Genomic DNA, 56,983 nt, shown 5'->3' with positions numbered 1-56,983 from the left:
GAGATCGCCGCGCGCGACGAGATCGAGATTGTCGATCAGCCGCGCCATGCACGGATCGTAGCGGTCGGCTTCCTTGGCCTGAAGCGCGAGGCACTCGGCGAGATCGCGCGCGCCGACGCCGGTCGGCTCGAAGGTCTGGATGATGGCCAGCACCTGTTCGACGCGCGCCAGCGGCACGCCGAGCCGAGTCGCGATGTCGAGCAGCGACGCGGTGAGATAGCCGCATTCGTCGATCTGATCGATCAGATGCGCGGCAATGAACAGGTCGGCGCCCTCGACCGCGGTGCCGGCCTGCGCGAGCAAATGGTCCGACAGGCTGAGGCCGGTATCGGCGAAGCTGTCGAAATCGGGGCCGTCCTCGCCCGTCCCGCCGCCGCTGCTTGCGCCGTTGAGACCGAGCGACCCGTCCATCCCCGCGCCCCCCGCCTGATCGGCTGGGCTGTCATGGTGGAAGCTCTCGGCGGTGAAATCGACGTCGAGCGAGGCCTCGCCCGAATCGCCGCCAGCCAGCAGGAGTTCGTCAGCGGTGGCGGGTTGGTCGCGGATCGGTGCGTCGGGTTCACGGTCCTGTGTCGGGCCGTCGTCTTCGGGCGCGCTCGCCTCGAGCAAGGGATTGCGCTCGATTTCCTCTGCGAGGAAACCCTCGACCTCGAGGTTCGACAGCGCGAGCAGGCGGATCGCCTGCTGGAGCTGCGGCGTCATCACCAACGATTGCGACTGGCGCAGGTCCAGGCGCGGCGCGAGACTCACCGATTCGTCGCCCTGGCGTAGGCTGGGGCCGCTGCGTTTGCCGCGCCCGCTCCGCCAGACAACCCAGCGGCCCCGGCCTGCGCCGGGGCGACGAGGGAGGTGGCGTCCACCATGATCAGAGCGAGAAGCCCTCGCCGAGATACAGCCGCCGGACGTTGGCGTCGGCGACAAGCTCGGCGGGCGAGCCGGTAAACAGCACGCGGCCGTCATAGATGATGTAGGCGCGGTCGACGATCTCGAGCGTCTCGCGCACGTTGTGATCGGTGATCAGCACCCCGATGCCGCGCTTCTTCAATTCGCAGATCAGGTCACGAATGTCGGCGATCGACAGCGGGTCGATCCCCGCGAAGGGCTCGTCGAGCAACATGATCGACGGATCGGCGGCGAGCGCGCGCGCGATCTCGGCGCGGCGGCGCTCGCCGCCCGACAGCGCCATCGATGGGGAATCGCGCAGCCGCGTCAGGCCGAACTCGTCGAGCAGCGTATCGAGCCGGAGCGCGCGCTGCGCCTTGTCGGGAACGGCGAGCTCGAGCACGCTGAGGATGTTCTGTTCGACCGTCATCCCGCGGAAGATCGAGGTTTCCTGCGGGAGATACCCGAGGCCGAGGATCGCGCGGCGGTACATCGGCAGGCCGGTAATGTCGTTGCCGTCGAGCATGATGCGGCCCGAATCGGGCTTCACCAGCCCCATCACCGAATAGAAGCACGTCGTCTTGCCAGCACCATTCGGCCCGAGCAGCCCGACGACTTCGCCCTTGGCGACCGACACCGAAACGTCGGTCAGCACGCTGCGCTTGTCGTACGATTTGGCGATCGACACGACCGACAGCCCATCATTGACCGGCTGCTCGGCGATCGGCGGCGCGCTGTCGAGGGTCATGGTGTCGCTCATCGGGGCGTGCTCGCAGTTTAGAGTTAGCGAAGGGTTAACCGCACGGCATCTGGCAGGCTTCGTGCATGCCTATACGCCATTCGCGCCGCGCGGGATAGCAGCTGGCGCCGAATTGCCCCGCTTTCGCGTCAGTTACGCTTGGGGACCGAGAAGGTCCCGCTGACGCGACCGCCGCTGCTCGTCGTGGTGCCGGCCTTGCCGCCACCGCCGCCGCCGACCGACGAGCCGTCGATCACTGCGCGACCGGTATCGAGGTTGATCGTGAGGCGTCCGCCATTGACGGTGTTGCCCGCCTGGATCAGCGTCACCGCGCCGAGCATCGTCACGACGCGCTTGTTGAGATCGTACACCGCGAAGTTGCTGCGCGCGGTCTGGTCGGGCCGAGTCACGACGACATTCCCCGCCGCGTCGAGTCGCGACACCTGCGGGCTGCCATCGACGACCTGGCCGGTATAGGCGACCGTCATCCGCGCCGCATTGAGCGTCATCTCGGCCTGCTTCACCGACACGCTGCCCGACAGCAGCGCGCGATTGGCCTTGTCCTGCAGCTCGATATGGTCGGCGCTGAAGTTGATCGGCGCGGCCGAATTGTGCGCCGTCTGTGCGCTCACGACCGCCGCCCCCGACAGAACGAGCGAAACGGCGAAAAAGGCGAGAAGGCGCTGCATCGGGACTATCTCTTCTTTCGCGGGATGATCTGCAAGTGCGCATTACCATCGAGCCGCACGATATGATTGACCAGATCGGCATTGAGCTGGTTGCCGCTGAAGGTGCCCTGCGGCACCGAGCCCGTCACCGCGCCGCCGCTCTTCATCGTCCGGGTCTTGAGATCGACCGTCGAATCCTGCGTGACGAGGCGGTAGCCGCCGCTGCCGTTGACGCGCACCGGGCCGTCTATCGTCACTTGCTGCTTGTCCATGTCGTAATGGCCATGCTCGCCGACGATGTTCGCAGGACCGTCCTTGAGGCCGATTTCCGCGGTAAGCTTCTCGAGCTTGACGATCGGTTCGGCCGAACTCTTCTGCACCGCCGACCCCGCGGTCAGCGCGAAGGCCTGGCCCTTGTCGTCCTCGCCCTTGTAGCTCGCCGACTGGACGCGCAGCCGCTCCTTGGCGACCTCGACCTTTTTCTTGTCGAGCAGGAAGCTGACATCGCCGCCCGAATAGAGCGGGAGCACGACGACGAACGCGGCGAGCACGCCGATCAGGATCGGCAGCACGATGCGCAGCGTGCCGATCACGCGGTCGTGGCTGCTGCCCGGCGCCGCCCATACCTTGCGCGAATCGCGAATCGCGCGCGCGTCAGACCGCGCGTCAGACATGGGGCTGCTCCCCGCCGCGGCTGGCATCACATGTGCGCAAAGATGTCGACTTCCGGCCAGCCGGCAATGTCGAGCTCGGCGCGCCACGGCAGGAACTGGAAGCACGCCTGCGCGAGTTCCATCCGGCCTTCGCGGACGAGCCGGCGGTCGAGCTCCTCGCGCATCGCGTGGAGATAGCGCACGTCGGACGCGGCATAATCCTTTTGTGCCTCGCTCAGCACCGGGCCGCCCCAGTCGGACGATTGCTGCGCCTTTGAGATATCCTGGCCAAGCAATTCGCGCACCAGCTCCTTGAGCCCGTGGCGATCGGTATAGGTGCGCACCAGCCGCGACGCGATCTTGGTGCAATAGACCGGCGCTGCGGTCACTTCGAGATAATGGCTGATCGCCGCGAGATCGAACCGCCCGAAGTGGAACAGCTTCACGCGCGCCGGATCGGCGAGCAACGCGCGCAGATTGGGCGCGGCATAATCGCTATGGGGCGAGAAGCGGACGAGATGCTCGTCGGGGCCACCGTCGGACAGCTGTACCAGGCACAGCCGGTCGCGCGGCGTGATCAGCCCCATCGTCTCGGTGTCGACCGCGATGTCGGCGCCGGGCGCGAACAGTTCGGCGGGGATGTCTTCTTCGTAAAGATGTACAGTCATCGCCCGGCCCTAGCGGCGAATGGGCCGCTGCTCAATGGGTGGGCTTGCGCTCACCCTCGATGCGACGGCGTGCGTCCCCGCGCGCGCCGCGCCGCGATGTTGAGCGCCTCGACCACACCCGAGAACGCCATCGCCGCATAGATATAGCCCTTGGGCACATGCACGCCGAAACCGTCGGCAATCAACACCGCGCCGATCATTAGCAGGAAGCCGAGCGCGAGCATGACCACGCTCGGATTGGCGGCGATGAAATTGGCGAGCGGCGTCGCGGCGAGCAGCATCACGCCGACCGCGACCACCACCGCCACGATCATCACCGGCAGATCATCGGTCATGCCGATCGCGGTTAGGATCGAATCGATCGAGAACACCATGTCGAGCAGCAGGATCTGGACGATCGCCATGCCGAACGACAGCGCCGCGCCGGCCTTGCCGGGCGTCTCCTCGCTCGCTTCGTCGTGGTCGATCGTATGGTGGATCTCGGTGGTCGCCTTCCACAGCAGGAAGACGCCGCCCGCGATGAGGATCAGGTCGCGGACCGAGAACGCGGTTTCGAACGATGGCGCGCCGTGCGCATCGAGCATCCCCGTCAGCCCGAGATCGAAGACCGGCCGCACCAGCCCGGCGATCCACGCGATGATCGACAGCAGACCGAGTCGCAGGACCAGCGCCAGGCCGATGCCGACTCGGCGGACCTTTTCGCGCTGCTCGGGCGGGAGCTTGTTCGACAGCAGCGAAATGAAAACCAGGTTATCGATCCCGAGCACAATCTCCATGACGATCAGCGTCGCCAGAGCGGCCCAGGCGGCGGGATCGGCGAGCAAGGCGGGGATCGACATGCCCGAGTCTGTGCCGTGCTTGCCACATCTGCGCAAGAAGCGTGTGATTCGTGCCGTATTTTCGACGAATTCATTCGCAGGGTCTGGCAATTTGCGTTACACGATTCGGTGGCACGATTGGTTTGGTGCCGAAACCCTGCGTCTTTCGTCCGACGCAACGGTTGCGATATCGATGTCGGACGAACCGGGAAGACGAACAGGGCATGAGTTTCGATAAAGGACGCCGCGGCGATCGTGGCGGGCGCGGGCGCGACAAGCGCGACGGTTTCGGCGATAGCGGCGGCTTCGACGGCGGCTTCGGCGGCGGCGGTGGCGATCGTTTCGGCGGCGGCGGCGGTGATCGCTTCGGTGGCGGCGGCGATCGCTTCGGCGGTGGCGGCGGCGATCGCTTCGGCGGCGGCGGCGGCGGCGGCGGTTTCCGCAGCGGCGGTGGCGGCGGCTTCGGCGGTGGTGGCGCAGGCGGCGGTGGCCGCGGCATGCCCCCGCAGGTTGTCGGTGAAGGCACTGGCGTCGTAAAGTTCTTCAACGGGCAGAAGGGCTTCGGCTTCGTCGTTCGTGATGACGGCGGCGAGGACGTGTTCGTGCACATCTCGGCTGTCGAGCAAGCCGGCCTGACCGGTCTCGCAGAGGGCCAGCCGCTCGGCTTCACGCTCGTCGATCGTGGCGGCCGCATCTCGGCGACCGACCTCAAGATCGACGGCGAGCCGATGGCCGTCACCGACCGCGGCCCGCCGCGCGAGCGTGACGCAGCTCCCGGTGGCCCGCGTGGCGCCGCTCCTGGTGGTGCGCCGCAGCGTCAGCTGACCGGCGAGAAGGCAACCGGCACGGTCAAGTTCTTCAACGCGATGAAGGGCTTCGGCTTCATTCAGCGCGACGATGGCCAGCCCGACGCGTTCGTCCACATCTCGGCAGTCGAGCGTGGCGGCATGACCTCGCTCAACGAGGGCGACCGGCTCGAGTTCGAGCTCGAAGTCGATCGTCGCGGCAAGATGGCGGCTGTGAACCTGACGTCGATCGCTTAATCGCTTTCGTCTGACGCAAACGAGATAGACCCGGCGGGCCTTTAGGCCTGCCGGGTTTTTCTTTGTGTCCGGCGCGGGGCGTGTGCCGTATTTTCGTCAGCTGCCCGGCGAAGGCCGGGGCCCAGTCGCGCTATCAGGCGTTCGCTGGGTGTGACCAATCAACGACCCGCCCACGCCTGGGCCCCGGCCTTCGCCGGAGAAGCACAGAAAGACGATAGATGCGCCTAGCCCTTGCCACGATCGCCCTCACCTTCGCCGCGCCCACGCTCGCGGCTCCCGGCCCCAAGGTTGCCGCGGCGAGCTTCGCGCAGCTCAAGACTCCGCTTCCGCTGCCGTATGACGAGACCGCGAACGCCAAGGCGGACGTCGCCGCGGCGCGCGCCCGCGCCAAGGCGCAGCACAAGCTGCTGCTGATCGACCTTGGCGGAAACTGGTGCCTCGACTGCCGTCTGCTCGCGGGGACGATGGAATTGCCGGGCCTGCGCGAATTCCTCGCCAAGAAGTACGAGATCGTCACGGTCGATGTCGGCCGGTTCGACAAGAATCTCGATGTGGCGGCGAAGTACGGTCTCAAGGACCATTTCGGCGGCGGCGTGCCGAGCGTGCTGATCGTCGATCCCAAGACCGACACGCTGAAAAACCCAGGCCGCACCGCCGCGCTCGCCGATGCGCGCACGCTCAGCCCGCAAGCGCTGTCTGACTGGCTGGCGAGCTGGGTCCGCTAAAGCAATCTGACCGTCACCCCGGCCTCGTGCCGGGGTCCACCGGGATGCACAGTCTCACGGCACAGCACGCGCGGCGCGGTGGCCCCCGGGACAAGCCCGGGGTGACGAAATGGGATTGCGTTCAGCCCCCAGCGAAGCGATCGGTGGCGCGGATCAGCTGGTCGAGGATGCCGGGCTCGCTATAGGCGTGGCCGGCGCCTTCGATCAGGTGGAACTCGGCCTCGGGCCAGGCCTGGTGGAGCGCATAGGCATAGCGCGCCGGGCACGGCATGTCGTAGCGGCCATGGACGATCGTCCCCGGGATTCCGGTCAGCCGCCCGGCATCGCGCAGCAACTGGCCGTCCTCGAGCCAGGCATTGTGCGCGAAGAAATGATTCTCGATCCGCGCGAAGGCGAGCGCGAAATGCCCGTCCTGGAATGCCGCGCTCATCGCCGGGTCGGGCAGCAGCGTGATCGTCTCGCCCTCCCAGATCGTCCACGCCTTGGCGGCCTCGAGCTTGGCCGCCTCGTCGTCGCCCGTCAGCAAGCGGCGATACGCCTCGATCATAGTACCGCGCTCGGCCTCCGGGATCGGCGCGACGAAGCCTGCCCATTTGTCGGGGAACATCTCCGACACGCCGAACTGATAATACCAGGCGAGCTCGGCCGGCGTCGCGGTGTAGATGCCGCGCAGGATCAGCGCGCTGACGCGCGTCGGATGCGTCTCGGCATAAGCGAGGGCAAGCGTCGACCCCCACGATCCGCCGAACACCAGCCAGCGCTCGACCCCGACGAGCGCGCGCAGCCGCTCGATGTCGTCGACGAGATGCCAGGTCGTGTTCGCCTCGAGCGCCGCATGCGGGGTCGAACGCCCGCAACCGCGCTGGTCGAACAGCAGCACGTCGTAGCGTGCCGGATCGAACAGCCGGCGATGGCTCGGCGAAATGCCGCCGCCGGGCCCGCCGTGGAGGAACACCGCGGGCGTCGCGCCGGGGGTGCCGCAGCGTTCGTAATAGAGCGTATGCCCGTCGCCGACGTCGAGCGTGCCGCTCGCATAAGGTTCGATCTCGGGATAGAGCGTGCGCAGGTCGGTCATCGAAACGGGTCCGGAGCCAGAGGTCATTTGAGCGGGATCGGCCGCCCTTCGACCATCACATAGCCGATCTTGAGCACCGCGGCAGGGTCGACCAACGGATCGCCCGCCACCGCGATGAGATCGGCCGACTTGCCGACATCGAGCGTCCCCGTCTCGCCCGCCAGCCCGAGCAGATCGGCGCCGCCCTTGGTCGCCGCGATCAGCGCGTCGCGCGGGGTCATCCCGCCCTTCGTCACCATCAGCCCGAGTTCCTCGCCATTGCGCCCGTGCGGATAGACCGCGGCATCGGTGCCGAGCGCGATCGGCACGCCGGCCTTGTAGGCGCGGTTGAGCCCCCTGCCCCACACCGCGAGCGTCGCGCGCCCCTTCGTCTCGGCATTGGCGGTGAACACGCCCTTGCCGAGATATTGCTGAAGCCCCGAAAAGGCCATGAGCGTCGCCGAATAGTACGTGCCGTGCGCTTTCATCAGCGCGACGCCGGCGTCATCGACGAAGGTGCCATGCTCGATCGAATCGACCCCGGCGCGCACCGCCGCGGCGATTCCCTTGGGGCCATGCGCGTGCGCTGCGGCCTTGAGGCCAAGCTGGTGCGCGGTGTCGCAGATCGCCTTCATTTCCTCGTCGGTGAAATGCTGTTCGAGGCCGATCTTGCCATCGTCGAGCACACCACCGGTCGCGTGGAACTTGATCACGTCGACGCCGTACGCCGCGACGCGCCGCACCGCCTTGGCGCATTCGAGCGGCCCGGTGCACACCCAGAATTGCTCGCCGCTCGCGTCGATCGCATGGCGCAGATCGGGGTTGAGCCCGACCGTGCCGTCGCCATGCCCGCCGATGATCGACAGCGCGGGCCCCGAGACGAGAATGCGCGGGCCTGGAAAGCTCCCGTCCTTCACCGCGTCGCGCATCGCGATGCTCGCGGCGGGCAGCCCGCCGAGATCGCGCACCGTGGTGAAGCCCGCGCGCGCGGTGATCAGCGCGTTCTTGAGGCCGATCGTCGCGGCATAGGGTTCGGAATACCCCGGCGTCAGGCCCTTGTACCACGGCTCGCCGGCATTGCTGGTGAGGTGGACATGGACGTCGATCAGCCCGGGCAGCACCGTCCGGTCGCGCAAATCGACCACCGTCGCGCCGGCGGGCGCGGTGGCGCCGTCGTCGATCCGCACGATCCGACCGTCGGTGACGATCACGGTCGAGGCGCCCCGTTCGGGCTTGGCGGCGTCGACGATGAGATGGCCGGCCTGGATCGCGAAGGTTTCGGCGAACAGCGGCGTGGCAGCGGTCGAGGCCAGCACTGTGGCTACGGCGATCAGGACTTTGCGCATCATTTCCCCCCTGGGTTTTTGCGCGCAGCCTAATCGCTGCGGGGGCGGTGTCGAGGGGTCACGTGATCAGCCGCTCGAGCGCCGCAACGGTGTCGGCCTCGGCGGCGGGCTTGTCGGTGCGGATCCGCGCGATGCGTGGAAAGCGCATCGCCACGCCCGATTTGTGGCGCTTCGATTGATGGATCGAATCGAACGCGATTTCGAGCACGAGCGTCTTCTCGACCTCGCGCACCGGGCCGAACCGCCCGGTCGTATGGTTGCGCACGAACTGGTCGAGCCGCTTCAATTCCTCGTCGGTGATCCCTGAGTACGCCTTGCCGACGGGGAGCAAGGTGCCGTCCTCGGTCCAGCAACCGAAGGTATAATCGCTGTAGAAGGACGAGCGTCGCCCCGAGCCGCGCTGGGCGTACATCATCACGCAATCGGCGGTGAGCGGATCGCGCTTCCATTTGTACCACAGCCCGGTCTTGCGCCCGCCGACATAGGGCGAATCGCGCCGCTTGAGCATCACGCCCTCGATCGCGGCATCGCGCGCGCCCGCGCGAATGCCCTCGAGCGCGGTGAAATCCTCCGCCGCAATGACGGTGCTGAGATCGAACCGCTCGGGGTCAAGCCGCGACACGAAGGCCTCGAGCCGGACGCGGCGCTGGTCCCACGGCAACGGGCGGAGATCCTCGTCGCCATCATAGAGAATATCGTAGAGCCGCACGAACGCCGGCGATTCGGCGAGCATCTTCGCCGACACGACCTTGCGGCCGAGCCGCTGCTGCAACGCGTTGAAGCTCGCCGCCCCGCCTTCTTCGGTTGCCGAGCCTTGCGCGTCGCCTTTCACCATCAGCTCGCCGTCGAGCACGCCCGGCGTGGTGAAATCGCGCGCGACTTCGGGAAAGCTAGCCGTCACATCGTCGCCGGTGCGGCTGTAGAGCCGCGTCGTGCCGGCGACATGGACGATCTGGACGCGGATGCCGTCCCATTTCCACTCAGCGGCATAGTCCTTCAGGTCGACGCGCAGCTCCTCGAGCGGGTGCGCGAGCATGAACGGGCGGAATACGGGTACGTCGGCGGCGGTCGGCTGCGGCCCGCGCCGCTCGGCCCAGTCGAACAAGGCAGTGTAGGGCGGCGCGATGCCGTGCCACACTTCCTCGACCGCCTCGACATCGAGATCGAAGCCGTTGGCGAGCGCGGTCTTGGCGAGCCGCGACGACACGCCGATCCGCAACGCCCCCGTCGCCATCTTGAGCAGCGCAAAGCGTTCGTCCGAATCGAGCTGGTCGAGCATCGCGGCGAGTGCGGCAGGCGCATCGGAGCGCGACAGCGAAGACAGGCGATCGACCGCCTGCGCGATCGACAGGGGTTCGGGGTCGGGCGCGATCGGCGGGGTCGGCCACAGCAACGCGACGGTCTCGGCGGTATCGCCCACATAGTCGCGGCTCATGCGGAACAGCACCGGATCGACGCGCTGCTCGATCAGCGTGCGGATCACCGCGGACTTGACGCCGGGCAAGTCGAGCTCGCCCGTCAACGCCGCCATCGCCCAGCCGCGATCGGGATCGGGCGTGACGCGCAGATAATCGGTGATCAGCTTAAGCTTCGCATTGCGCGAGCGGGTGTAGATCAGCCGGTCGAGAAGGTCGGCAAAAGCGCGCATTGTCCCTCAACATGCGCGCGGCGCTGGGGTTCCGCAAGCGGCATCCCGCGCTTGCTCCGAGCGGCGCGGGATCCTAGGCTGGATGCCATACCCGATCCTCGAAAGGTTCTGTCATGCGTGAAGCTGCGATCGTCTCCACTGCCCGTACCCCGATCGGCAAGGCGTATCGCGGCGCGTTCAACGCGACCGAGGCGCCGGAGCTTGCGGCGCACGTGATGAACGCCGCGGTGGCGCGCGCGGGGATCGATCCCGCGCGGATCGACGAGATCTTCTGGGGCGTCGGCAATCAATGGGGCAGCCAGGGCGGCAATGCCGGACGGATGGCGACCTTCGCCGCCGGCTTACCCGAAACGGTGCCGGCCTTCACGCTCGACCGCAAATGCGGATCGGGGCTCACCGCGATCGCGCTCGCCGCGCGCTCGATCATGTGCGACGAGATCGACGTCGCGCTGGCCGGCGGGATGGAATCGATCAGCCTGACGGTGACCAAGGACGCGCCGCGCTACGTCAACCAGTCGGTGATCGCGCGGGAGCCCGCCGCCTATATCCCGATGATCGAAACCGCCGAGATCGTGGCCGAGCGCTACAATATCAGCCGCGCGGCGCAGGACGCCTATGCCGCGATGAGCCAGCAGCGCGCCGCGCGCGGGCTCGAGAGCGGCGCGTTCGCCGAGGAGATCGCGCCGATCACGGTCGAGAAGGCGCTGTTCGACAAGGCAGGGACCCGCACCGGCAGCGAGACGGTGACGCTCGCGCAGGACGAGGGCATTCGCGCAGGGACGACGGCCGAAGCGCTGGCGGGGCTCAAGACCGTCTGGCCGGGCGGCGATTTCTCCGGGCCCGGTGCGAACGTCACCGCGGGCAATGCCAGCCAATTGTCCGATGGTGCCTCGGCGCAGATCGTGATGGACCATGCCACCGCCAAGGCCGAGGGGCGCGAGGTGCTCGGCGTGTATCGCGGCTTCCAGGCGGCGGGGTGTGGACCCGACGAAATGGGGATCGGCCCGGTGTTCGCGATCCCCAAGCTGCTTGCGCGCGCTGGCCTTTCGGTCGCCGATATCGGGCTGTGGGAATTGAACGAGGCGTTCGCTTCGCAATGCCTCTATTGCCGCGACGCGCTCGGCATCGATCCCGAGCGCTACAACGTCAACGGCGGCGCGATCGCGATCGGACACCCGTTCGGCATGACCGGCAGCCGGCTCGTCGGGCACGCGCTCATCGAGGGTCGCAAGCGCGGCGTGCGCTGGGTCGTGGTGTCGATGTGCACCGCGGGCGGAATGGGCGCAGCGGGGCTGTTCGAAATCGTTTAGCCACGCTAGGGGCACTCCGAACAAGGCTAGTTTTTGCCTCCTTAACAAGAGCAAAGCAGCAAAATCGGGTGTCAGGCTAAACAATGTTACAGTTTTTGTTTTGCCCCTATCTGTTTAATCTATGTTAGCGAACTCATCGAGTGCGGAACAGGGGCAGGTGTGACCCGTTCTACAGACATGTCGACCGGTGCTCGCTATGAGGTTCTCCTGGTTCCATCGGAAATGTCTTTGACCACTTCCGAATGGACTTGGCGTCGCCTTGACGGCGACGCCAGCGTTTCCGCGCACGGACTGCGCCATGCGACCTTGCCAGAATGCTTCGCCGAGGTGCGCGACCACGCCAAACAGTTTGGCCCGGCGACGGTCGCGGTCAATTTGCACGGCGACGCCGCGCCGCTTCCGCAAGGTGGTGAGGCGCTCTTGCCGAGTCGAGACGGCGCCTTGGCGAACCGGCTCGCTCCGAAGGCGCTGCTTCGGAGACGATCGGCGCTGCGCGGCTAGTCGGCGAAGAGCAAGACGGGCGTTTCGAGATAGCGCTTGAGCGCCTGGACGAAGCTGGCCGCATCCCAGCCATCGACGACGCGGTGATCGCAGCTGATCGACAGGTTCATCAGCTTGGCGCGGACGATCTCATCTCCGACGAAGACCGGCCGCTCGACGATCTTGTTCGGCCCGATGATCGCGACTTCGGGACGGTTGATCACTGGCGTCGTCGCGATTCCGCCGAGCGGGCCGAGCGAGGTAACGGTCAGCGTGCCGCCGCCCATTTCCTGCGGCGTGAGCTTGTTGGCGCGCGCGGCTTCGGCAAGGCGGAGGATTTCGCTGGCGAGCTGCCACACGTTGCGGTCCTGCGCGTCGCGGATGACGGGGACGGTGAGGCCCGCATCGGTCTGCGTCGCCATGCCGAGGTGCACTGCACCGTGACGCGTCACCACGCCGGCTTCGTCGTCATAGCGCGCGTTTATCATCGGGAAGGCGGGGATCGTCTTGCAGATCGCGGCGATCATCAACGGCAGCATCGTCAGCTTGGGGCGGTTGCCGCGCGCGCCGTTGAGATCGGCGCGCATCGCCTCAAGGGCAGTGACGTCGATTTCGTCGACATAGGTGAAATGCGGGATCGCGCGCTTCGACGCCGCCATGTTCTCGGCGATACGGCGACGCATGCCGATGACCTTGATCGGTTCGTCCGGGCGTGCGTTGCTGGCGTGGGGGGCGTGATAGCCCTGGCCCTGGCCGTAGCGGAGGAAGGCGTCGAGATCGCTGTGGCGGACGCGGTCGGACTCGGTCTTTACCTGGGTAAGGTCGATGCCGAGATCGGCCGCGCGCGCGCGGACCGCAGGGGAGGCAAGCGCCCTTTCTGCTCCCCTCCCGCTGGCGGGCGGGGACGCAGCCACGGGCGGAGCGCTGGCGGGGGCGTCCTGCCCTCCCCCGGCCCCTCCCGCAAGCGGGCGGGGAGCAGGTTGCGCTTCCTCCACGCCGGGGTTCTCGGCTTCATATTGCTGCGCGACCTCGACCTGCTCGGCCAACGCAGGCGCGGCCTTCAGCTCGACCGGCGCGTCATCGCGCAACGCGGGCGCTTCCTCAGCACCAACGTCTGCGGCATCGGTCTCGATCACCACCAGCGCAGCGCCGATCGACACCTGGTCGCCGACCTCGCCCGCAAGTTCGACCACCACGCCCGACACCGGCGATTCCATCTCGACCGTCGCCTTGTCGGTCATCATGTCGGCGACCTGCTGGTCCTCTTCGATCCGGTCCCCGACCGCGACGTGCCATGCCACGATCTCGGCCTCGGAAATGCCCTCGCCAATGTCGGGCAACTTGAACGTAAAACGCGCCATTATGCGTCCTTCATGATCTTCTTGAGCGCCTCGCCGATGCGGACGGGGCCCGGGAAATATGCCCATTCGAGGCTGTGCGGATACGGCGTATCGAAGCCCGTCACGCGTTCGATCGGGGCTTCGAGATGGTAGAAGCAGCGCTCCTGCACCAGCGCCGACAATTCGGCGCCGAAGCCCGAGGTGCGCGTCGCCTCGTGCACGATCATGCAGCGCCCGGTCTTCTTGACCGACGCCTCGATCGTCTCGATGTCGAGCGGTACGAGCGTGCGCAGGTCGATCACCTCGGCGTCGACGCCGGCCTCTTCCATCACCGCGAGCGCGACATGCACCATCGTGCCGTAGACGAGCACGGTCAGCGCCTCGCCGGGGCGCACGACCTTCGCCTTGCCGAGCTCGATCTTGTAGTATCCGGTCGGCACCTCGCCCGCGGGATGCTGCGACCAGTTCTGCGTCGGCTTGTCCCAATGGCCGTCGAACGGGCCGTTATAAATGCGCTTGGGCTCGAAGAAGATCGTTGGATCATTGTCCTCGATCGCGGCGATCAACAGGCCCTTGGCGTCGTACGGGGTCGAGGGGATCACGGTCTTCACGCCCGAAATGTGCGTGAAGATGCCCTCGGGACTTTGGCTGTGCGTCTGCCCGCCGAAGATGCCGCCGCCGAACGGCGAGCGCACCGTGATCGGCGCGGTGAATTCGCCCGCCGAGCGATAGCGCAGCCGCGCCGCCTCGCTGACCAACTGGTCGAGCGCGGGGTAGATGTAATCGGCGAACTGGATTTCGGGGACGGGACGCAGGCCGTAGGCGCCCATCCCGACCGCGACGCCGATGATGCCGCATTCGCTGATCGGCGTGTCGAACACGCGGGTCTTGCCGTATTTCGACTGCAAGCCAGCGGTCGCGCGGAACACGCCGCCGAAATAGCCGACGTCCTCGCCCATCACGATCACGTCGGGGTCGCGGCCCATCATCACGTCCATGGCGGAGTTGATCGCCTGGATCATGTTCATGCGAGTCGAGGTCGGGGTTTCGATTTCGGTTTCGACCGCTGTTTCAGAATCGCTCACGATGCATACTCCGTCATCCTCGCGAAAGCGGGGATCCCGCTGCCTGGCCCCGTCGCCAGAAAAAGAAGCGGGACCCTCGCGCTCGCGAGGGTGACGCCGAAGGGTTGAACGCTACCCATCACTTGTGCGCCCATGGCCGGCCGCTCGCGGTTTCCTCGGCGATCATCTGCGCCTGTTGTTCGCGCAAATGCCACGGCATTTCCTCGAACACGCCGTCGAACAGCGTATCGAGCGGCTGGTGCAGGCCGTGGCCGAGCACGCCGTTGGTCTCGGCCTGCTTCTGCGCGGCCTTGACCTGCTCGGCCAATTCCTTGTCCTGCGCCGCATGCCGCTCCTCGTCCCATTCGCCGAGCGCGATGAGATGGTCCTTGAGGCGCTTGATCGGATCGCCGAGCGGCCACGCGGTCGGCTCGCCCGCCGAGCGATACTGGCCGGGATCGTCCGAGGTCGAATGCCCTTCGGCGCGATAGGTGAAATGCTCGATCAGCGTTGGCCCCTGGTTGGTCCGCGCCCGCTCGGCCGCCCACAAGGTTGCGGCATAGACCGCGAGCGCGTCGTTGCCGTCGACTCGCAGGCCCGCGATGCCATAGCCAACCGCGCGCGCCGCGAAGGTCGTCGATTCGGCACCGGCGAACCCCGAGAAGCTAGAGATCGCCCACTGATTGTTGACGACGTTGAAGATCACCGGCGCGCGGTAGACGCTGGCGAAGGTGCAAGCCGAGTGGAAATCGCCCTCGGCGGTCGATCCGTCGCCGCACCAGGTCGCCGCGATCCGCGTGTCGCCCTTGGCGGCGCTCGCCATCGCCCAGCCGACGGCTTGCGGATATTGCGTGGTGAGGTTGCCCGAGATCGAGAAGAAGCCGGCTTCCTTCACCGAATACATGATCGGCAGCTGCTTGCCCTGCAGCCGGTCGGCGGTGTTCGAATAGATCTGGTTCATCATGTCGACCATCGACCAGCCGCGCGCGATCAGCAGGCCTTGCTGGCGGTACGACGGGAAGCACATGTCTTCATAATCGAGCGCATGCGCGGCGGCGACCGAGACCGCCTCCTCGCCGGTGCACTTCATGTAGAAGCTCGTCTTGCCTTGGCGCTGCGCGCGAAACATGCGCTCGTCGAACGCGCGGACCAACGCCATGCTGCGCAGCATCGCGCGCAGCGTGTCGGGCGACAGCCGCGGATTCCACGGGCCGACCGCCTGGCCTTCGTCGTCGAGCACGCGCACCAGATCGAACGCGAGATCGATGAACGTATCGGCCGCATCCGCCGGATCGGGGCGACGCGCCTTGCCCGCGGGCGGGATCGGCACCTGCGTGAAATCGACCGCATCGCCCGGCCGGAACTTGGGTTCGGGCACGTACAGCGACAATGGCGCAAGATTGGGCTTCAAATGATCGGGGACTCGGTCGGTCGCCATATACTCTCCACAACGCGTGCCTGGCTTGTGACCGACAGGCGGAATCGTTCTTCGAGCCTTGTTATAAAATTTCAACGCGCTTGGCGAGGGGGCGTTTGTCACGGAATGCGACGACCCGTCGCGCGGGGATGACGGACCAGCTTGACTCTGCAGCGACAAAGAGAACAAAATAGGAACGATGCTTCAAGTGAGTCGTGCCCGTGTCCTGTCCTGCCATCATCGCCGAGCTTCGCGAAAGCCTCAAGAAGGTGGAAAGCGACGGGCTGCGTCGGCGCCCGGTGCTGCCTTTCGGGATCGCGCCGATCGACGAACGGCTCGCGCCGGGCGGGCTGCGACTCGATTCGCTCCACGAGATTTCCGCGGCGAGTCCTGCCCCGTCGGACGATGCGGCGGCGACCTTGTTCATGGCAGGGATCGCGGCGCGCGCCTGGGGGCCGGTGCTGTGGGTGGTGCGGCGGCGCGACCTGTTCGCACCGGGGCTCTACCAGGCGGGGCTCGCGCCGGGGCGGCTGATCTATGCCGAGGCGGGCGACGATGCCGAGCTGCTCGCGCTGATGGAGGAGGGCCTGCGGCATCGCGGGCTCGGCGCGGTGGTCGGCGAGGTCAAGCGCGCGGCGATGCCCAATACGCGGCGGCTGCAGCTTGCCGCCGAGGGCGGGAAGACGATCGCTTTGCTGATGAAACGCCATGCGCGGGAGGGTGGCAATCCGCTCGCCGTGCCCTCGGCGGCGATGACGCGCTGGCGAATCGCCTCGGCGCCCTCGGCACCGCTGCCGGTCGGCGATGCGGGCGTCGGGCGGGCGCGATGGCAGGTGGAGCTGGTCCGCCAACGCGGCGGCGAATCCGCCGATTGGATGATGGAGGCATGCGATGAAACGGGTCGCCTCGCTCTACCTGCCCGACTGGTCGATCGAACGGCTGGCGCAGGCCGAGCGCTCAGCCGCGCCGCTTGAGGGCGCCAGCGTAGATCCGCAGGGCCTCGCCGAGGCCGTCGCGCGCGAGCAGGCGGTGGCGTGCTCGGTGCCGCGCGGTGGCGGCTGGCGGCCTGGCGCGCGCTGGGCACGGAGCGGGGAACTCGACGCGAACGCGCGCCATCGCAGCGCGGGACGCGTGAGCGAAGCTGCGCCGCATCCCTTCAAGGCGATGCCGCCCGACGAGGGTCGCGCTCCGCTGCGCGATGCGCGGGTGGCTTCTTCTGCCTCCCCTCCCTGGAAGGGAGGGGCTGGGGGTGGGTCGGCCCGCGGCGAGGGCAACGCCCGCCCTAGGCCGACCCACCCCCTACCCCTCCCTTCCAGGGAGGGGAGTAAAGGGGTGCCGCACGTTTCTTCCACCCCCGTCCCAGCGCCCGATCGACCATGCCCCCGGCATGGCCTGAAATGCGCGGGGCGCTGCTCAGCTGACGCTCTTCCAGGGGGGGAAGGGGAAGGACAAGCACCAGCGCCTGCCCCGTGCCCCCCCCTCCGTCACCCCGGCCTTGTGCCGGGGTCCACGCCTCCACTCGGGCGGCAGGGTGCGGTAACGGGTGGACCCCGGCCCAAGGCCGGGGTGACGCAAGACAGTGTGGCAGAATCGCCCCCGCCGCCCCGCATTACCTCGCTCCAATCCGGCAACCAGCTCGTCATCGCCGCCGCCTGCCCTGCCGCGCGTGCGCTCGGGCTCGTGCCGGGCATGGCGGTGACGCAGGCGCGCGCGCTGGTGCCCGAACTCGACATCCGCCCGGCCGATCCCGACGGCGACCGCGCCGCTTTGCTGCGCCTTGCGACGCTTGCCGCGCGGCGCTGGTGCCCAGTGGTGATGCCGTCGGGCGAGGACGGGCTGTTCCTCGATATCAGCGGCGTCGCGCATCTGTTCGGCGGCGAGGCGGCGATGGCGCGGCGGATCGTGCGCATCCTCGCGCGGCTCGGCTTCACCGCGCGCGTCGCGGTGGCGGATACGCCGGGCGCGGCGTGGGCGCTCGCGCGGTTTGCGGTCTCGCCTGCCCCTACCCCCCGTCACTCCCGCGAAAGCGGGGGCCCCGATTCTTCTTCGGCGGTGGAGAAGAAGCGGGATCCCCGCTTTCGCGGGGATGACGGCGTTTTGATCTGCCCGCCCGCCGCCCATATCGACGCGCTCGCCCCCCTGCCCACCCGCGCGCTCCGGCTCGACAGCCGCGCGATCGAGCTGCTCAAGCGGCTCGGCATCGAGACGATCGGCCAGCTCGCCGCGCTCCCGCGCGCGCCGCTCGCGCGGCGTTTCGGCGGCGCGCTCGTCGCGCGGCTCGACCAGGCGACCGGGCGGCTCCCCGAACCGCTCGACCCCGTGCCCGTGCCCGAGCCGATCGGCGTGGTGCAGCGCTTCGCCGAACCGATCGCCACCGCCGAGGCGATCGAACATTGGCTCGGCCAGCTGATGCCGCGGCTCGTCACCGCACTCGGCCAGGCCGGGCTCGGCGCGCGCGCGGTCGAGCTCGTCGCCGACCGGATCGACGGCGTGCCGCAGCGCCTCCGCATCGGCCTCGCCCGCCCGACGCGCGACGGCGCGCATCTGCTGCGGCTGACGCTGCGGCGGATCGAGGAGATCGCGCCGGGCTACGGCATCGATGCGCTCGCGCTCCACGTCCGCCGTGCCGATTCGCTCGGCGCCGAGGCGTTCGCCGAGACGCTCGAGGACCAGGCGCCCGACCTCGCGCCGCTGATCGACACGCTCGCCAACCGCATCGGCAGCCACGCGCTGTGGCGCACGATCCCGGTCGAGAGCGACGTGCCCGAACGCTCGATCGCCGCCGCGCCGCCGCTCGATCCGCCGGCGCGCGCGGCGGCAAAGCTCAAGCCCGACGATGTCCGCCAGCTCGATCGCTCGGTCGCGCTCCACCCGTGGGACTCGCGCTGGCCACGCCCGGTGCGACTGCTGCACCGCCCCGAATTGCTCGACCATGTGCTGGCGGAACTCCCCGACCAGCCGCCCAAGCGCTTCACCTGGCGCGGCATGGCGCACCGCGTGGTACGCGCCGATGGCCCCGAGCGGATCCTGGGCGAATGGTGGAAGCGCGGGACCGAGCGCCACAGCGTGCGCGACTATTTCCAGGTCGAGGACGAGGCCGGTCACCGCTTCTGGCTGTTCCGCCGCGGCGATGGCGAGCGCGGCGAGACGGGCGATCTCGCCTGGTTCATGCACGGATCGTTCGGATGAGCGGCGGCTCAGCGCCGCGCGTCGATCGCCTTGAGGCGCCCCTCGCGGCCATAGTCGAGCAGGCGGGTATCGGCGGTCAGCAGCGGGCAATTGTACGCTCGCGCGGTCGCCATGATGATCCGGTCGCACGGGTCGCCGTGGATCTCACGCGGCAGGCTCCCCGCGTCCAACGCGATCTGGCGGGTCATGTCGGCAATGACGAGCCCTACCTCCACCAAACGCTCGATCCAAATCTCGGGCGGCATGGCGAGCGTCACGTTGCGCCGCGCGACGAGCATCCCGATTTCCCACATACTGATCGCGGCGAAGAGCGCCTCCCCCGATCCGATCGCGTCGGCCACGGTGTTTCCCGCAACCTTTCCGAGGCGCGGGTCGCCATCGGCGAACCAGATCAGGACGTGCGTATCGAACAGGATCACCGATACAGCTCGGCAGGATTGTTGGCCTCCCACTCCGCTTCCCAGTCGGGATCGACCGGGGCGGTAGGGTCTACTCCGGGTGCCCATGTCACAGACCCCTTCATCATACCGAACCGTGCCACGGGGGCGGTCTTTTCGGCCACCGCCGACACGGTCGCAACCGGCTTGCCGCGCTTGGTGATGGTGATCGATTCGCCGCTTGCCTGGACCTCGTCGAGGATCGCCAGGCATTTGGCCTTGAATTCCGCCGCGCCGATCATCTTCGTCATGGGCTTTGCTCCTGCCGAACTGGTCACTTCTTATAGTCACTTCGTCAGATTCGGGCAATGATCTGGTCTGAATTGCAAGTGACGACGCATTACAGTTTCCTGCGCGGCGCATCGTCGCCCGACGATCTCGTCAAGGCCGCGGTGTTGACGGGAATGCCGGCGATCGGGGTGACCGACCGCAACTCGGTCGGCGGCGTGGTGCGCGCACTGGTCGCGACCGAGGAACTGTCGGCGATCCGCCCGATCCGGCTCGTTGCGGGGTGCCGGCTCGATCTGGTCGACGGGACGTCGGTGCTCGTCTGGCCCGAAGATCGCGCGGCGTGGAGCCGGCTCACGCGGCTGCTGACACTCGGCAAGGGCCGCGCCGATCCGCAAAAGGGCGAGAAGGGGCAATGCTTCCTGCATTGGGAGGATGTCGCGCAGCATGCCGAGGGGCTGGTCGCAGCACTGGTTCCCGGGCTGACCGAAACCTATGCCGAGGATGCCGAAGCGCTGCGCTGGATGGCCGACGTGTTCGGCAATCGCGGCCATCTCTGCCTGACGCAGCACCGCCGCCCCGGCGATGCGCAGCGGCTCCATAGCCTCGATGCGCAGGCGCAGCATTATGGCCTGACCCCGCTCGCGACCGGCGACGTGCTCTATGACGTGCCGCAGCGCCGGATGTTGCAGGACGTCGTCACCGCGATCCGCCACCGCTGCACGATCGACGACCTCGGCCATGCGCGCGAACGCAGCGCCGACCGGCACCTCAAGGGCCCCGCCGAGATGGCGCGGCGCTTCAAGCACCATCCGCGCGCGCTCGCCGCGGCCGAGGCGATCGTCGAGCGCTGCACCTTTTCGCTGCGCGAATTGAAGGATCAGTATCGCTATCCCGACGAAGTCGTGATCAGCCAGCGCTCGCCACAGGATGCGCTCGCGACGATGGCGCGCGACGCGCTGTCCGACCGCTTCCGGGGCGCGCCGCCGCCCGCATACATCAAACTGCTCGAACACGAGCTCGGGCTGGTCGAGACGATGGGCTATGCGCCCTATTTCCTCACCGTCAATTCGATCGTCCGCTTCGCGCGCAGCCAGGGGATTTTGTGCCAGGGGCGCGGATCGGCGGCCAATTCGGTGATCTGCTTCGTGCTCGGCATCACCTCGATCGATCCGATCGTCCATACCTTGCTGTTCGAGCGCTTCATCTCGACCGAGCGGCGCGAGCCACCCGATATCGACGTCGATTTCGAGCATGAGCGGCGCGAGGACGTGATCCAGTGGATCTACGAGACCTATGGCCAGCACCATGCCGCGCTGACCGCGGTCGTCAGCCGCTATCGCTCGCGCGGCGCGGTGCGCGAGGTCGGCAAGGCGCTCGGCTTGCCCGAGGACATGACCGCGGCGCTCGCATCGCAAGTGTGGGGCTGGTCGAACGACGGCGTCCCGCTCGAGCATGTCGAGGCGCTCAATCTCGATGCGACCGAGCCGCGGCTCGCGCTGACGCTCGAGCTCGCGACGCAATTGATCGGCACGCCGCGGCACCTGTCGCAGCATCCCGGCGGCTTCGTGCTGTCGCACGACCGGCTCGACGAACTCGTGCCGGTCGAGCCCGCCGCGATGATCGACCGCCGCGTGGTCGAGTGGGAGAAGCTCGACATCGAGGAAATCGGGCTGATGAAAGTCGATATCCTCGGGCTCGGGATGTTGGGGTGCATGCGCCGCAGCTTCGATCTGCTGCGCGAGCATAAGGGCGTCGATATCCGGCTCGACAGCCCCGAGATGCAAGTCGACGACCCTGCTACCTATGCGATGATCCAGCAGGCCGACACGCTCGGCACCTTCCAGATCGAGAGCCGCGCGCAGATGTCGATGTTGCCGCGGATGAAGCCCAAGGAATTCTACGACATCGCGATCCAGGTCGCGATCGTCCGGCCGGGGCCGATCCAGGGCGACATGGTCCACCCCTATCTCAAGCGGCGCGAGCAGAAGGAGAAGATCGAATATCCCAATGCCGCGCTCGAGGGCGTGCTCAAGAAGACGCTCGGCGTGCCGCTGTTCCAGGAGCAGGCAATGCTCGTCGCGATCGTCGGCGCGGGGTTCACGCCCGGCGAGGCCGACCGGCTGCGCCGCGCGATGGCGACCTTCAAGATGACCGGCGGGGTCGGCGAATTCCGCGACAAGTTGATCAACGGCATGCTCGGCAACGGCATTTCGCTCGATTTCGCCGAGCGGCTGGTCAAGCAGATCGAAGGGTTCGGCAGCTATGGTTTCCCCGAGAGCCATGCCGCGAGTTTCGCCAAGATCGCGTATGCGTCGAGCTGGATGAAGTGCCACCACCCCGACGTGTTCTGCGCGGCGTTGCTCAACGCACAACCGATGGGGTTCTACGCGCCGGCGCAGATCGTACGCGATGCGCGCGAGCATGGGGTGCGGATCGCGCCGGTGTGCGTCAACCGGAGCGAGTGGGATACGATCCTGCTTCCTCCCCTCCCGCTTGCGGGAGGGGACCGAGGGGTGGGCACGACCGGCGTATCAGACGGTACCGCTTGCAATGGAGCGCGAGCCCAGCCCCTCCCGCGAGCGGGAGGGGAGACATTGCCCCTCCGCCTTGGCCTGCGCATCATCCTCGGCATCTCGGGCGCCGAGGCGGGCCGCATCCTCATCGCGCGCGGCGATCGGCCGTTTGCGTCGATCGAGGATGTCTGGCGTCGCGCCGGCGTGTCGCTACTGACGCTCGAGAAGATCGCGCAGGCCGATGGCTTTCACGGCTTCGGGATCGATCGCCGCAAGGCTTTGTGGGAGGTCAAGGCGCTCGGGCAGAAGCCGCTGCCGCTGTTCGCCGCGATCGAATCGCCGACCGAGCCGAGCGTGACGCTCAAGGCGCTCACCGCCGGGCGCGAGGTGGTCGAGGATTATCGCGCGACGCAGATGTCGCTGCGCGCGCACCCGCTGAGTTTTTTGCGCGGCGAGCTCGAGCGGCGACGGGTGACGCGGTGCGGCGACCTGCGCGGGATGAAGGACGGCACCCGCGTCGAGGTCGCCGGGCTGATCCTGGTGCGGCAGCGCCCGGGGAGCGCGAAGGGGGTGGTGTTCGTGACGCTCGAGGACGAGACCGGAATCGCCAATGCGATCCTGTGGCCCGACCGGTTCGAGGCGCAGCGCCGCGTCGTGATGGGCGCGGCGATGCTCGGCATCAGCGGGCGCGTGCAGAGCGAAAGCGGGACGATCCACGTCATCGCCGATCGCATCATCGATCTGACGGGGATGCTCCGCCAGATCGGCGATCTCGATTTGCCGCGCCTCACCATGCCGGGCGACGGCGCGACGCATGGCGGCACGATCGACCCGCGCGACCGCAAGCCCGACTGGAAACCGCCGGCGCAGCGCGCACTGGAAAGCTGGCCGCCGCGGGCGGGTGGGAAGGAGGATGCAGACCTTATTCCGGTCCGCAGCCACGATTTCCACTAGCGCGCCTAACCCTCCTCCCCTCCCTTTCCGGGAGGGGAGTCGAGAGCCCCAACGTCAGGCGGTCTTGCCGGTCTCGAACAGGAACCACGCGCGACGCTCGGCATCTTCGGTCCAATTGTCGATCATCGCGCTCGTCGCATTGTCCTTGGCTTCGTCGGCAATGTCCTTCGCCTCGCGCAGCGCCTCGACCAGCTTGAGATTGTCGTCGCGCAATTCCTTGAGCATCGCGGCCGGCGCGACGAACTCGGCGTCATTGTCGGTGATCGTCTGATGGCGTGCAATGTCGCCGATCGAGCGGAGCGTGGTGTTGCCGGTCTTGCGGACGCGCTCGGCGATATCGTCGGTGCCGGCGAAGATCTGCGCCGCCTGCTCGTCGAGCAGCAGGTGATAGTCGCGGAAATGCGGGCCCGACATGTGCCAGTGGAAATTCTTGGTCTTGAAGAACAGCGCGAACGAATCGGCGAGGACGCCGTTGAGCGCCTCGGCGACGGTCTTGGTCGCATTGCTCTGCAGGTCGGTCGGGGTGTTCAGCGCCTTGGCAACCATGGGGTGCACTCCTGAAAAAGTTGATTCGATGCAGCAACGATTGTCTGGCGCAATGGGTCCCACCCCGCGCAGGCAAAAATGCGATCAGACCGATCGCCGCACTAGATCAGCCGCAGCGCACCAAGCCCTTGGACGGCGCCGGAAATCAGCAGGGCGACCGACGCGGCGACTCGCAGCGCCGTGGTCGGGATCTTCCGCAGCCCGCGCGTGCCGAGCAGGATCGCGGGTACCAGCACGACCATCGCGCCGATCGTCGCGCCGACCGCGGCGAGCGCCGGCGTCGTGCTGCGCGCGGCGAGCGCGGCGGTGATGAATTGCGTGCGATCGCCGAAACCGAGCATCCCGACCGCGACGAGGCTCGAGCCGAACGTGCCAAGCCGCCAGTCGCGCAGCTTGGGCGGCTTGAGCGGCCAGCAGCCCGATGCGCCGGCCGAGAGCAACGCGAACGCCAGCAGCAGGTCGCGCGCATTGGGCGAGAGCATCGGCGCGACGATCACCCCGCCGACCACGCCGATCGCATTGCCGAGCGCGATCGCGAGCGCGGTCGCGGCGATCACCGCGGCCTTGCTCGCGTATCGATCGCCGAGCAGCGCCGCGGTCCACGGCGTGCGATCGCTCGCCTGGGTGAACAGCGCCGCGACGAGCGCGGCCATCAGCGCGTCCATGCGCTCAGCCGTTCCGCCGCGCGAATCGCACGACTCGCACGCCGCCTGCTTGTCCGCTCCGATCGATTGCCCCACATGCCGCGTGCATACGCTGTTGCCCCTTCGCCGCACAGGGCTAAGCCGCAAGGCATAAAGGGCGGCTTAACTGCGCGCGAATCGGCGTGCGCGCTTGACATCCATGGCCTGTTCCGCCATCGGGCAGGGCTTCAAGCGGCGGCTCGTTCGCCGCTTTTGCATTTTCAGATCACAGGAATTCAGGTCATGGCAAAGCCGACCACGGTCAAGATCAAGCTCGTCAGCACGGCAGACACCGGCTTCTTCTACACCACCAAGAAGAACCCGCGCACCAAGACCGAGAAGCTGAGCTTCAGCAAGTACGACCCCGTCGTGCGCAAGCATGTCGAGTTCAAGGAAGCCAAGATCAAGTAAGCCGCTGGCCGCAAGGCCGGTTGCGTCGATCAGGGCCGCGGGCATATGCCCGGCGGCCTTTTTCGCGTTCCTAAAAGCCCCTCCCCTTCAGGGGAGGGGTTGGGGGTGGGGAAGTGCCTCGCAGAGAGCGCTCACGAGATCAAACGTCCCCACCCCAACCCCTCCCCTGAAGGGGAGGGGCTTAGAAGGTCACAGCAACGCTGCGACCGAATCGACGAAGCGCATCAGCGAGATCGGCTTCGACACGTAGGCGTCGGCCCCCGCCGCGCGGATCCGCTCCTCGTCCTCGCGCCCGGCATAGGCGGTCACCGCCATGATCGGGATCGCGCGCAAGGTCGCATCGGCCTTCAATTGCTGGATCAACTCATAGCCGCTGACGTGCGGCAACTGGATGTCCATTACGATCAGATCGGGCGCGAAGGCGCGGGCGCGCACCACCGCCTCGCGCCCGTCGCGCACGCCCTCGGTCGCATATTCATGCGCGCGCAAAAGGTCGCAGAAAAGTTTCAGGTTGAGTTCGTTGTCCTCGACAACGAGCACCCTTTTTGCCACGCCCGCCATTCCTTGGTCCATGGGACGTCCTACCCAATGCGCAGCGCAGTGACAAATACCGACCCGACCCAAATCGCGCTCAACGCGCTTGTCTGGACGCTCGGCGACGAAGATCGCGCGCAACGCTTGCTCGATACGACCGGCCTCACCCCCGACGATCTGCGCGCCCGCGCGAGCGAACCCGCGGTGCTGTCGGCAGTGCTCGGTTTCCTCGAGAATTACGAACCCGACCTGCTCGCCTGCGCCGAGGGGATCGGCGAGCGGCCCGAAGCCATCGTCGCCGCGCGCGCCGCGCTCGATCCGGAGTATTACGAATGAAGGGCCTGCTGATCTGCGATTGCGACGAGGTGCTGCTGCACATGGTGCGGCACTTCGGCGTGTGGCTGCGCGAGACGCACGATATCGACTTCGCGCATGAGAGCGGCGATTTCGCGGCGATGACGCGCCGCGGCGGTGGCCCCAAGCCGACGCAGGAGGAAATGTGGGAACTCCTCCACGGCTTCTTCCCCGCCGAGATGGGCCGCCAGACGCTCGTGCCGCACGCGCGCGAAGCGCTCGCGGCGTTGTCGCACGTCGCCGACGTGGTGATCCTCACCAACCTCACCGACGCCAACCGCGAGCCGCGCATCGCGCAATTGCTCGGCCACGACATGCCGTACCGCGTCGAGACCAATCAGGGCGGCAAGGGCGACCCCGTCGCGCGGCTGGTCGCCGAGTTCGGCAATCCCGTGACGGTGTTCGTCGACGATCTCGCCGTGCATCACACCTCGGTCGCCAAGCATGCGCCTGATGTGTTCCGGCTCCACATGGTGTCGGAGCCTGATCTTGCCCCCCAGGTTGCACCCGCGCCCGATGCGCATGTGCGCATCGACGACTGGCAGGCGGCGCACGCCTGGATCGCCGATCGTTTCACCGCCGGCGTGCCGGCCACCGCCTCATCTGAAAGGACTTCTGCATGACCGACCGTATCGACCGCAAGCTCGCCGACCTCGGCCTGACGCTTCCAGCCCCCGCCGCGCCGGTCGCGTCCTATGTGCCCGCAGTCGACGCGCACGGGCTGCTGCATATCTCGGGGCAGCTGCCCTTCATCGATGGCACGCTGGTCACCGGCCGGCTCGGCGACGGGGTCGATCTCGAGGCCGGCCAGAAGGCGGCGCAGGCGTGCGGCCTGATGCTCGTCGCACAGATCAAGGCGGCGCTCGGCGGGCTCCACCGCGTCGAGCGGATCGTCAAGCTCGGCGTGTTCGTCAATTCGACCGCCGATTTCACCGACCAGCCCAAGGTCGCCAATGGCGCGTCGGACCTGATGGTCGAGCTGTTCGGCGAGGCCGGCAAGCATGCGCGTAGCGCGGTCGGCGTCAGCGCGCTCCCGCTCGGCGCGGCGGTCGAAGTCGACGCGATCGTGCAGATCTCGACGCTGTAATTTTTATCCTCCCCCGCAAGGGGGAGGATTTCCTTCCTAGCCGTTCCTGCGGTGCGACGCCTGCGCGCGCAGCAGCGCGACCTCGACCGGGATCGTCCGCGCGATCGTCGCCGGTGTGAGGTCGTCACGTCCGCTGCCGGGGAAGAGTACCGTCACGACGTCGCCCTGGATGCTCTCCATCGGATCGACGACGCGCACGCACACGCCCGCCATGTTGCGTTTCGCGCACAGTTCGCGGCCGAGCGCGCGGTGCAGCGCGATCGATCCCTCGCCCAGTTTCTCGAACGGCCCGGTGTCGGCGACGATGACGGGCACGGTCACGCCGTCATGGACGACATAGCCGAAATCGCCCGCCTTGACCCCGGTCAGCGCGGTGAACTGCCCCTCGACGTCCGACGGCCCCTCCCACGGAATGACGACATAGGGGATGCGATCGGCATCGACCGGCACTTCGCCGCCGTGCCCGTCAGGGAGCATCAGTGCGGTCGGGCATTGGTCCATCGCGCCATGCGCGGGGCTGCACGCGAAGGGCGAGCCGTCGAGATCGACCGCCAGTTTCGAGACATAGGCGATCGTCCCGTCGGGCAGCCGGCGCAGCGTGGTCACCGCGTTGGGATCGTTGCGGCAGCCGTGGACGCGGTGTCCGCGAAAGCGGTCCTTCGCGTCGCACAGCCCGAACTCCTGCCGGTACGCTTCGTCGAGCGACTGGCCGGCGGAGAGATCGACCGTGGCGGGCGCGCCGGCGGCCTGCGCTGCCGGCGGCGTGACGGTCGCGAGCAGACCGAGCAAAAGCGTACGCAGCATCATGCCTCGTCGCTCACGAATGCGCCGGACTAACGCTCGCCGGAGCGTGCGGATCCGGGATCGCCTCGAGCCGCGCATCGCCCGCGACGACGGCCTTGGGCACGCGCGGCATCGTCTCGAACGGCAAGCGCTTGTTGAGCGTCTGCGACCAGCGTTCGAGCCATTCGTTGCCGTCGGGCCCGACATAATGGTCGGCGGTGCGATACGCCGGATCGCGCATCGCCGCATCGAGCGTGATCGGTCGCAGCCGCGCATCGCGCAGGATCGCGGCGAGCGCGTCGATGCTCGCGGCGTTGAGGCGGCTGGCATGGAGCAGGAAGACGAAGCTCGGCTCGCGCCCGAACAGGGTGCGTGCGGCCTGCTTGTACCAGGCGACGATCTCGCGCGTGAAGGTCAGATATTGCTGCCGGACCCGTGCCGCCGCCGCCACGTCGCCGCGCGCGATGGCAGCGTCGTACAGCGTGGCGAACTGCCAGTCGCTATTCTCCATCGTCACCGGCGCGACGCGGTAGCCATGCTCGCCGAGCCAGCCCTCGAAGCGCGTGCGCACCGCCTGCGTCGTCCCGGTCTCGAGAAAGGGATAGCGGAACCAATGCTCGCGCCGTCCGCGTGCAGCGAGCAAGGGCGCGGTCACCGTTTCGTCGCGCGCGACGTCGGCGATATAGGTCTCGACCGGCGTCTTGGTGAGCGAAGGATGCGAATAGGTATGGTTGCCGAGATCCATCCCGGCATCGAGCCACGCCTCGAGCAAGGCGATCCGCGCGGGCCGGTCGGCGGCATCGAGCTGGATCTCGTTGACGAAGCCCGTCGCCTTCCAGTGATTGCGCTGCATTCCCGCGAGCAAGCGGTCGGTGACGTCCTTGCCCTCGGCCGCGGTCCAGAAACGGCCGTAGACGGGCAAATCGTCGACGGTGATCGCGACCCCCGTGGCGTGGAGCGGCGCTGCCGTCGCGGCCATCAGCGCGGCGACCGCGAGGCATCCGCTGCGCGCACGAGGCCGGAAAGCGCGCAAGGCGGAAAATACGCCCGAGAAACGAGGTTCGACCATGCGGATCCTGCTACGGCGGAAAGGATAACGCCGTATCGAGGACGATCAGCGTGGCAACGACTGCGAATGTGGCGTCGGCGGCAAGCGAAACAAGCCCCCGCGAAATGAACCGAAAGGACGCGAGCGCGTAATGCCGGGGATGAGCAGGAAACAGCAACAGCGTAGCATACGGTCAATCCGCTGGGCTGCCGGTGCGGCGTTGCTGCTCGCGGCGGGGTGCAGCCGCTCGGTTCATTCCCCTGCCCCGCCGCGCGTCGACACCGCGCCCGACTTTCCGTTGCAGACGTCATCGATCGTGGTGCCGATCTCGGGCTCGCTCGACGATCTGCAGCGCGCACTCGAGACGCAGATTCCGCAGCGTTTGTGGCAAATCGACAAGCAGCTCGATTCGTGTGTCGCGGCAAAGCGCGTCGATCTCGGCATCGCCAAGGTCAAGGTCGTCCCCAAGCTCGGCTGCCGGATCGTCGGCGACGTGCGGCGCGGCAAGCTCGTGCTCGGCGGGCGCGGCGACCAGCTGACGATCACCATGCCGATTCATGCGACGATCGCGGCAAAGAAGGTCGGCGGGGTGGTTTCGAAGACCGCGACGGGCGACGCGATCGTCCAAGCGGTTGCGCGGCTGTCGGTCGTCGGCAATTGGACGCCGAGCGCCAAGGTGTCGATCGCCTATGACTGGACGACCCCGCCGGGGATTGATTTCCTCGGCCAGCGGATCGAATTCGCGAGCAAGGCCGATGCCCGGCTCAAGCCAGTGGTCGCCAAGCTCGAACAGACGCTCCCGCAGGAGCTCAACAAGCTCAAGCTGCGCGCCAAGCTCGCGAGCGCGTGGCAGCAGGGCTTCACCGCGATTCAGCTCAACCGCGAGCGCCCGCCCGCGTGGATGCGGATCACGCCCAAGCAGCTCGGCGTCGGCGGCTATAGCATCGATCGGCGGACGCTCACGCTGACGCTGGCGGCCGACGCGCTGACCGAGACCTTTGTCGGCGATCGCCCGGCCGACCCGGTCGCGACCCCGCTGCCCCCGCCCGCGCGGAAAATCGGGCAGCGTGGGCTCAATTTCTTCATCCCGGTGCTCGCCGATTATGCGCAGCTCGAGCCGGTGGTCGAGCGCGCGTTGCGCAAGCGCGCGCAGAAGGGGATCACGCTCGCCGGGATCGGCCCGGTCGACGTCGAATTCGGCAAGGTCACGGTCTATGCGACGACCGGCGGGCACCTTGCGGTCGGCATCGTCGCCAAGGCCAAGGCGCGCCAGAACGCTTTGCTCGCGACCAAGGGCGAGGTGTGGCTGACCGCGATCCCGTACAACGTCCCGGGATCGCAGCTGGTGCGCGTCCGCGACGTGACGATCGCCACCGATACCGACAGCGAGATCACCAATCTGCTGATCGCGGTGTTCAAGGACGGGTCGATCCGCGAGAGCATCGCGCAAGGGCTCTCGCACGATTTCGCGCCCGATTACGTCAAGGTGCTGACCGCTGCGCGCAAAGCGATCGGGTCACGCCGGGAAGGCGATTTCGTGCTGTCGGCCGACGTCACGCGCGTCGAGAACGGTACGCTGGCGGTGACCGGCAAGGGGCTGTTCATGCCGGTCCATGCTGTCGGCCAAGCCTCGATCGCCTATCGGCCACGCTGATCGGCCGCGCGATCGCCCTGGGCGTCGAGCGCTGGGGCTCGACACGCTGGAGGATTGTGCAGTTCGAGCATCAGCCCGCCGCGCGAGACGTTCAGCACCGTCACGTCCACGCAGGACAGGCCATGCTTCAGCGGGGCCGGCATGTGCGTCGCCACGCGGTGGTCGCGCGTTTTCATTCCGCCGGGCGCTCCTGGATCCAGCCCTGATTGAGCGTGAACCCGCGGTTCCGAATGCCAGCCCCGGTGGTGGACAAGGGGTAGTTGCTCCACCGGGGCTGGTCTTCGCCGCAGTCCGGGATCAAGGGGATGTCCCGGGGCGGACCGGACACGGGTCGGTGGTGAACACCGCCGCTCCCGATTCCATTATAGCAAGGCCGCGCGCGATTCGGCGGCGCAGCACCAATTTTTGGAGACCGGCGCTCAGACCCATCGGCCGAGCGTCGCTGACACGGTCGACGGGGGCGGCGGCGTGCCACCGATGCGGTGGGTGGGCGGCGGCCCCAAGTGCCGATCCGCAGCCATGGCGTATCTGCGCGCGACGACGCTCGACCTGCTTCCGTGCGGCACCGAATGTTCCCCGCGAACGCCTCTTTTCTTTGAAGAGTTTCGCGCGTCGAGCGGCCGGCGTCGCGTTAGGAAAAATACCATAGTACCGCTTCGGCCGGTCAGTCGACCGCCACACCAGCCTGATGCTGCGCGACAACGGCGAAGGCTGTCGACGATCGGCAGGACTGGGCAGGCCGCCGCCTGACCGCACCGCTACGCGCTGCGCGCTGCGTCGGTCAGGTGAATCCGGCGCGCGCGGCGTCGAGCCAACCACCGGCATAGGCAATCCGGAGCGCCTCGGACAGGCTATGGACATCGAGCTTGGCCATCAGGTTGGCGCGGTAGATCTCGACCGTGCGCGGACTGAGCCCGAGCTCGTAAGCGATGATCTTGTTGCGCTTGCCCGCGATCAGCCCGCGCAGCACATTGCTTTCCTGCGGCGACAGCCGCGCGAGGCGTTCGGCCGCATTCCGCGCCTTCTCGGCCGCCTGCACGATTTCCCCAGCCCGATCGAACGCCGCCTCGATCACGCTGAACAGCGCTTCGGGATCATAGGGTTTTTCGAGGAAATCGAGCGCACCGGCCTTCATCGCCTCGACCGCCGCAAGCGTGCTGCCCTTCCCGGTGAGCATGACGGGCACCATTTGCGGATATTGATCGGTCAGCAGCTTCACGACCTCGATGCCGTTGCGTCCCGGCATGCTATAGTCGAGCAGCACGACGCCAGGGTCGAGATCCGCCACCCGGCGCAGAAAGGCGTCGCCCGATATGAACCCCTGCACCACGATATCGAACCGCGCGGCGACCAAGGTCAGGAGCGACGCGCGCGTCGCATCGTCGTCATCGACAATATAACAGCTGCGCATCACGGGAGTCTCTCCTCACCGGTCAACCCTGCGCTTCATGTCCTCCCAGAGGATATCCAATACGGAAGGAAAATCCGCGATCAACGTTCCAATATTCATATTTGTTAATGAGGTTAATAAATATAGTATTACGCGTTTATATGATCTCTATACTATACCAGCTCTTATGTTCGCGATGGCTTACAAAAGCTATGCCATACATACAAAATCGACATCTCCGCCTCACTTGGCACCGCTTCGGTTCTGGTTGGTACGATCGTACGCAACTTGCGCGGCACCGCGCACTACGCAGATTTCCGGATCTGCGTCGGATACCGCCCGCCTGCCCTATCGGATCTGTCGCGGCGACAGTGGATCGGCGCGTGGCGACAGATCCTGCTAGGCGGTTATGGGGGCGCGTCTATGGGTGGTGCGGGTCGGGGACTACGCGCCACACCAGAACGGGCGAACCCGCAAGCGGAATTGGCTGGAGCCAGTCGATCCGTTCGCCACGTTCGAGCCGTGCCCACAGCCCGTTGGGCGCCACGTGTTTGTACATTTCGGTTTCATTCTCACCAGGGCATGCCGCGAGATAGGCCGCGCCACTGGCGAGCACGCGGCGATGCGCGGCTTCGGGCGTGCCCATGAACGTCGCGAGTACGGTGTGGAGCGCCGCGATGTTGCGATGATAGCCCGCCCCGACCGCGCTGTGCCGGGTCCAGGCCAACACATTGGGGGTCACGTCGATCGGCGCGAAAATCCGAGCGGGGGGCAATTGGGCGAGATCGGCCATCTCATGCCCATGGGTGCATGCTGGCCGCAAGGGTCTTGGCGCGGCCGGTATGGCCTGCAACCCGAAGGAACCCCCCGCCCCCAGCAGCGCGACAAGGGCCAAGCCAGGTGTTGCCGCGACCAGCGAGCCCGCGGTTGCGAGCGTCCGAAGAATAAGCGATCGCACCCCGCGCGCGCGCGTCAACATCGCATGGAGCGCCCACGCCGCCCCCGGCAGCGCCAACGCGTTCGCGGTCGCACCCGAGCGCATCACCAGCAGCGACACCACGAGCGATCCCGCGGCGAGCGCCAGCAGCATCGTCCATTGCGCGCGCGCGCGGCCTTCGCTCGCGCGCCACGCGAACACGCCGCCAACCAGCCCGACAATCGGAAAGCTAATCGCCATGAGCGCCGCGCCGGGCGTCTGCTGCCAGACCGGCAGACCTTCCGAAACGTTATCGTACCAGAATTTGCGGACCAGCGGATCGAGCGCGGCGAACGGGCCAGCCAGACATTTGGGCGCGAGGATACCGAGCACTGCCAGGGCCGCTCCACCCGCAACTGCCAACAGCGCCACGCGCGCCGCGCGCGACGCGCGCGGCACCATCATCGCAAGCGTGACGCCGAGCGTCGCGGTACAAAGCCCAACGATCCAGGCGGGCGAGATCGCGTCGCAAGCGGGTGCGAAGATCGCCGGACCGCGCGTCGCGACGTGGAGCGCGGTTACCAAACCCGTCACCGCCCATACCGCGCCCAACGCTTGCGGGCGTCGCGTCGGGTCGAACGCCCAGGCAAGCACGGCGACGCCAAGGATCGCGACGGTGATCGGCATCCCCTCGAGCGAGATCGTCAGCAAAACGGCGAGCGCGAGCCCGACCAGCGCGCCCGAGCGCGCAGTCGGCTTTGCCAACAACGCGGTGACCGCGAGCAAAGCAAAAACGACCTGCCACCCGTGATGGTCGATCCGCAGCGGACGGAGTTGATCGAGCAGCGGGACTGAAAGCGGTGCCAGCAGCACCGCCAGCTTGGCACGCTCGAGCCCGGCAACGCGCCGCGTCAGTTCCGCGCCGAGCGCCATCACCGCGAGCAACGTCACCAGCGGCACCGCGACCAAAGCGATCCGGTTGGCGACCGCCGGGCCGAAGACCGGATCGAACACCAGCATGACCAGCGCCAGCGGCAAATCGACGAGCCGCGACCAGTGCATCGCGAAATGCCCGCCCCACAGGCGGTGCTGACCGACATCCCACCAGCTTTGCCCGTTCAGCCAGTCGCGAACCTCGAGCAGCCGCATCGCGTCGTCGGGATCGGGAAACCACAGATGCGCGATTTGCCGCACCGAGACGAAGATCAGAACGCATGCGGCAATGGCCCAGCCGATCAGGACCGAAGGCCAAAGCCGCTCGCGAGTCACGCCGCCAGCCGCTTGGGCACATGCCGCACACTGGAGAGCGCGGCCTGCTCGCTGTCGTGACCGGCCTCGTGATATTCGGCGTCTTCGTTGACCGCCCAGATATCGTAGATCCGCTCGCCCGCGACGATGTTGCGCACCGTCAGCATCGCGGTCATCATGGCGTGATCCTGGTTATTGTAGCGGTGCATCCCGTTGCGCCCGACCAGATGCAGCGTGTCGTAACGCGTCTCGAGCTCCGCGCGCATCGCATCGACATTGGCGCGATAGGCGTCGTCATAGACGGGATAGGCCTTTTCCTGCCGCACGACCTCGCCGCCGACCACCGAGGCCGGATCGCACAGCCCGAGCGTGGCGAGTTCGGCGGTCGCGAGCGCAACCAGATCGGCGTCGCTCGACGACCAGATGCCGTCGCCCTCGAAGCAGAAATATTCGAGCCCAACGCAAGCGAGCGTCGGATCGGGCACCATCTCGGGTGACCAGCTCCGGAAATTCTGGACACGGCCGACCTTCACGCGGGGGTCGTGGACGTAAATCCAATTGTCGGGAAACAGATCGTCGGCCTTGATCATCAGCGCCACCGTCAGGAAGTCGCGATACCGCAAGTCGAGCGCGAGCGGCAGCGTCTCGGGCAGCGGATGGATCCGTCCGGCGAGTTCGCGCATCGGCGCCGAGGAAATGACGTGGCCGGCGTTGAGCGTGCGGATCTCGCCGTCACGCTGCACCGCGACGCGCCAGCGGCCCGTCGCGGCGTCATGGCTGAGCTGGTGGAGCGATGTCGCCATTTCGACGCGGTTGCCGCCTTCGACGACGCGATCGCGCGCGGCATCCCACATCATGCCCGGCCCCTGCCGCGGATAGCGGAAGGTTTCGAGCAAGGACTTCACCGCCATGCCGTCGTTGCGACGCTTGTTGAGACCGAGCGAGCGCTTGATCCCGTCGAGCACCGCGCCGCCGAGGCTCAGCCCCTTGATGCGCTGCGCCGCCCAATCGGCCGACATCTCGCCGCACGGCATGCCCCACACCTTCTCGGTATAGGTCTTGAAAAAGATCGAATAGAGTTTGTGGCCGAACTGGTTGACCACCCACTGCTCGAACGACTTCACCTCCTTGTGCGGCCGCAGCTTCCAGCGCGCATAACTCGCCATGCACAGCGTCGAGCGCCAGATGCCGAGATTGCGCAGCGCTTCGAACGCGCGCAGCGGATAGCTGTAGAATTTGCCTTCGTAATAGATGCGGCTCATCCGCGGCCGCTCGATGAAATCGTCGGGGAGCAGCTCGTTCCACAGGTCGACGACTTCCTTCGACTTCGAGAAGAAGCGGTGCCCGCCGATATCGAAGCGAAAGCCGTCTTTCTCGACCGTCCGGCTGATCCCGCCGACATAGGTCGGATCCTTTTCGATCACCGTCACCGAATAGCCGAGCTTGGTGAGCTGATACGCGGCCGTCAGGCCGGCCGGGCCCGCACCGATGATGGCGACATCGACGGGCTGGTCGCGGTGCATGGAAATCCCTTCGAAGAGTGTCTTCGCCGGTCGGTTTGGCTGCGAAAGTCTAATGTGTGGTTAAAATCCGGTAAGATTCGGTCTTCTGCCTGCCACCCGGTCGTGGAGCGACGGGTCGATCGAGCGAAATTGCAAACCGAGCGGGCGGCCAGGTCAGGCGAACAGGTCGTCGACGCGCAGCGATGGCGGCGCGAGCCCGTCGGCGACCGCATAGCGCAGCATCGTTTCCAGCACGTCGCGATTGCCCTCGACTCCATAGGTCCAGGGATCCGTGCCGAGCGCGGCGTGCGCCTGGTGGACGAAGGAGGGCAGCCACGGCACCATGACCTTGGGGAAATCGCGCGAGTGCAAGTCCGCCGCTGCAATGCTGCGGGCCGCGTCGAAGGCCGCGAACACCGCGTCCGCCAGACCGGCGCGCGCGGCGATCAGACTGCGCCGGACGACCAGCACGTGCATGATCGGGAACAGCCGGCGGCTTTCCCAGAACAGCAGCTCTGCCGCTCGGGGATCGGGCCAGAGCCGATCGACCGGGGTGGCGGGATCGGCGAAGGCGCGGGGTGCGGTCGGGCTGATGACGGCGTCGATCGTGCCCGCGCGCAGCAACGCGTCGAGCGTCTCGGGCGAACGTTCGACGCGCAGCCCCGGCAGCAAGACGAGCGGCATCCGGTCCTCGAGCATCGGCGCGTGGAGGCCGCCGGTGATCCAGGTGATTGATTCGCGCGCGACGCCGTAATCGTCGGCAAGCAAGCCGCGCAGCCACAGCGCCGCGGTTTGCTGGAAATCGACGAGGCCGATCCGCTTGCCCGCCAGATCGGCGGGCGACGCGATCCCGCGGTCGGTCCGCACATACAGGTTCGAATGGCGGAAGCTGCGCGACAGGAACGCCGGCACCGCGCGATAGTCGCGCCGCCCCGCCGCGATCGCGGCGATGTGCGACCCCATCGAGAGCTCGGCGACGTCATAGGCCTGGTCGTGCAAGACCTGCCGGAACAGCCGCTGCGGCTCGACGATCCGGAGATCGTGCGCCACGCCCTCGATCGCCACGCGACCATCGAGCAGCGCCTCGATCCGGTCGGAGAAGGTGCAGCCGATCGAGAGCGCCCGCTCCATCAGGCGAGCGTCACGTCGATCTGCTCGGCGCGCGTCAGGTTCGCGAGATCGCCCGCGCGGTCATGCTCGGTCGGGAAGCAGAAGGCGGCGCAGTCACTGCCCGCGACATCCCAGAGCTCGGCACCATTGCCGCCCGACGCCGTCGCGACCCAGCGGGCGGCCCCCGAAAGGATCTGCGTCGCATAAGCGGTCCCCGCCGGGATATTGGCCGAATCGCCGCTGCCAAGCTGATAGGTCTCGCCGTCGAGCGTCAGCGCGACCAAGCCGTCGAGGATATAGAGAAACAGGTGCGTAGCGGCGTGGCGCAGCGCAGGCATCGTCGCACCATGCCCGCCCTCGATGACGCGCATATCGATGAATCCCGCGCTTTCCTCGGTCGTGAGGACCGCGGTCGAGAGATGGCCGAGCAAAGTGCGGCGCGTGCCATAGCCTGCTTCGAGGAAATAGGATGCGGGCGTACCCGGCAACTGCTGATCCGCGGCGCCGACCGGGGTGGCCTCGGCATAGACCGGATTGTCGACGCGCATGATGCCGTGCTTGCCCATCGCCGGGCCCATCCGCGAGAAGTCGAACGGCTTGTCGGCGGGCGGCAGCCCGGTCATCCCCCACACTTCGCCCGCATCGGCGAAGAACTGCTCCCATCCGCCGGGCGCCACGACGCCGAAGAATTGCGTGCGCGGGGCGACGCTTTGATAGCTGTGCGTGCCGCCCGGTTTGACATAGGCGAAGTCGCCGGGGGTCAGGACGCGCGATTCGTCGCCGCTCCACACCTGCAACTTGCCGCGGACGCAGAACCAGGTGTCATGCTCGCGCTCGTGCCAGTGCATCGGGATCGGACCACGATCGAGCGGGGCGTCGCAGACCATCGCGCCGAAACCTCCCGCAGTCTGCTCGATCCCGGCGAGCGTGCGCACGACCTGGCCCGCCACGAGATGCGACACGCCCTCGCCGGCGCGCAGGACATAGGGGGTGGCACCGGGCAGGGTTCGATTGAGCGTCATGGCGTTTCTCCTAAAGCAATCAGGCGAACGGAATGGCGAGCTGTGCCGCCTTGCATTCCGCGGTCTTGGGCGGGGCAATGCCCCATTGGTCGGATCGGCCGGGGGGCCAGGTCCAGTCCTCCGGGCTGCCGACGCGATAGCTCTCGTCGACCTGCAACACCTCGGCAGTGTATTCGATGACGAAGCCGAACGGATCGACGAAGTAGGTGAAGACGTTGTCGCCCGGCCCGTGCCGCCCCGGCCCCCAGCCGATCGGGAAGCTGCGGTCGATCATCTTGCCCGCCGCGAGCATCACGCCCTCCCAGCTCGGCATCTGGAAGGCGACATGGTTGAGCGTGTTGACCGGCGCGGTCGAGATGACGATCGTATGATGATCGGCATTGGTGCGCACGAACCCCATCATCTTCGACCGATCGGTCAGCCCGAAGCCGAGCGCTTCGGTGAAGAAGGCGACGTCGCGGTCGACATCGTCGCTGTTGAAATTGACGTGCGACAGCCGCTCGGGACGCGCGGGATCATCGGGCAGCGCGGCGACCGGCGTGTCGCCCTGGACGATCCGCATCGCGCGGCCCATCGGGTCGCGCAGCGCCAGGACCGCGCCGCCGCCAGGCTCATCGGCGGCGCGCGCCGCGTGCAGCAGCGTCGCGCCGTGCGCGAGCGCCGACTCGCAGAGCGCGGCAGGGTCGCTATCGTCGGCAAGCCGGAAGGTCATCGAACGGATGTCGGGTGCGTGGCCGGCATAGAGCGCGACCACGTGCGAATCGGTTCCGGTCGCACGCAGCCATGCGCGCTCGCCGCTGCGATCGGCCAGGTCGAGCCCCCATACCGCAGTGTAGAAATCGATCGCGGCGGCAAGATCAGGCACCGTAAGATCGACGCTGCGCAGCCCGGTGATCGGGAAACGGGCCATGATCCTCTCTCCAGCCGCGGATGCGCGGTCGGTGTCGCTATGCGCGCCGATCGACATATCCGCAAATATGTATTGCCTAGAGATGCATAGTCTATGACTATAGCCGTGGACGGAGGCCATGATGATCGATTCCCGCGTCTTGCGCATGTTTCTGGCGATCGGCCGCGGCGGTTCGATCAGCGGGGCGGCGCGCGAGCTCAACATCTCGCAACCCTCGGTGTCGGTGGCGATCGCGCAATTGGAAAAGCAGCTCGGCACGGCCTTGTTCGTGCGGGGGCGGCGCGGGATCGTGCTGACCGATACGGGCACGGTGCTGATGCGCCGCGCCGAGATGATGGAGGCATTGCTGCGCGATACCGAGGAGTCGGTCGCGCTCGCCAGCAAGGGCGTCCGTGGGCCGTTGCGCGTCGGCGGGACGCCCGGCGCGCTGGTCAGCCTGCTGCCCGCCGCGATCAACCGCATGGCGCAAGCCGACCAGATGGCGCTGCATATCATCGAGCGGTCGGACGCGCAGCTCGCCGATCTGCTGCGGCGCGGCGCGATCGAGGTGGCGGTGGTGACGACCGGGATCGAGCCGCCGCCCGAGGATATCGCGGAGATCAGTATCGCGCGCGATCCTTTCACGCTGATCGTCGGGAAGGCGCATGACGCGCTGGGGCCGACGGTGTCGCTCGGCGAGATGAGCGCGATGGGGTGGGTGCTGCCGCTGCCGGGCGGCGCATTCCGGCGGCAGATCGATGCGCTGTTCCTCGCCGCCGAAGTGCCCTTGCCGCTCGACGTGATCTATTGCGATTCGCTGCTGACCTCGATGGCGATCGTGCGCGGCGGCGCGCGGGTCACGATGCTGCCGCGCGGCGTGGCCCGCGCCGAACTGTCGATGGGCGTGCTGCGCGCGGTGCCGGTGACCGACGCGAAGGTGACGCGCAGCATCGGGATCCGCACGCTCCGCAACCGCGCGCTGTCCGACCTGGGCGCACAGTTGGTAAAGGCGATCACCGCCGTCCTGGCATAGCCTCAACCTATGCTATTCGCAAAATCCAATATTTTACAAAGGGGCTAGGAAGCACGCATTGGGGCGCTCGGTGTCATCAGAACACCGCGAGAGGATCCCGATCGATGCGCTGCTACTGCCCGTATTCGTCCCCCGAGACCGTCCGATGACAGTGCCGCCGGCCTATGATCTGGTGATCGTCGGCTGCGGTCCGGTCGGCGCGCTCGCGGCGAACCTCGCGGCGCAGGCGGGACTGGCGACCCTGGTGATCGATCGTGACTCGGCGCCCCACATATTGCCGCGGGCGGTGCATCTCGACCACGAAATGATGCGCCTGTTCCAGGGCGTCGGCCTCGCCGATGCGATCGCCCCGACCATGCGCGAGACCGAGGGACATCTGCATATCGGCGCCGATCACGGCGTGATCCGCTATATGGGGACGGCGGGGCGCCCCAAGCCGTTTGGCTGGGCGAACGATTACTTCTTCTATCAGCCCGAGCTCGAAGCGCTGCTGCGCAACGGCTTCGTGCAAGCCCCGACGGTAACCGTGTCGCTCGACACGACACTCGACGGCTTTGTCCAGGACGATGCCGGGGTCAGTGTGAAGCTGGGCCGCAACGGCACGACCGACACGGTCCGCGCGCGCTGGGTAATCGCGTGCGACGGCGCGCGCAGCGATACGCGCAAGGCGCTGGGCATCGCGCTCGACGATCTCGATTTCGAGGAATCGTGGCTCGTCGTCGATGCGCACGTCGACCAGCCGGTGCGCTTTCCCGACCTCTGGGGCGTCCCCGAAGCGGCGAACCTTCAGCAATTGTCGGTGATGATGTGCGACCCGCAGCGCCCGGCGACGATCGTGCCCGGACGCGGCAATATCCGCCGCTGGGAGTTCATGCTGCTGCCGGGCGAGGACGACGCCGCGATGATGCAGCCCGACGCGGTGGCGGCGCTGCTCAAGCCGTATCTCGACGGCGTGCCCTACGACCTGATCCGCGCCACGACGTACCGCTTCCACGGGCTGATCGCCGAGCGGTGGCGCGACGGACGCGTGTTCCTGTCAGGCGACGCAGCGCATCAGACCCCGCCCTTTTTCGGGCAGGGCATGTGTCACGGGATGCGCGATGTCGCGAACCTGATCTGGAAACTCGCGCTGGTCGAACAGGGCGATGCCGATGCGGCATTGCTCGACACCTATCAGGTCGAACGCGATCCGCACGTGCGCAGCGTCGTCAGCGCGGCGGTCGCGGCGGGTCGCTATATCTGCGAACTCGACCCCGAACGCGCCACCGAGCGCGATGCCGCGATGCGCGCGCAGCACGCTGGCACATCCGGCCGTACCGCGGCGGACCTCATCCCGGCCTATACCTCCGGGGCAATCGCGGCTGGAACGCGCGGTGCCGGGGAGCGCTTCATCCAGCCGTGGATTGGCGGCGACGCGAAGATCCTCGACACCGTGACCGGCGGTGGCTGGCGGCTGTTCGCGATCGATGCGGCAGCAACAGCGGATGTTTCGGCGTCGCCAACCCTCGCCGCGCTGTCCGCGCTCGATCTGACGATTGTCGATGCGGCGGCGCTCGACGACGGGGGTGTTGTCGGGCGCTGGCTTAAGCTTCGCGGCGCGCGCTTCGTGCTGGTCCGCCCTGATTTTTATGTGTTCGGCGTCGCGAACGAGGATCTCGCTGCGCTGCTGATGCAGGCGCGCACCGCCCTCCATTTGCACGCGCCGAAACCGGAATCCGCCGTGGCTGAGCTTTCCGCAGCGGTCTCGGCCCCTGCTCGAGGAGTACGTTAATGCCTTATGTCAGCTTCCGCCGCGTCGATGGCACGACCAGCTATGGCCGGATCGATCATGCGACGATCCACGATGCCGGTGCGGTTGCGGGCGCGCCGGTCGATTTGAAGGCAGCGATCGCGGCGGGTCCGCTGTCGGCCCTTGCGGATGGCCCGGCCATTGCCGCGGCAGACGTATTGCTGCTGCCGGTTATCCCCAATCCGGGCAAGATCCTGTGCGTCGGGCATAATTACGAAAGTCACCGGGTCGAGACGGGTCGCGCCAAGGTCGACAACCCGTCGATCTTCACGCGGTTCGCCGATACGCTAATCGCCGACGGCCAGCCGATCGTGCGGCCGCTCGTGTCCGGCCATCTCGATTTCGAGGGCGAACTCGCGATCGTCATCGGTCGCGGCGGGCGTGCCATCGCCGAGCAGGATGCGATGGCACATGTCGCGGGCTATGCCTGTTTCAACGACGCGTCGATCCGCGATTGGCAATGGCACACGTCGCAATTCATCCCGGGCAAGAATTTCCCCGGCACTGGCGCCTTCGGCCCGCAATTGGTGACGCCGCAGGAAGCGGGCGATCTGTCCGACGTGCATGTCACGACCCGGCTCAACGGCGAAATCGTCCAGGACCAGCCGATCGGCGACATGGTGTTCCCGATCGCCAAGATCATTGCCTATGTCTCGGCATTCACCGCGCTTTCGCCAGGGGATGTCATCGCGACGGGCACGCCCGGCGGCGTCGGTGCCAAGCGCACGCCGCCCTTGTGGATGAAGGCGGGCGACCGCGTCGAAGTCGCGATCGGCCCGGTCGGAACGCTCACCAATCATGTGGTCGATGAGGATGTCGCCCACTGAGCCGTGCGTAAAAAACCAATAACAACAACAACAACAAAATCAGGAGAGGTCATCATGAACCGCACGCTTGCCGTCGCACTCGCATCCGCCAGCTGGCTGGCTGTCCCCACCATCGCCACGGCGCAGGACAGCGCAGCTTCGGCGTCGCCCCCTGCGGCGACCGTGGCCGACCAGACCGGCGCCGATATCGTCGTCACCGCGCAGCGTCGGCGCGAACGTGTGGTCGACGTGCCGATTTCGATCACGGTCGCCGATCAGAAGCAGCTCGAGCGCCAGCAGGTCAACACGCTCAACGATCTCAACCGCATCGCGCCCTCGCTCGAGATCCAGCAGGCGCCCGGGCAGAATACCGGCGGCGGCGGCGCGATCCGCGGGATCGGGACGCAGACCTTCTCGGCGGGCGCAGTGGCGTCGGTCGGCGTGGTGGTCGATCAGGTGAGCCAGGGCAACGCCAATATCGGCGATCTGTTCGACGTCGCGCGGATCGAAGTGCTCAAGGGGCCGCAGGGAACGCTGTTCGGCCTCACCACGTCGGCCGGCGTCATCAACGTCAGTACCAACGCGCCCGATCCGACCCGGCTCAGCGCGCGCGTGCGGACCGAGCTTTCGAACGACGGCACCGCCGGATCGAAGTTCGGCAATCAGGTCGTGCAGGGCGTCGTCAACGTGCCGCTCGCGTCGAACGCTGCGATCCGCGTGTCGGGGCTGCTCAACCAGCGGCAGGGCGTCAATCGCAACGCGCTGACCGGCGACCTCAACAACGTCGACCGCTTCGGTTTTCGCGGGCGGTTGCTGTGGACGCCGAGCGACGCACTCACGGTCAACGTGATCGGCGACTATACCAAGTCGCGCCTTGAGAATGGCGGCGACTTCTTCACCTTCGTCCGCGCCGGCGGGCCGGGGCCATTCTTCGGCGGCGGCGGGTTCGATCCGGTTGGCATCACCGCGCGGCTTGCCAGCTGTGGCGTGACCGTGGGCGAAGGCAATCAGAACTACTGCGCCGCGCGACCGCGGCTCAGTCGCACCTACAATTTCGGCGGTTCGCTCCAGCTCGATTACGATGCGGGTCCGCTCACCTTGACATCGATCACCGCCTATCGCGTGAACAAGGAGCGCGGCGACGTCACCTCGATCTTCCGCGGCGATCCGCTCGAATTGCAGGTCGAAAACGGCGCGACGCATCGCAATATCGACCTGTTCACGCAGGAATTCCGCGCCAGTTCGCCGTCGGGCAACCGGCTGGAATATACGGTCGGCGCCTTCTACTCGCACCAGAAGCAGACCCGGACGCCCGAATCGCTGAGTGTCACGCTCATCCCCGCGCCCAATGTCGCGATCCCGATCGCGCGATCGATCGGTGCCTATGACACGATCGTCGATGAATCGCTCGCCGCGTTCGGGCAGGCGACCTTCCACGTGACGCCGGCCTTCCGGCTGATCGGCGGCGGGCGCATCACCAGCGCCAAGCTGTCGCTCGATCGCAACAATCTGGACCTGGCGACGAACCGGATCCAAGCGCAGCGGTTGAGCACGGAAAAGATCTCGTATCGCTTCGGCGCGCAATATGATCTGCTTAAGAACGCGATGGTCTATGCAACCGCCTCGCGCGGCTTCAAGGGCGGGCAGATCGCGACGCCGGCGGCACCGCTGTCGCCCTACATCGTGCGTCCCGAGATCCCGATGGCGTATGAAGCGGGCCTCAAGGCGACGCTGTTCCGTGGTCTGGTTGCCGATATCAACCTGTTCTACACCAAGGTGACGGACTTCCAGGCGCAGCAGTGCACCACGGTTGCTTCGACTGCCGCCTTGTCGTGCGTTCAGACCAACATCGACGGCGTCAAGACGCGCGGTGCCGAGATCAACTTCTTCGGGCGCGTGAACCGGAACCTGTCGCTCAACACTGGCTTCATCTACGCCAAGGCGACCTATCCGACCAAGTACTTCGGCACCGACGGGACGCAGATCGGCGGGACGCAGCTCGCTTATGCGCCAAAGTACAAGTTCACGCTGTCGGGCGAATATCAGCAGCCGGTGACGACGCGGCTCAACGCGTTCCTGGCGGCCGACACGGTGTGGAAGTCGCGGATCCGCTACGAAGCCAATTCACGCCCAGAATCGACCTTCCGCCCGCATTGGACGGTCGGCGGGCGGATCGGCCTGCGCACCGAGGACGAGCGCTATCAGATCGCGGTGTTCGCGCGGAACCTGTTCGACGTGCATGAGCCGTCCCTGTACCAGAGTGACTTCCCGTACAACGGTGCGGCCAATGTCGGCGCGATCTATGGTCCGCAGTCCTTCCGCCAGGTCGGACTGAGCCTGGACGCGAAGTTCTGAAGATCGCCAGCGGCGGATCGGTTTGTGATCCGCCGCCGGGGTCGACGATCCTGTCCGGCCGTGTCAGCGGCGGGCGAAGGTCGATGTGCTGCCGCGAGGGAATATCTGGTGATGGATCGTAGATCTCTCCTCGCGGCGACGTCCGCCCTGCTGGCCGCCCCGGTGATCGCTCCGGTGATCGCCCCGGTGATCGCACAGCCGCGCCGCAGCGGCGGCTTTCCCGCGGATTTCCTGTGGGGCGCGGCGACCGCCGGGCACCAGATCGAGGGCAATGACACCAACAGCGATTTCTGGCTGTTGGAAAACATCAAGCCGACGATCTTTGCCGAGCCGGTCGGGGATGCGTGCAACAGCTTCGAGCTGTGGACGCGGGATCTCGATCTGGCCAAGGCGATCGGCCTCAACAGCTATCGCTTCAGCATCGAATGGTCGCGGATCGAGCCGGTCGCGGGTCAGTTTTCGATCGCGCTGCTCGATCATTACAAGGCGATCATCGCGGGGTGCCACGCGCGCGGGTTGCAGCCGGTGGTGACGTTCAGCCACTGGGCGGTGCCGATCTGGTTCGCCGCGCGCGGCGGCTGGACCAACCCCGAATCTCCGCAGCTGTTCGCGCGCTATTGCGATCGCGCGGCGCGGCATTTGGGCGACGGGATTGCGCGCGCGGTGACGCTCAACGAACCGAACGGTCTGCTGATCGCCGCAGCCATGGTACCGCCGCAAGCGATCATGGCGCAGCAGCCGATGCTGGCGGAAGCGGCGCGCGTGACCGGATCGAAGCGCTTCGTCGGCGGTCCGGCGTTCGGCTCGGCGCGCGAGACCTTGCCCAATTTGATTAAAGCGCACCGGGCTGGGTTCGCCGCGATCAAGTCCGCGCGGACGACGCTGCCCGTCGGCTTCTCGTTGGCGATCGTCGATGAACAGGCCGTTGGCGAAACCGCCCTGCGCGATGCCAAGCGGAACGAATTCTACGGGCCGTGGCTCGAGACCGCACGGCAGGACGATTTCGTCGGCATCCAGAACTATTCGCGCAATCAGTGGGATGCCACGGGCCTCGTCGCGCTGCCCGCGACGGCGAAACGCGATCAGATCGGGAACGAGACCTATCCCGCCTCGCTCGCCAATTGCGCGCGCTATGTCCACGCCGCGACCGGCAAGCCGATCTTCGTCACCGAACATGGCATCGCGACGGAGGACGATCGCGACCGGGTCGCGCTGATCCCGGCGGCGCTCGCCGAATTGAAGCGCGCGATCGACGAGGGCGTGCCGGTGATCGGCTATCTCCATTGGTCGCTCATCGACAATTTCGAATGGGTTTCGGGATATCGCCCGAAATACGGCCTCGCCACCGTCGATCGCACCACCTTCCGCCGCGTGCCCAAGCCGAGCGCCGCCGTGCTCGGCGCGATCGCGCGGCGCAACGCCTTGTGAGCACGCAGCCATGACTCGACAATCGGATTCCCTCCGCGCCGCGATCACCGCGCTCGGCCGAACGCTCGGCCCGACGACATTGGCGCAGGTTCAGGATCTGTTTCGCGCCGAGCAGGATGCGTATCGCACCGCCCAGCCGGCAAGCGCGTGCGATCTCGCCTATGGCGACGATCCCCGCCAGCGGCTCGATCTCTACGCGCCGCCCGCGTCAGCGGCGGGCGTCCCGGTCGTGCTGTGGGTCCATGGCGGCGGCTTCGTGCGCGGCGAGAAGAGCAGCCCGGATCATCCGTTCAACGCGCATGTCGGGCGTTGGGCGGCGCGCTCGGGAATGCTCGGCGCGGTGATGAACTATCGCCTTGCGCCCGAAGCCGTCTGGCCCGCGGGCGGGGAGGATGTCGGCGCGGCGATCGACTGGTTACGGGCGAATGCCGCCGACCATGGCGGTGATCCCGACCGAATCGTCGTCATCGGCACGTCGGCGGGCGCGGTGCATGTCGCGACGCATCTGCGCTTGCGCGCCGCCGATCCCGGCGTGCGCGGCGCTGTGCTATTGTCCGGGCTTTACGGCTACACGCCGCTCGAGGAGCGCGACATGCTCTACTACGGCCCGGCCGATACTTATCCCGCGCGCCATCCGCGCGATGCGATGGTCGAGACCGGCGTGCCGCTGCTGATCGCGTGCGCCGAGTTCGACCCGGCCCGCTTTCAGACCGAGACGATCGCCGTGTTGGCGGCGCGGCTCGCGCGGCACGGGCATCTGCCGCGCAGCCATATCGCATCGGGCCACAATCACTTCAGTCTCGCTTGCCATATCGGCGGCGCGGACACGCGGATGACCGACGAGATCCGCGCCTTCATCGCCGACGTCGCGGCACCACAGCAGGAGTCCCTATGACCATCGATCGCCGTACGCTGCTCGCCGCCGGTGGTGCGCTCCTCGCCGCCCCGGCGTTGGCCCGCCGCGCGGACCCGGGCGTCACCGCACGCGCTTTTCCCAAAGGCTTTCTCTGGGGTGCAGCGACTGCGGGGCATCAGGTGGAGGGCAACAACACCAACAGCGACCAGTGGGTGCTGGAGAATGTCGAGCCGGCGCTCGGCCCACCATCGGGCGATGCCGACAACAGCTTCGAGCTGTGGCGCACCGATCTCGACTTAGTGAAGAGCCTTGGCCTCAACAGCTATCGCTTCAGCCTGGAATGGCCACGGATCGAGCCAGGGCCCGGCCTGTTCTCGATCGCGATGCTCGATCATTACAAGGCGATGATCGACGGTTGTCGCGCGCGCGGGCTGACCCCGGTGGTGACCTTCAACCATTACACCACGCCGCGCTGGTTCGCGGCGCAGGGCGGCTGGACGAACGCGCAGGCTCCGGCGTTGTTTGCGCGCTTCTGCGAGCGGGCGGCGCGCCATCTGGCGGGGGGAATCGGCTATGCGATGACGTTCAACGAACCCAATATCGCCAGCATGCTGCCGATCGTCCTGCCGCCGGCCTTTTTCGGCCTGCTCAAGGCGAATCTGGCAGCCGCGGCGCGCGCGACCGGGTCGGCCAAGTTCGTCGTGGCCAATACCGTGCTGCCCGAGGATGTGCCGGCGGTGACACGCAACATGCTCGCCGGCCACAAGGCCGGGCGCGACGCGATCAAGGGCGTCCGGCCTGATCTGCCGGTCGGCATCAGCCTTGCGCTTGCCGATGATCAAGCGGTCGGCCCCAACAGTTTGCGCGATGCCAAGCGCGCAGAACTCTACGGCGTCTGGCTCGAATCGGCCAAGGGCGACGATTTCCTCGGCGTTCAGAATTACGAGCGATCGGTGTGGAATTCGACCGGCAAGCTGCCGCCACCGCCTGGCGCGACGCTCAACTTCCGCGGGGCGGAGGTGTATGCGCCCTCGCTCGCGGGCGCGGTGCGCTATGCGCATGAAGCAACGGGCAAGCCGATCCTGGTCAGCGAACACGGCGTCGGCACCGATGACGACCGCATTCGCAGCGCGCTGATCGCCGGCGCGCTCCCCGAATTGAAGCGCGCGATCGACGATGGCGTGCCGGTGCTCGGCTATATCCACTGGTCGCTGCTCGACAATTACGAATGGGGTGCCGGGTTCGACCATGGCTTCGGGCTGGCGAAGGTCGATCGCACCACCTTCAAGCGGACGCCAAAGCCCAGCGCTACCGTGCTCGGCGCCTTCGCGCGGCGCAACGCGCTGTGAGGCGGCGTGCGGCGGTCGAGGCGCGGCGCCTGCCGACGCGAAAACTCTGAGGAACGCCCTGATGCAGCATCGCTTTCGCTTCTTCGCGCTGACGGCGGCGCTGCTGGCCTCGTCGGCCGCGCTCGCCCAGACCGCTCCCCCGATCGCGGACCAAGCGTCGGGTGACAGCCTCGCCGCCGGGTTCGTCGATCCTCCGGCGGAGGCGCGGCCGCGGGTGTGGTGGCACTGGCTCGACGGCAATATCAGCGAACCCGGGATCGTCGCCGATCTCGAATGGATGAAGCGCATCGGCCTCGGAGGCGTGCAGACCTTCGACGCTTCGCTGATGGCCCCGCAGGTGGTCGAGCGACGCCTCGCCTATATGAGCCCGGAGTGGCGCCACGCCTTCCGACTTGCGGCGACGACCGCGGACCGGCTCGGGCTCGAATTCGCGGTCGCGGGATCACCGGGCTGGAGCGAGACCGGCGGACCGTGGGTGGCACCCGCAGACGGCATGAAGAAACTGGTGTGGAGCGAAACCGACATCGTTGGCGGCCATCGCTTCGCCGGGCAGCTGGCATCGCCGCCGCGCACGACCGGGCCGTTCCAGGCGCTGCCGTTCGACGATCCGCTGGCCGCTTTTGGCGGCAAGGCATCGACGCCGCCGACGGATTATGCCGATGTCATGGTGCTGGCCTATCCGGTCGATCCGCCCATAGCCGCGATTCCGGCCGCGACCGTCGCCGGTCGCCCGGTCGATGCAGCGGCATTGCTCGACGCGGATGCCAAGACGTCGGTCGCCGTGCCGCGCGGCAGCGCCGATCAGCCCGGCGTCGTGACGCTGACCTACCCCCGTCCGACCACGATCCGCAGCGCGACGCTGTTCATCCCAGGTGCCTTGCCGCCGTTTGGCGACGCGCTGTTCCAGCCCGTGCTCGAGGTTGCCGATGGGGCGGGCTGGCGCGCCATCGCGACGCTGCCGCTTGGCGCGGTACCCACGACGGTCAGCTTTGCGCCGATTACCGCGCGGGCGTTCCGGCTCGTGCTCGGTCCCAACACCGCGCCTCCCCGGATCAGGCTCGGCGCGCCCGCGCCCGGCGCCGTGGTCGATGGCATGTTCCCGAGCGGACCGCCCGCGACATCGGTCGCGGTCGCACAATTGCGCCTGTCGGGTGAGGCGAGGATCGATCGGTTCGAAGCCAAGGCCGGCTTCGCGACCGTCGCGGATTATTACGCACTCAGCGGCGCTGTGCCCGAAAGCATGGGAATCGATCCTGCGCGCGTGGTCGATCTCACCGCGCGGATGCAGCTCGACGGCACGCTCGACTGGACTGTGCCCAAGGGGCGTTGGCGGATTGTCCGGCTGGGGGCGACGCTGCTCGGCACGACCAACCATCCCGCCACCGCCGAGGCGACGGGGCTCGAGGTGGACAAATACGATTCCGCCGCGGTCACGCGCTACCTCGAGCATTATATCGGCATGTACCGCACGGCGGCGGGCCCCGATCTGGTCGGCGCGAAAGGCATCCGTGCGATCGTCACCGACAGTTTCGAGGCGGGCGACGCCAATTGGACGCCGTTGATGCTCGCGCAGTTCAAACGGTTGCGCGGTTATGATCCGCGCCCGTGGCTTCCCGCGCTGACCGGGGCGGTGGTCGGCTCGCGCGCGCGCAGCGACGCCTTCCTGTACGATTACCGCCGGACGCTCGCCGATCTGCTCGCGAGCGAACATTATGGGACGGTCGCGCGCGTCGCGCATGCCGCTGGCCTCAAAGTGTATGGCGAGGCGCTCGAGGATGGCCGCCCGGCGCTCGGCGACGACCTTGCGATGCGGCGCCATGCCGACGTGCCGATGGCGGCGATGTGGACCTATGATCGCGCCGGCAAGCCGCGCCCGACCTTGCTCGGCGATCTGCGCGGCGCGGCGTCGGTCGCGCATCTCTACGGCCAGACCATCGTCGCGGCCGAATCCTTCACCTCGGGGCTGGCGCCCTGGGCATTCGCGCCGGCCGATCTCAAGCGCGTCGTCGATCTGGAGTTTGCGAGCGGCATCAATCGGCCGGTGATCCACACCTCGGTGCACCAGCCGGTCGACGACAAACTGCCCGGCCTGTCGCTCGCGATCTTCGGTCAATATTTCAACCGGCACGAAAGCTGGGCCGAGATGGCGCGGCCGTGGATCGATTACATCGCGCGGTCGAGCTATATGCTCCAGCAGGGCCGCAACGTCGCCGACGTCGCCTATTTCTACGGTGAGGAAGCGCCGCTGACCGCGCTGTTCGCGCGTGCGCCGCTCGGCGACACGCCGACCCATTATGGCTATGATTTCGTCAACGCCGATGCGCTGACGCAGGATCTGTCGGTCGCGAAGGGAAGCGTGGTTTCATCTGGCGGTGCCCGCTACCGCGCGCTGTATCTCGGCGGTTCGGCACAGCGCATGACGCTGCCGGTGCTGCGCCGGTTGGCGACGCTGGTCGAGCAGGGGGCGACCCTCATCGGCGATGCGCCGACGGGGTCGCCAGCGTTGGGCGACGATCGTGCTGCTTTCTCCGCGCTGGTTCGGCGCCTGTGGTCGGGCACGCCGGTCACGACCATCGGGACGGGGCGCGTCATCGCCGGGCACGACGTCGAGACCGCGCTTGCCGGAACCGGTCTGCTGCCCGATTTCGCCTATACCAAGCCCGCACCCGACAGCGAGATCCTCTTCGCGCATTGCGCGCTCGCCGATGGCGACGTCTATTTCGTAACCAATCGCCGCAACCGTGCGGAGCGCATCGCGGCGCGTTTCCGCGTCACCGGCAAGGTGCCCGAACTGTGGCACGCCGATACCGGGCGGCGCAGCGCCGTTTCGTATCGCATCGAGGGCGGCCAGACGATCGTTCCGCTCGATCTGGCGGGCGAGGAGGCGGTGTTCGTGGTGTTCCGCCGCGAAGCGACCGACGCCAGCGTGACACGCGCTGCGCCGCCGTCGCGAACCGTGGCACGGATGGACGGCCCGTGGACCGTCACCTTCCAGCCCGGACGCGGGGCGCCTGCGACCACGACGCTGGCGCGGCTGGTGCCGCTCAACGAAAATGCCTCCCCCGCGATCCGTTATTTCTCGGGAGTCGCCAGCTATGCGGCGGCCTTGGATTTGCCAAGGACGCTCGATCGCGCGACGCCGCTGCTGCTCGATCTCGGGCAAGTCGGCGATCTCGCCGAAGTGCGCGTGAACGGCGTTGCGGTCGGCACGGTGTGGCACGCGCCCTATCGGATCGACATCGCCGCCGCGGCGCGCCCCGGGCGCAACCGGATCGAGGTGCGCGTCGCCAATCTCTGGGTCAATCGCCTGATCGGCGACGCGCAACCGGGCGCGCGCAAGCTGACCTGGACGGCGATGCCGAGCTACCGCGCCGATGCGCCGTTGCGCGCGTCGGGGCTGATCGGGCCCGTCACCGTGCTGGCCGCACCGTGACCCCGGCGCAGCGGCGCTATGTGCGCACCGAGATGGCGATCGCCGCGGTCATCAACGCGGCGCTGAGCGCGGTGTTCGTATGGCTCGCGTTCGGCGGCCAGGCGGTCGTGCCGGTGCTTGGCTGGCGCGGGCTGGCGGTCGACACGGTCCCGCAGAGCCTGATGGTCGCGTTGATGAGCTGCCTGGTTCCGACGGTACTGACGCGGCGGCGGCTCGCGGCCGGGCGCGTAACCGCGCTGTCGGCGGGGCGCCGATGGCCGCGCCACGCGCTCGTGCGCGCGCTGCTTGTCGCCGTACCGATCGCGGCGCTGGCAGGGTTGGCGGGCGTGGCCGTGCTGCCGTTGACCGGACCGTCCTGGTCGTTCGGCGCGGTCGCCGCGCTCAAACCGCTTTATGGTGCGCTGCTCGGTGCCATCATCGCACGGCTGGCGGTGCTGCTCGCCCTCGGCGATGCGCCTGGTCAAAGGTGATGACGGCAAGCGGGGAAGTACCATCCCAGTTCAAGCTCAATGATAGCGAACTCGCGGTATCCCTGGTGAGTGTTTCGTGTCGAAGTGAACGGAATAGAGACGAACGGGTGCAGTAGCGGAATATGATTCATTTCTTCTATTGATGGTTATTTGTACCGTAACACGCGCTCGACCTGGTTCGGATCGCGGTAGCGTCGGAAGTCACGGGCGGGCGGCTCGCGACGGTTCGCTTCTGGCGGGATGATCGGCAGGATCCCCCGCCACAGCAGGTCTTGGCGGACGCGCCGGCGCTACGCCCAACACGCGCTGCCCGTCGAGCTCGCTCTAAAGGCCGCCGCGCCAGATTTACGAAACGCCCTGTTTGCAATCGCTAACAACGGTCGGCGCGCGTCGGGACGGGGGCGGCAACGCACCCATGTCGCCGCATCTGATAGGGCTAAATGACCTGCGGCCGATTTTTTTAGGTTCCAGGCTCGCGAGGGCGCTGGCGGAGACGGAGGCCGCCCGCTTAGATTCCAGCGTGTTCCAGTGGGTTCCGATAATGCCTATTTGTTAGTGTCTTACCTAATATAGGTTCCAGCAAGGTCCAACCCGATCCGGCTTGTTCCCAAAATTTATGTTGGGCGCTATGTTACGGAAATGTCCAAGTTCAAACCCATCGGTAGGCATCTCGAAAAGAGGCTGACCGCCGCCACCGTTCGATCGCTTAACGAACCCGGCTTCTACGGGGACGGCAACGGTCTGTACCTTAAGGTCGATGCTAGCGGGGCCAAGCGCTGGGTGCAGCGATTGGTGATACAGGGGAAGCGACGCGACATTGGCTTGGGATCAGCGGGCCTTGTTACCCTCGCAGAGGCCCGTGAAGCCGCCCTACAGCAGCGCAAACAGGCTCGGGCAGGCGAAGACCCTATAGCCCTTAAGAAGGCCTCTACGGCCATTCTAACGTTCGAAGCGGCGGCACAGGAAGTGTACGATCTTACCGCACCGACTTGGCGCAACAAAAAGCACGGGAAGCAGTGGCTTTCGACGCTCGAAACATATGCGTATCCTGCCTTTGGCGAAAAACGCATTACCGCCGTCACCAGCGCCGATGTTCTCGCAGCATTATCATCAATATGGAATTTGCACCCTGAAACGGCGCGTAGGGTCAAACAACGCATTGGTACGGTAATGAAGTGGGCGATCGCACAGGGGTGGCGCATCGATAATCCCGCCGACACAATTTCGGCTGCTTTACCAAAGCAGGATCGATCGACGGTGAAGCATCGGCAAGCGCTGCCTTATGGCGAGGTAGCTGCCGCCATTACGAAGGTACGCGCGAGCAACGCGACCAAGGCGACGAAGCTTGCTTTCGAGTTCCTAGTTTTGACCGCGACACGATCGGGCGAAGCGCGCGAGGCGGTATGGAGCGAAATCGACCTTGATAAGCGCGAGTGGGTGATCCCCGCCGAGCGTATGAAGGCAAAGCGCGCCCACCGTGTACCGCTGTCCGATCGTGCGGTGGCGATCTTGAAAGAGGCCAATACGCTTAAGAGCGATAAGTCGGACTTGGTCTTCCCCGGCATGAAGGAAACGAAGGCGCTTTCCGACATGACCCTGTCGAAGCTTATGAAGGATTTGGGTATCCCCGCTGTACCGCACGGGTTTCGGTCGTCGTTCCGGGATTGGGCTGGCGAGACCACAGCGCACCCGCGCGAGGTGATCGAATTCGCGCTGGCGCACGTCATTCAGAACAAAGCCGAGGCCGCATATGCGCGGTCTGACCTTTTCCAAAAACGTCGGAACTTGATGAACGATTGGGACAGTTTTCTTATCTGGCGATAGTGAATATTATTTAAATTCGACCTGTTAATTCAAGAAAATAGATAGATTTTAGTATCGTTAAAGGATTTGTGCCTGGAATCAAAAGTCGGCGTCCCCGATGTTGGCTGTGTTGAAAATGAGGACGATCCGATGGACGCAGCGTTTATAATACGAACGCCCGAAGTTCTTCGACGGACGGGCATTAGCCGAAGTCAACTCTATGCCCTTATGGCGCGGGGGCACTTCCCGCGTGCGGTAAAACTATCTGTTCGTATGGTCGGCTGGAACCGCGACGCGGTCGAGCAATGGATATTGTCTAGACCGGAAGTAGTTTACCAGAAAGGAAAGTTCTAACATGTCCATGCTACCCCATATTGAAAAGCGCAATAAAAGAAAGTCGGAAATATTGAATGCGGATCGCAAATCCGCGCGCCGTAGACTTATAGCTATCTCGAACTATATAGATCGCATTAATAACGAGCCTATTATCGGTTATCCAATTCGTTATGATCTTGAAGCAGTAATTTCAAGGATAAAGATCGTTGTATCATATCTCGATGAGATGATAACATAGCTCCGCCTCCGCTGGGCTGATACTATCTATGATAACACAACATATTATAGATAGTATATTACGCGGATTCTTACACCCGCAATCACTTTCACACATTCTAATATAGCCTAACTAGTTTTTGGTTATTCCCTTGAAAGGAATAAACGGAACCCATAACCGTGCGATACCTAGTAATCTACTAGGAGAGTATCAGCCGCTACGTTAGGTTTTTCCATAGAGCTATTGCAACTCGTCCGGAGGGTCGGAGGTCAGGCTTGCGCCTTAAAAGTTCCCCAAAGAATATAACTTACCACTGCTGTAAGATTTCAGTGAAGCCGCTTGCAAGCAGGTCTGTCGCACATCAGCTTCCGCCTTCGCTAACGAGATTTCTATCAATGTCATTGGCTCGATCGATATAGCCCGATCGGGGGCATTTGCCTTGGATTGCTTATGGACGTTCCAGCCAAGGTAAGCGTCGTCCGTTCCATACAGTATAGCAAATCCGGCCTGATTTGCAAGTAACGGTGAGGGTAGTTGAAAATTGGCGGAGTCGCGTGATTTGAAGGGTAGCAACCGCCTTACGCATTATATTTAGCAGATCAAAGGTGTATTATGCAAATAATACGGTTTATCTATTAACTTTATTTAACATCCTTAAATTTAAAACTCGGGCACATCCGTAAACATGCTCAAATATGCCTTAACCCAATTCGCAATCGGGATTGAACGTAGCGCCTAACCAGTGAGGCACCACGCCCGCATTCATGAATTCCTATCACCGAGACCCCACACACCCGTCTAGCGCGGCCCCCTCGACCGACCCAACCCGTTGATCTTGGCTAGGCCAGCTCGTGTCGCACTATATTCAGCCGATACCATCGAATACGACCGGGGGAGCGACCATTTCGCGCGATACCTGTCCGGCGTTAGGTCATGCGTCGCAAGGTGCTTCTTGATCGACTTGAACCGCTTGCCGCATTCGAGACAGCCAACGGAGTCGGGCTTAACGCTCGCCCGGACCGTCATAGCGGGCGTGGGGGCCTGTTCGGCGACGATAGTGGGGTTCGTGGCCCCAAGTCCCGTTAGGCTGTCATAGACCGTCTTAATCAGCCGCGGAACATCCTCCACGGGGACATTATTCGAGGCGACATGGGCGGCAACAATATCGCCAACGTGGATCAATAGATTTTGGTTTGTCATATTTTTTAGAAGAACGCATGTCACCGCGTCGTCAAGCGAATCCGTCCAGCCATTACGCAAAGCTCTAACATAAGCTGCTCTGCGGCCCCTTCCTTAGTAGTCGCCGATATGCTTGGCGCGCCCATGCTATATTGATGCGCATGCCAAGTATTGCTTACCCGCCACACTATCCCGACTGACCCTTGATTTATTAGGAGTTCAAATACGTCGATGCTGCCCGCAAGGGGCATAAACGAATAACAAGGCATCGATTTCCTCTAAAGCTTGCGATCAAAGGCGTGAGCTACGTGCTCGAAAAGGGTTCGGATGCGATGCTTATCGATTTCGCAACCGCGCAACCAGGAAGCGCCAAGCCTCGTCGGTCTGTGGACCCCAGCGAGGTCCGCGTGGGGGCTTTAGGGTCTTGCGCCAATGTGCTCCGCGTGATCCACATACCGACCATCTTAGGGGAATTTCCATCATCTCCACCTGCGCTCGGACTCTGCGCTTGAGTGACCAAAAAACGCTTAAAAAAGTGATGATTATTTAAATGGGGGATACATAAATGATTGATGACAATGTACATTTGACCAGATTTGTCGGGCATTTGTCGTTTTTGCGCGATAAGATTAATGAACGATCGTCTTATTTAGGAGTCGTTATAGGCACTGCTATTTTTACATTTTCGCTTTTTTTGCCCTGGTCTCAAGCGCGAACTACGTCAGATCTAGAGGATGCCGGATATAGCTCAGGGTGGCAAGAGGCTGGCTATTTAGCAATGATTCCACTAATATTTATAATATATATCGTTATTAGAGACAAAAAAATTAGTCCAAATATAGTCTTATTGTTGTCGGCAATATCTCTTATCATCATAACGATTGCAAATGTAGCCGATCGTTCAGTATGGATTTCAAAGGAATACAAAAATATGGTGAGTGAATCTGGAAGCAGTTGGAAATACGACACTGGCATTAGCCATAATTCAGGTTCGGATCTTGGTATCGGCTTTTGGATAGGGTTGATTGCTATTTTATCAATAGAGGCATGTGGAATGTCTTGGACGTTACATAAGATTCGTTCTTTATGACACCGCTCTACCATGGGTCGCCAACGAGTATAATAAACGTTTCGGCCCTTTATTTCATCTAACGGGCCGTATCGATGCGCGGGGACAGTCTGTGCGTCCCAGTGAGGCCCGCGCGGTGGCTCTGGCGTCATCCGCCAGAGTGCTCCCCGCGATCCACATGCCGAGCATCGTAGATGCATCCCCACGACATCTAAAACGGTGCTCCAGCGCTGCGCAGTGTAATAGCGATCAAGCTTGGCGGCATCGATGACGCTGCGGCGACCACAGCGACAATCGACCCGTAGGTTGCCCTTATGATGAACCACATCGCCGATCGTGGTCAGTTTGATGTTCGCACCCATGCCGCATCAAAAAAGCTGTAGCTGCCTCGGGTCGATCGCCGGTGGCGGGTTGGTCAGGCGATCCACCACCGCACCGGCAAGCGTTGTAAGGGCTTCTTCGCGCAAGCGTTCGTTACCGCACGTCAAACCGACCCTAGCCCAG

52 protein-coding genes (2 of these 52 running past the window's edge) are annotated in these 56,983 nt (G+C 65.9%); 24 read left to right on the top strand and 28 right to left on the bottom strand.

The features are described 5' to 3' along the window. From rpoN to ABIB28_RS11415, 6 genes are all read right to left on the bottom strand, one after another. Window positions 1-750, bottom strand: partial view of an RNA polymerase factor sigma-54 gene (gene rpoN, locus ABIB28_RS11440; RefSeq protein ID WP_354288220.1) — the 5' end (the start) only. The gene continues 756 nt to the left of window position 1, outside the view; 750 of the gene's 1,506 nt are visible here — the first part of the coding sequence; the start codon lies at window positions 748-750; its stop codon lies off the left edge, out of view. A 115-nt stretch (window positions 751-865) separates the two neighbouring features. Beyond that, window positions 866-1,642 (bottom strand): LPS export ABC transporter ATP-binding protein, encoded by a 777-nt coding sequence (lptB, locus tag ABIB28_RS11435; protein WP_133191733.1) that lies wholly within the window; start codon window positions 1,640-1,642, stop codon window positions 866-868. A 128-nt stretch (window positions 1,643-1,770) separates the two neighbouring features. Beyond that, the gene (locus ABIB28_RS11430; protein ID WP_189677075.1) at window positions 1,771-2,310 is read right to left on the bottom strand and encodes an LptA/OstA family protein; all 540 of its coding nucleotides are present in this window, start codon (window positions 2,308-2,310) and stop codon (window positions 1,771-1,773) included. A gap of 5 nt (window positions 2,311-2,315) precedes the next feature. Then, a complete protein-coding gene (lptC, locus tag ABIB28_RS11425) occupies window positions 2,316-2,963 on the bottom strand; it encodes an LPS export ABC transporter periplasmic protein LptC (protein WP_189677074.1) in 648 nt (215 codons plus the stop codon). A gap of 26 nt (window positions 2,964-2,989) precedes the next feature. Further along, window positions 2,990-3,610, bottom strand: a complete 621-nt coding sequence (locus ABIB28_RS11420; protein WP_133191730.1) for a ribonuclease D — start codon at window positions 3,608-3,610, stop codon at window positions 2,990-2,992. Window positions 3,611-3,660: 50 nt separating this feature from the next. Then, entirely contained in the window at window positions 3,661-4,449 is a 789-nt protein-coding gene (locus tag ABIB28_RS11415) for a TerC family protein (protein ID WP_354288219.1), read from the bottom strand. A gap of 203 nt (window positions 4,450-4,652) precedes the next feature. Between ABIB28_RS11415 and ABIB28_RS11410 the strand changes: the two genes are divergently transcribed. Further along, window positions 4,653-5,471: a cold-shock protein gene (locus tag ABIB28_RS11410; protein ID WP_133191728.1), complete on the top strand. Its 819-nt coding sequence runs from the start codon at window positions 4,653-4,655 to the stop codon at window positions 5,469-5,471. 218 nt (window positions 5,472-5,689) lie between these two features. Beyond that, window positions 5,690-6,196: a thioredoxin family protein gene (locus ABIB28_RS11405; RefSeq protein WP_354288218.1), complete on the top strand. Its 507-nt coding sequence runs from the start codon at window positions 5,690-5,692 to the stop codon at window positions 6,194-6,196. A gap of 121 nt (window positions 6,197-6,317) precedes the next feature. On the opposite strand, the gene pip is transcribed toward ABIB28_RS11405, so the two are convergent. The 3 genes from pip to ABIB28_RS11390 are packed head-to-tail and all read right to left on the bottom strand — an operon-like array spanning window position 6,318 to window position 10,244. After that, on the bottom strand, window positions 6,318-7,271 hold the full coding sequence (gene pip / locus ABIB28_RS11400; protein ID WP_354288217.1) for a prolyl aminopeptidase: 954 nt from the start codon (window positions 7,269-7,271) through the stop codon (window positions 6,318-6,320). A 23-nt stretch (window positions 7,272-7,294) separates the two neighbouring features. Further along, the gene (locus ABIB28_RS11395) at window positions 7,295-8,596 is read right to left on the bottom strand and encodes a metal-dependent hydrolase family protein (RefSeq protein ID WP_354288216.1); all 1,302 of its coding nucleotides are present in this window, start codon (window positions 8,594-8,596) and stop codon (window positions 7,295-7,297) included. Window positions 8,597-8,654: 58 nt separating this feature from the next. After that, window positions 8,655-10,244 carry a cisplatin damage response ATP-dependent DNA ligase gene (locus ABIB28_RS11390; protein ID WP_354288215.1) on the bottom strand — a complete coding sequence of 530 codons (1,590 nt, stop codon included), beginning with the start codon at window positions 10,242-10,244 and terminating at the stop codon, window positions 8,655-8,657. A 113-nt stretch (window positions 10,245-10,357) separates the two neighbouring features. On the opposite strand from ABIB28_RS11390, the gene ABIB28_RS11385 reads away from it, so the two are divergent. Together ABIB28_RS11385 and ABIB28_RS11380 are read left to right on the top strand one after the other, a co-directional pair. Beyond that, on the top strand, window positions 10,358-11,554 hold the full coding sequence (locus ABIB28_RS11385) for an acetyl-CoA C-acyltransferase (RefSeq protein ID WP_354288214.1): 1,197 nt from the start codon (window positions 10,358-10,360) through the stop codon (window positions 11,552-11,554). A 159-nt stretch (window positions 11,555-11,713) separates the two neighbouring features. Further along, window positions 11,714-12,055 carry a hypothetical protein gene (locus tag ABIB28_RS11380; protein WP_189677066.1) on the top strand — a complete coding sequence of 114 codons (342 nt, stop codon included), beginning with the start codon at window positions 11,714-11,716 and terminating at the stop codon, window positions 12,053-12,055. Here ABIB28_RS11380 and ABIB28_RS11375 read toward each other — a convergent pair. The 3 genes from ABIB28_RS11375 to ABIB28_RS11365 form a co-directional block, all read right to left on the bottom strand. Further along, the gene (locus tag ABIB28_RS11375) at window positions 12,052-13,395 is read right to left on the bottom strand and encodes a dihydrolipoamide acetyltransferase family protein (protein WP_354288213.1); all 1,344 of its coding nucleotides are present in this window, start codon (window positions 13,393-13,395) and stop codon (window positions 12,052-12,054) included. The two genes, ABIB28_RS11380 and ABIB28_RS11375, sit on opposite strands and share 4 nt — an antisense overlap. Beyond that, window positions 13,395-14,402 carry an alpha-ketoacid dehydrogenase subunit beta gene (locus ABIB28_RS11370; RefSeq protein WP_133192184.1) on the bottom strand — a complete coding sequence of 336 codons (1,008 nt, stop codon included), beginning with the start codon at window positions 14,400-14,402 and terminating at the stop codon, window positions 13,395-13,397. The genes ABIB28_RS11375 and ABIB28_RS11370 overlap by 1 nt, the downstream gene beginning before the upstream one ends. A gap of 175 nt (window positions 14,403-14,577) precedes the next feature. Beyond that, a complete protein-coding gene (locus ABIB28_RS11365) occupies window positions 14,578-15,876 on the bottom strand; it encodes a thiamine pyrophosphate-dependent enzyme (RefSeq protein WP_354288212.1) in 1,299 nt (432 codons plus the stop codon). Window positions 15,877-16,124: 248 nt separating this feature from the next. Between ABIB28_RS11365 and ABIB28_RS11360 the strand changes: the two genes are divergently transcribed. Together ABIB28_RS11360 and ABIB28_RS11355 are read left to right on the top strand one after the other, a co-directional pair. Continuing rightward, complete coding sequence (locus ABIB28_RS11360; RefSeq protein WP_189677196.1) at window positions 16,125-16,829, top strand: ImuA family protein; 705 nt, start codon at window positions 16,125-16,127, stop codon at window positions 16,827-16,829. 592 nt (window positions 16,830-17,421) lie between these two features. Then, window positions 17,422-19,044 carry a Y-family DNA polymerase gene (locus tag ABIB28_RS11355; protein WP_354288211.1) on the top strand — a complete coding sequence of 541 codons (1,623 nt, stop codon included), beginning with the start codon at window positions 17,422-17,424 and terminating at the stop codon, window positions 19,042-19,044. 8 nt (window positions 19,045-19,052) lie between these two features. Here ABIB28_RS11355 and ABIB28_RS11350 read toward each other — a convergent pair whose 3' ends face one another. Continuing rightward, a complete protein-coding gene (locus ABIB28_RS11350) occupies window positions 19,053-19,463 on the bottom strand; it encodes a type II toxin-antitoxin system VapC family toxin (protein ID WP_165954558.1) in 411 nt (136 codons plus the stop codon). Next, window positions 19,460-19,732 (bottom strand): type II toxin-antitoxin system Phd/YefM family antitoxin, encoded by a 273-nt coding sequence (locus tag ABIB28_RS11345; protein ID WP_133191718.1) that lies wholly within the window; start codon window positions 19,730-19,732, stop codon window positions 19,460-19,462. Before ABIB28_RS11345 ends, ABIB28_RS11350 begins: the two co-directional genes overlap by 4 nt. A gap of 57 nt (window positions 19,733-19,789) precedes the next feature. On the opposite strand from ABIB28_RS11345, the gene ABIB28_RS11340 reads away from it, so the two are divergent. Further along, window positions 19,790-23,179 (top strand): error-prone DNA polymerase, encoded by a 3,390-nt coding sequence (locus ABIB28_RS11340; RefSeq protein ID WP_354288210.1) that lies wholly within the window; start codon window positions 19,790-19,792, stop codon window positions 23,177-23,179. 54 nt (window positions 23,180-23,233) lie between these two features. Here the strand turns inward: ABIB28_RS11340 and ABIB28_RS11335 are convergent, their stop codons facing one another. Both ABIB28_RS11335 and ABIB28_RS11330 read right to left on the bottom strand, forming a co-directional pair. After that, entirely contained in the window at window positions 23,234-23,725 is a 492-nt protein-coding gene (locus ABIB28_RS11335; protein WP_354288209.1) for a Dps family protein, read from the bottom strand. 101 nt (window positions 23,726-23,826) lie between these two features. Next, the gene (locus ABIB28_RS11330) at window positions 23,827-24,390 is read right to left on the bottom strand and encodes a TMEM165/GDT1 family protein (protein ID WP_354288208.1); all 564 of its coding nucleotides are present in this window, start codon (window positions 24,388-24,390) and stop codon (window positions 23,827-23,829) included. Between the two features lie 261 nt (window positions 24,391-24,651). Between ABIB28_RS11330 and rpmG the strand changes: the two genes are divergently transcribed. Then, window positions 24,652-24,819 (top strand): 50S ribosomal protein L33, encoded by a 168-nt coding sequence (gene rpmG / locus ABIB28_RS11325; protein WP_010162189.1) that lies wholly within the window; start codon window positions 24,652-24,654, stop codon window positions 24,817-24,819. Between the two features lie 189 nt (window positions 24,820-25,008). On the opposite strand, the gene ABIB28_RS11320 is transcribed toward rpmG, so the two are convergent. Next, window positions 25,009-25,371, bottom strand: a complete 363-nt coding sequence (locus tag ABIB28_RS11320; protein ID WP_133191713.1) for a response regulator — start codon at window positions 25,369-25,371, stop codon at window positions 25,009-25,011. A gap of 36 nt (window positions 25,372-25,407) precedes the next feature. On the opposite strand from ABIB28_RS11320, the gene ABIB28_RS11315 reads away from it, so the two are divergent. From ABIB28_RS11315 to ABIB28_RS11305, 3 genes are read left to right on the top strand one after another with little or no spacing between them, the layout of a single operon-like run. After that, window positions 25,408-25,689, top strand: a complete 282-nt coding sequence (locus tag ABIB28_RS11315) for a DUF3572 domain-containing protein (RefSeq protein WP_133191712.1) — start codon at window positions 25,408-25,410, stop codon at window positions 25,687-25,689. Beyond that, the gene (locus tag ABIB28_RS11310) at window positions 25,686-26,330 is read left to right on the top strand and encodes an HAD family hydrolase (RefSeq protein ID WP_322160816.1); all 645 of its coding nucleotides are present in this window, start codon (window positions 25,686-25,688) and stop codon (window positions 26,328-26,330) included. Before ABIB28_RS11315 ends, ABIB28_RS11310 begins: the two co-directional genes overlap by 4 nt. Continuing rightward, window positions 26,327-26,794, top strand: a complete 468-nt coding sequence (locus ABIB28_RS11305) for a RidA family protein (RefSeq protein WP_010183131.1) — start codon at window positions 26,327-26,329, stop codon at window positions 26,792-26,794. Before ABIB28_RS11310 ends, ABIB28_RS11305 begins: the two co-directional genes overlap by 4 nt. Window positions 26,795-26,830: 36 nt before the next feature. Here ABIB28_RS11305 and ABIB28_RS11300 read toward each other — a convergent pair whose 3' ends face one another. Then, window positions 26,831-27,598, bottom strand: coding sequence for a glycoside hydrolase family 75 protein (locus tag ABIB28_RS11300; RefSeq protein WP_354288207.1), 768 nt, complete (start codon window positions 27,596-27,598; stop codon window positions 26,831-26,833). A 13-nt stretch (window positions 27,599-27,611) separates the two neighbouring features. Next, window positions 27,612-28,646, bottom strand: coding sequence for a polysaccharide deacetylase family protein (locus ABIB28_RS11295; protein ID WP_354288206.1), 1,035 nt, complete (start codon window positions 28,644-28,646; stop codon window positions 27,612-27,614). 139 nt (window positions 28,647-28,785) lie between these two features. Here ABIB28_RS11295 and ABIB28_RS11290 point away from each other — a divergent pair, with 139 nt between their 5' ends. Continuing rightward, window positions 28,786-30,279 (top strand): DUF4403 family protein, encoded by a 1,494-nt coding sequence (locus ABIB28_RS11290; RefSeq protein ID WP_354288205.1) that lies wholly within the window; start codon window positions 28,786-28,788, stop codon window positions 30,277-30,279. Here the strand turns inward: ABIB28_RS11290 and ABIB28_RS11285 are convergent. The 7 genes from ABIB28_RS11285 to ABIB28_RS11255 all read right to left on the bottom strand — a co-directional run bounded on the left by ABIB28_RS11285 (window position 30,264) and on the right by ABIB28_RS11255 (window position 38,377). After that, entirely contained in the window at window positions 30,264-30,455 is a 192-nt protein-coding gene (locus ABIB28_RS11285; RefSeq protein ID WP_354288204.1) for a hypothetical protein, read from the bottom strand. The two genes, ABIB28_RS11290 and ABIB28_RS11285, sit on opposite strands and share 16 nt — an antisense overlap. 605 nt (window positions 30,456-31,060) lie before the next feature. Further along, the gene (locus tag ABIB28_RS11280; protein WP_354288203.1) at window positions 31,061-31,690 is read right to left on the bottom strand and encodes a response regulator transcription factor; all 630 of its coding nucleotides are present in this window, start codon (window positions 31,688-31,690) and stop codon (window positions 31,061-31,063) included. A 400-nt stretch (window positions 31,691-32,090) separates the two neighbouring features. Then, window positions 32,091-33,854: a hypothetical protein gene (locus ABIB28_RS11275; RefSeq protein WP_354288202.1), complete on the bottom strand. Its 1,764-nt coding sequence runs from the start codon at window positions 33,852-33,854 to the stop codon at window positions 32,091-32,093. After that, window positions 33,851-35,356, bottom strand: coding sequence for an NAD(P)/FAD-dependent oxidoreductase (locus tag ABIB28_RS11270; RefSeq protein ID WP_354288201.1), 1,506 nt, complete (start codon window positions 35,354-35,356; stop codon window positions 33,851-33,853). Before ABIB28_RS11270 ends, ABIB28_RS11275 begins: the two co-directional genes overlap by 4 nt. Window positions 35,357-35,509: 153 nt before the next feature. Further along, on the bottom strand, window positions 35,510-36,466 hold the full coding sequence (locus ABIB28_RS11265) for an ABC transporter substrate-binding protein (RefSeq protein ID WP_354288200.1): 957 nt from the start codon (window positions 36,464-36,466) through the stop codon (window positions 35,510-35,512). Next, window positions 36,466-37,467, bottom strand: coding sequence for a cupin domain-containing protein (locus ABIB28_RS11260; protein ID WP_354288199.1), 1,002 nt, complete (start codon window positions 37,465-37,467; stop codon window positions 36,466-36,468). Before ABIB28_RS11260 ends, ABIB28_RS11265 begins: the two co-directional genes overlap by 1 nt. Window positions 37,468-37,486: 19 nt before the next feature. After that, window positions 37,487-38,377, bottom strand: a complete 891-nt coding sequence (locus tag ABIB28_RS11255; RefSeq protein ID WP_354288198.1) for a VOC family protein — start codon at window positions 38,375-38,377, stop codon at window positions 37,487-37,489. Window positions 38,378-38,498: 121 nt separating this feature from the next. Between ABIB28_RS11255 and ABIB28_RS11250 the strand changes: the two genes are divergently transcribed. The 11 genes from ABIB28_RS11250 (at window position 38,499) to ABIB28_RS11200 (ending at window position 54,032) form a co-directional block, all read left to right on the top strand. After that, complete coding sequence (locus ABIB28_RS11250) at window positions 38,499-39,389, top strand: LysR family transcriptional regulator (protein WP_354288197.1); 891 nt, start codon at window positions 38,499-38,501, stop codon at window positions 39,387-39,389. 145 nt (window positions 39,390-39,534) lie between these two features. Continuing rightward, window positions 39,535-41,160, top strand: a complete 1,626-nt coding sequence (locus ABIB28_RS11245) for a bifunctional 3-(3-hydroxy-phenyl)propionate/3-hydroxycinnamic acid hydroxylase (RefSeq protein WP_354288196.1) — start codon at window positions 39,535-39,537, stop codon at window positions 41,158-41,160. Beyond that, entirely contained in the window at window positions 41,160-42,005 is an 846-nt protein-coding gene (locus ABIB28_RS11240) for a fumarylacetoacetate hydrolase family protein (RefSeq protein ID WP_354288195.1), read from the top strand. Before ABIB28_RS11245 ends, ABIB28_RS11240 begins: the two co-directional genes overlap by 1 nt. Before the next feature lie 54 nt (window positions 42,006-42,059). Then, on the top strand, window positions 42,060-44,339 hold the full coding sequence (locus ABIB28_RS11235) for a TonB-dependent receptor (RefSeq protein WP_354288194.1): 2,280 nt from the start codon (window positions 42,060-42,062) through the stop codon (window positions 44,337-44,339). 108 nt (window positions 44,340-44,447) lie between these two features. After that, complete coding sequence (locus tag ABIB28_RS11230; RefSeq protein ID WP_502958237.1) at window positions 44,448-45,767, top strand: glycoside hydrolase family 1 protein; 1,320 nt, start codon at window positions 44,448-44,450, stop codon at window positions 45,765-45,767. A 10-nt stretch (window positions 45,768-45,777) separates the two neighbouring features. Next, window positions 45,778-46,662 carry an alpha/beta hydrolase gene (locus ABIB28_RS11225; RefSeq protein ID WP_354288192.1) on the top strand — a complete coding sequence of 295 codons (885 nt, stop codon included), beginning with the start codon at window positions 45,778-45,780 and terminating at the stop codon, window positions 46,660-46,662. Beyond that, window positions 46,659-47,972 (top strand): glycoside hydrolase family 1 protein, encoded by a 1,314-nt coding sequence (locus tag ABIB28_RS11220; protein WP_189677044.1) that lies wholly within the window; start codon window positions 46,659-46,661, stop codon window positions 47,970-47,972. Before ABIB28_RS11225 ends, ABIB28_RS11220 begins: the two co-directional genes overlap by 4 nt. Before the next feature lie 61 nt (window positions 47,973-48,033). Beyond that, window positions 48,034-51,405 carry a glycosyl hydrolase gene (locus ABIB28_RS11215; RefSeq protein WP_354288191.1) on the top strand — a complete coding sequence of 1,124 codons (3,372 nt, stop codon included), beginning with the start codon at window positions 48,034-48,036 and terminating at the stop codon, window positions 51,403-51,405. Next, entirely contained in the window at window positions 51,402-51,875 is a 474-nt protein-coding gene (locus ABIB28_RS11210; RefSeq protein ID WP_354288190.1) for a hypothetical protein, read from the top strand. The genes ABIB28_RS11215 and ABIB28_RS11210 overlap by 4 nt, the downstream gene beginning before the upstream one ends. 639 nt (window positions 51,876-52,514) lie before the next feature. Beyond that, window positions 52,515-53,699: a tyrosine-type recombinase/integrase gene (locus tag ABIB28_RS11205; RefSeq protein WP_354288189.1), complete on the top strand. Its 1,185-nt coding sequence runs from the start codon at window positions 52,515-52,517 to the stop codon at window positions 53,697-53,699. Between the two features lie 129 nt (window positions 53,700-53,828). Beyond that, window positions 53,829-54,032, top strand: a complete 204-nt coding sequence (locus tag ABIB28_RS11200; RefSeq protein ID WP_354288188.1) for a helix-turn-helix transcriptional regulator — start codon at window positions 53,829-53,831, stop codon at window positions 54,030-54,032. Window positions 54,033-55,029: 997 nt separating this feature from the next. Here the strand turns inward: ABIB28_RS11200 and ABIB28_RS11195 are convergent. Further along, on the bottom strand, window positions 55,030-55,431 hold the full coding sequence (locus ABIB28_RS11195) for a Ros/MucR family transcriptional regulator (RefSeq protein ID WP_354288187.1): 402 nt from the start codon (window positions 55,429-55,431) through the stop codon (window positions 55,030-55,032). A gap of 544 nt (window positions 55,432-55,975) precedes the next feature. Here ABIB28_RS11195 and ABIB28_RS11190 point away from each other — a divergent pair. After that, a complete protein-coding gene (locus ABIB28_RS11190) occupies window positions 55,976-56,500 on the top strand; it encodes a hypothetical protein (RefSeq protein ID WP_354288186.1) in 525 nt (174 codons plus the stop codon). Between the two features lie 347 nt (window positions 56,501-56,847). Here ABIB28_RS11190 and ABIB28_RS11185 read toward each other — a convergent pair whose 3' ends face one another. Continuing rightward, window positions 56,848-56,983, bottom strand: the final stretch of a protein-coding gene (locus ABIB28_RS11185; RefSeq protein ID WP_354288185.1) for a DUF6771 family protein. Its footprint extends 143 nt past the window's final position; only the last 136 of its 279 coding nucleotides appear in the window; its start codon lies beyond the right edge, outside the window; the stop codon is at window positions 56,848-56,850.

The sequence above is a fragment of the Sphingomonas sp. UYEF23 genome (genome assembly GCF_040546165.1).
In the GTDB taxonomy this organism is placed as follows: Bacteria; Pseudomonadota; Alphaproteobacteria; order Sphingomonadales; family Sphingomonadaceae; genus Sphingomonas; species Sphingomonas glacialis.
The sequence above is the reverse complement of the archived record's forward strand: the minus strand, read 5'-3'. Positions and strand labels throughout refer to the sequence as shown.

Bases quoted from the DNA above. Each gene is read 5' to 3' on its own strand.
- ABIB28_RS11260 (WP_354288199.1), bottom strand. From the start codon at position 37,467: ATGACGCTCAATCGAACCCTGCCCGGTGCCACCCCCTATGTCCTGCGC.
- ABIB28_RS11225 (WP_354288192.1), top strand. From the start codon at position 45,778: ATGACTCGACAATCGGATTCCCTCCGCGCCGCGATCACCGCGCTCGGC.
- ABIB28_RS11415 (WP_354288219.1), bottom strand. From the start codon at position 4,449: ATGTCGATCCCCGCCTTGCTCGCCGATCCCGCCGCCTGGGCCGCTCTG.
- ABIB28_RS11310 (WP_322160816.1), top strand. From the start codon at position 25,686: ATGAAGGGCCTGCTGATCTGCGATTGCGACGAGGTGCTGCTGCACATG.
- ABIB28_RS11300 (WP_354288207.1), bottom strand. From the start codon at position 27,598: ATGCTGCGTACGCTTTTGCTCGGTCTGCTCGCGACCGTCACGCCGCCG.
- ABIB28_RS11385 (WP_354288214.1), top strand. From the start codon at position 10,358: ATGCGTGAAGCTGCGATCGTCTCCACTGCCCGTACCCCGATCGGCAAG.
- ABIB28_RS11375 (WP_354288213.1), bottom strand. From the start codon at position 13,395: ATGGCGCGTTTTACGTTCAAGTTGCCCGACATTGGCGAGGGCATTTCC.
- ABIB28_RS11410 (WP_133191728.1), top strand. From the start codon at position 4,653: ATGAGTTTCGATAAAGGACGCCGCGGCGATCGTGGCGGGCGCGGGCGC.
- ABIB28_RS11290 (WP_354288205.1), top strand. From the start codon at position 28,786: ATGAGCAGGAAACAGCAACAGCGTAGCATACGGTCAATCCGCTGGGCT.
- ABIB28_RS11430 (WP_189677075.1), bottom strand. From the start codon at position 2,310: ATGCAGCGCCTTCTCGCCTTTTTCGCCGTTTCGCTCGTTCTGTCGGGG.
- ABIB28_RS11365 (WP_354288212.1), bottom strand. From the start codon at position 15,876: ATGGCGACCGACCGAGTCCCCGATCATTTGAAGCCCAATCTTGCGCCA.
- ABIB28_RS11405 (WP_354288218.1), top strand. From the start codon at position 5,690: ATGCGCCTAGCCCTTGCCACGATCGCCCTCACCTTCGCCGCGCCCACG.
- ABIB28_RS11280 (WP_354288203.1), bottom strand. From the start codon at position 31,690: ATGCGCAGCTGTTATATTGTCGATGACGACGATGCGACGCGCGCGTCG.
- lptB (WP_133191733.1), bottom strand. From the start codon at position 1,642: ATGAGCGACACCATGACCCTCGACAGCGCGCCGCCGATCGCCGAGCAG.
- ABIB28_RS11270 (WP_354288201.1), bottom strand. From the start codon at position 35,356: ATGCACCGCGACCAGCCCGTCGATGTCGCCATCATCGGTGCGGGCCCG.
- ABIB28_RS11220 (WP_189677044.1), top strand. From the start codon at position 46,659: ATGACCATCGATCGCCGTACGCTGCTCGCCGCCGGTGGTGCGCTCCTC.
- ABIB28_RS11240 (WP_354288195.1), top strand. From the start codon at position 41,160: ATGCCTTATGTCAGCTTCCGCCGCGTCGATGGCACGACCAGCTATGGC.
- ABIB28_RS11395 (WP_354288216.1), bottom strand. From the start codon at position 8,596: ATGCGCAAAGTCCTGATCGCCGTAGCCACAGTGCTGGCCTCGACCGCT.
- lptC (WP_189677074.1), bottom strand. From the start codon at position 2,963: ATGTCTGACGCGCGGTCTGACGCGCGCGCGATTCGCGATTCGCGCAAG.
- pip (WP_354288217.1), bottom strand. From the start codon at position 7,271: ATGACCGACCTGCGCACGCTCTATCCCGAGATCGAACCTTATGCGAGC.
- ABIB28_RS11235 (WP_354288194.1), top strand. From the start codon at position 42,060: ATGAACCGCACGCTTGCCGTCGCACTCGCATCCGCCAGCTGGCTGGCT.
- ABIB28_RS11255 (WP_354288198.1), bottom strand. From the start codon at position 38,377: ATGGCCCGTTTCCCGATCACCGGGCTGCGCAGCGTCGATCTTACGGTG.
- ABIB28_RS11420 (WP_133191730.1), bottom strand. From the start codon at position 3,610: ATGACTGTACATCTTTACGAAGAAGACATCCCCGCCGAACTGTTCGCG.
- ABIB28_RS11315 (WP_133191712.1), top strand. From the start codon at position 25,408: ATGCGCAGCGCAGTGACAAATACCGACCCGACCCAAATCGCGCTCAAC.
- ABIB28_RS11205 (WP_354288189.1), top strand. From the start codon at position 52,515: ATGTCCAAGTTCAAACCCATCGGTAGGCATCTCGAAAAGAGGCTGACC.
- ABIB28_RS11345 (WP_133191718.1), bottom strand. From the start codon at position 19,732: ATGACGAAGATGATCGGCGCGGCGGAATTCAAGGCCAAATGCCTGGCG.
- ABIB28_RS11340 (WP_354288210.1), top strand. From the start codon at position 19,790: ATGATCTGGTCTGAATTGCAAGTGACGACGCATTACAGTTTCCTGCGC.
- ABIB28_RS11190 (WP_354288186.1), top strand. From the start codon at position 55,976: ATGATTGATGACAATGTACATTTGACCAGATTTGTCGGGCATTTGTCG.
- ABIB28_RS11285 (WP_354288204.1), bottom strand. From the start codon at position 30,455: ATGAAAACGCGCGACCACCGCGTGGCGACGCACATGCCGGCCCCGCTG.
- ABIB28_RS11215 (WP_354288191.1), top strand. From the start codon at position 48,034: ATGCAGCATCGCTTTCGCTTCTTCGCGCTGACGGCGGCGCTGCTGGCC.
- ABIB28_RS11330 (WP_354288208.1), bottom strand. From the start codon at position 24,390: ATGGACGCGCTGATGGCCGCGCTCGTCGCGGCGCTGTTCACCCAGGCG.
- ABIB28_RS11195 (WP_354288187.1), bottom strand. From the start codon at position 55,431: ATGACAAACCAAAATCTATTGATCCACGTTGGCGATATTGTTGCCGCC.
- ABIB28_RS11335 (WP_354288209.1), bottom strand. From the start codon at position 23,725: ATGGTTGCCAAGGCGCTGAACACCCCGACCGACCTGCAGAGCAATGCG.
- ABIB28_RS11250 (WP_354288197.1), top strand. From the start codon at position 38,499: ATGATCGATTCCCGCGTCTTGCGCATGTTTCTGGCGATCGGCCGCGGC.
- ABIB28_RS11305 (WP_010183131.1), top strand. From the start codon at position 26,327: ATGACCGACCGTATCGACCGCAAGCTCGCCGACCTCGGCCTGACGCTT.
- ABIB28_RS11265 (WP_354288200.1), bottom strand. From the start codon at position 36,466: ATGGAGCGGGCGCTCTCGATCGGCTGCACCTTCTCCGACCGGATCGAG.
- ABIB28_RS11200 (WP_354288188.1), top strand. From the start codon at position 53,829: ATGGACGCAGCGTTTATAATACGAACGCCCGAAGTTCTTCGACGGACG.
- ABIB28_RS11295 (WP_354288206.1), bottom strand. From the start codon at position 28,646: ATGGTCGAACCTCGTTTCTCGGGCGTATTTTCCGCCTTGCGCGCTTTC.
- ABIB28_RS11370 (WP_133192184.1), bottom strand. From the start codon at position 14,402: ATGAACATGATCCAGGCGATCAACTCCGCCATGGACGTGATGATGGGC.
- ABIB28_RS11390 (WP_354288215.1), bottom strand. From the start codon at position 10,244: ATGCGCGCTTTTGCCGACCTTCTCGACCGGCTGATCTACACCCGCTCG.
- ABIB28_RS11245 (WP_354288196.1), top strand. From the start codon at position 39,535: ATGACAGTGCCGCCGGCCTATGATCTGGTGATCGTCGGCTGCGGTCCG.
- rpmG (WP_010162189.1), top strand. From the start codon at position 24,652: ATGGCAAAGCCGACCACGGTCAAGATCAAGCTCGTCAGCACGGCAGAC.